This is a genomic window from Marinobacter profundi (assembly GCF_002744715.1).
GTDB lineage: Bacteria > Pseudomonadota > Gammaproteobacteria > Pseudomonadales > Oleiphilaceae > Marinobacter > Marinobacter profundi.
On record NZ_KZ319370.1, the window covers coordinates 342,358 to 399,536 of the forward strand.

The following is a 57,179-nucleotide window of genomic DNA, read 5'->3' on the forward strand; positions in this document are numbered from 1 at the left end:
ACCCGCTCAGCAGGTAACCGCCATCCACCTTTTTGGCGCGGGTTTCCATGCCGCCGGGATCGGAACCGTGGTTGGGTTCGGTCAGGCCGAAGCAGCCAACGTATTCACCGGACGCCAGTTTCGGCAGAATGCGCTTCTTCAGGGCTTCTTTGCCGTAGGAGAAGATCGGGTACATGACCAGGGAAGACTGCACGCTCAGGGCGGAGCGGTAGGCGGAATCCACCCGCTCCACTTCGCGGGCGATCAGGCCGTAGCAGACGTGGTTCAGGCCAGGTCCGCCGTATTCTTCCGGCAGGGTCGCGCCCAGCATGCCCAGCTCACCCATCTCGGTAAAGATCGAACGGTCAAACTTCTCGTGGCGGTTAGCCTCGGTGATGCCTGGCATCAGCCGGTCGTCACAGAAGGCGCGAATGCTGTCGCGAACCTGACGCTCGGTTTCATCCAGTTGCTTGTCGAATTGGAGCAGGTCATCCCAGGGTGCGGAAGCCATAGCAGTTCTCCTGAAAAAGATTAATCGGTAACCCGTTCATCGATGGCTCGCCCGACGTGGCTGTCGTTACAGTGGCCGGAGCCAGCTGGCGTCGCGGCCAGGATCGACCGGACAGTAACCGGGCTTGCCTTGGTCTTAATGTTAATATAGTTTCGTATAGCGGAATTAAGTTTTGTATAATGACGGACAAAGACTAATCCGGGTCTGTTTGAAATGCAAGCCGTGTTGCGCGCACAACAATAAGGAATGATCAGCCTGACCATGTTTCGAAACCTGCTGCCTGTTGCGATTGTTCTCGAGCTGACGGCGTTGTGTCTGTCGAACCTTTACCTCAGCGCCGGCGCCGGTGTCCTGTTTGTGCTTTATTTCTGCGTTGCCCTGCCGCAATTGCAGATCTACTCCCGTTATCTGTTCCTGATTTCGCTGGCCACGGTAGGGTATCTCGCGTTTCGCGGTAGCCTGGCGGGTGGCCAGTTGCTGAAGGCTGCGTCGGACGCCGCGTTCTACGCAGCGTTCCTGGGGAGCCTGGGGATGATGCAGTGCCTGGTGCGGCGCTTTGAGGTGTTGCGGCGGATTCACGATGTCCTGCTGGGTGGCCGGCCCGGCTGGTTGTATCCCAAGTACGCGGTGGTCAGTTGCGGCATTGCCTCGGTGTTGAGCTTCGGAGTGATGAGCCTGCTCTGCGGCACACTGTCGGATACCCTGGCGGAGCGCGGGATACGTGGCAAATCCCGGCTACGCTGGTTGCGCAGTGTCCTGATCAGCTCCCTGCGCGGGTTCGCCCTGGTGCCACTGGTGGCGCCAACCAGTGTGGCGGTCGCCATTATTACCCGTGAGGTGCCCAGCCTGAGCTGGTCCGGGTTGTTGCCCTACGGCGTGGTGGCGGCTGCACTGCTGATTCTGGTTGGCTGGCTGCTGGAACAGCGGCGCTTCCGCATTGTCAGCAAGGAGCGGGTAAAGCTGGAGGCCTGGCCGGCGGGCAGCAGGCGGCTGGTGGTTGTAGTGCTGGCGGTCTTCGCGGTGATGGCGCTGCTGGTGGCCACCACCGAGCTAAAGGTTTCGGCGGCGGCGATGCTGGCAGTACCGTCGGTCACCTTCCTATATATGCTGTGGACGGATCGTCAGCCGGAGCAGGCGGTGCGGGAAACGGTGGCTAACGTGGCAGGCATGCACAACGAGATGGCGATCTTCGCCGGCTCGGCCGGTCTCGGTGCGGCGCTGGGAGAGGTGATGCCGAATGACCTGCTGGTCGGGCTGGTTTCTGGCCAGGCCGGCGTCTTCCTGCTGGCGGTCGCGGCGCTGTTGATGATGCCGCTGATGTCTGCGGTTGGTGTTATTCCGATTACCGTGCTGAGTATCCAGGCGGGACTGTTGCCACCGCTGATTGCCGGGGGCATGGATCCGTTGCTGATCTCGGTGGCGCTGGTGATCGGCTTTTCCCTGGCGATGATGCTGTCGCCCTTTGGTCCGGCAGTGATGTTGCTGTCCCGCTATGGCCAGGTATCACGCTGGACCGTGGCCTTTGGCTGGAATGGCCTGTTTGTGCTGTTGGCACTGCCGATTCTGATCGGGTTCCTCGGGGTGCTGTATCTGACCCTGCCGGTCTAGTGCCGACAGGATCAGGGACAGGTGCGGTGGCTCAGTAGCCGCGGCTGATATCGACAATCCCGGTGATCGCCTCGCCGTTGGCGTGGGCGCGGATCTTGCCGGTAATCTGTTCCAGGGTGGCATCCCGCAGGGTACGGGCGGAGATGTGCGGGGTGATGGTGATTTCCGGGCGGGCCCAGAACGGATGCTCCGCCGGCAGCGGCTCCTGGCGGAACACGTCCAGGGAGGCCGAGGCGACGTGACCGTCGTCGATGGCTTTCAGCAGGTCGGCCTCGACCAGGTGTTCGCCCCGGCCAACATTGATTACCACCGCGCCGGGCAGCAATTTGCTGAGGTTGTCGTAGTTGAGAATGTCACGGGTAGCGTCGGTCAGTGGCAGGGTGTTGACCAGGACGCGGGTAGCGCCCAGAAAGCGGTCCAGGTCCTGTTCACCGGCAAAGCACTCGACGCCGGCCAGCTGATGGTGGCTGCGGGCCCAGCCGTTAACCCGGTAGTCCAGGTTGGCCAGGGTGGTGGCAACCCGTTTGCCGATATGGCCCAGCCCCATGATGCCCACGGGCCACTCGCTACGCTTGATGGGGCGGTGGATTTTCCAGATACCCTGGCGCTGTTGTGCGCGATAGGTTTCCATGTCACGGGAGGCTTCCAGTAACTGGTGCAGGACATGTTCGGCCATCTGTACCGACATGCCGGCATCCTCGAGGCGTACCACGGTGAGGTTGGCGGGCAGGTTGGGTATCGCCAGCAGGCCGTCAATGCCTGCCCCCAGATTGAAGACGGCACGCAGTTGCGGTTCGCGTTCGAACAGTTCGGCAGGGGGCTGCCAGACAATGGCATAGTCGGCATTGACCGCGGGACCGTTGGGTTCCCAGACATGCACTTCGGCCTCTGGCAGCAGTTCCTGGATCGGAATTGTCCAGCGCTCCGGCTTGGGATCTCCTGCGACAAAAAGAATCTTCATGGTATTCCCCGGAGTTGTCAGGTTGATTATCTTTGGATTTTCTGTTTCGCTTTGCAGAACCATATACCGTTTTTAATTCTAAAAACAGGTTTTGATGTGCGCAATTGGTCGACAATTTTGAAACAAAAGAATGGAGTGTTTCATATTTGGCACGTATTTTGAAAAGAGTCGTTGGTACTTGAGCCTTTCAGCTATTAAAATACGTTCACTTTTTGTGCTTTGGCTATCGAACTGTTCAGAGCAATAGCATTAATCAGGATTGGGGCATTACCCGGGCTGGCCGTCTGCCGGCGGGTGGTTCCGGTCGCACCGGATCAGGCGAAGCTGTTGGAGGCGCCAGTTTATGACAAATGAGAAAGCCAGGAAACCGGAGCTGAAAGTGGCATCCGGTGACGGCGTTCCGGTAAAACCGGAAAAAGACCGCAAGTTTGTGGAAGCCCTGTCCCGGGGGCTGGATGTGCTGCGGGCGTTCAGTCAGGGCTCGGTGATTCTCGGTAACCAGGACATTGCGCGCCTGACCGGGCTGCCGAAACCGACGGTTTCGCGGATGACCTATACCCTGACCAAGCTCGGTTACCTGAGCTATAACCCGGTGCTGGAAAAATACCAGCTCAGCTCCGGAGTGCTGGCACTGGGTTACGCCTATGTCTCCAACCTGAAAGTGCGCCAGCTCGCCAAGCCCTACATGGACGAGTTTGCCCGCCAGACCAATATGTCGGTGGGGCTGACCTGCCGGGACCGGTTGCACATGATCTATGTGGAAAACCGGTTGCCGCCGGAAGCCTCCCTGCTGCGCATGGACATCGGCCTGAAGCTGCCGATGGCGACCACCGCGGCGGGGCGTGCCTACTATTGTGCGGTCACCGATTCCGCGCGCAAGCTGCTGGACGATGCCATGTCTGAGAAGTACGGCCCCGAGGTGTGGCCGGAAAAGAAGGCCGGCCTGGAGCGTGCGATGGAAGATTTCCAGCAGCACGGCTTCTGCCTGTCACTGGGCGAGTGGGACCGCAATATCAACACCGCCGGTGTTCCGGTGCGCCTGCAGGATGGCACTATCATGGCACTGACCTGTGCCGCACCGTCCTACCTGGTGTCTGCGGAAAAGCTGCGGGAGTCCATTGCGCACCAGCTCGCGATCCTCGCCAGCGATATCGAATCCCTCGGGGTCTGATACCGCAACCGGCTGATGGCGTGGCCGCCTTCAGCAACCGGTACTAATCTGAAAGCCGCAGGACCTGGTCCTGCGGCTTTTTTTTGTTCAGTGCTTTTAATCGGTGGTTGAAACCTGTCTGAAACTTGTATTAAATCGTTATCTTGTTTCGCTTGATAAAACTACATTCCATACAGAGCGAGGAGAGATTATGTCTGAGGTCGTAACTTACAACCGTGACGGCAGTATTGGTGTGATTACCGTCAATTATCCACCGGTCAATGCCCTTAGCCACGCTGTCCGTTCCGGCCTGCTGGCAGCCCTGGAGCAGGGTGAGCAGGATGCTGATGCCAAGGTCCTGTTGGTGGTGTGCGAAGGCCGCACGTTTATTGCCGGTGCTGATATCCGCGAATTCGGCAAGCCGATGCAGGAACCGGGTCTGCCCTCGGTGATTAACCGCATAGAAGATGCCAGCAAACCGGTGGTGGCGGCGATCCACGGCACCGCTCTCGGTGGCGGGCTGGAAGTGGCGCTCGGCTGCCATTACCGGGTGGCGCTGGCCAGTGCCAAAGTGGGCCTGCCGGAGGTCAAGCTGGGCCTGCTGCCCGGTGCCGGCGGTACCCAGCGTCTGCCGCGGTTGGCCGGCGCCCAGAAAGCCCTGGAGATGATCACCACCGGGGACTTTGTTGCCGCCGGAGAGGCGCTGGCGCTGGGTATCCTCGATGCGGTGGAAGACGGCTCTGACATCCGCGCGGTCGGCCTCGCCTTCGCGCAGCAGATTGCCGACGCCGGTAAGCCGGTGCGCAAGGTGCGTGAGCTGACCGACAAGATTGATGCCGACAAAGGCAGCGATGTCTTTGAGCGGTTCCGCGCCGGCCTGCAACAGAAAGCCCGCGGCCTGTTCGCGCCGTTCAAGTGCCTCGACGCTGTCGAAGCCGCCTTCAACCTGCCATTTTTCGACGGCCTGAAGCGCGAGCGCGAGCTGTTTATGGAGTGCATGGCGTCACCCCAGCGCGCCGGCCTGATCCATGCCTTCTTTGCCGAGCGCGAGGCCTCCAAGGTCAAGGGCCTGGCCAAGGATACCCCGGTTCGTGACGTCCGCAGCGTAGGCATCATCGGTGCCGGTACCATGGGTGGCGGCATCGCCATGAACTTCGCCAATGTCGGTATTCCGGTCATCCTGCTGGAGGTCAAGCAGGACGCCCTCGACAAGGGTCTCGCCATCATCCGTCGCAATTACGAGAACAGCGCAAAGAAGGGCAAACTGACCCAGGCCCAGGTGGAAGAGCGTATGGCGCTGATCACGCCAAGCCTGGCCTACGAGGATTTCAGTCAGGTCGACCTGGTGATCGAGGCGGTGTTCGAGAACATGGCGATCAAGAAAGAGATCTTCGCCCGTCTGGACGAGGTCTGTAAGCCCGGCGCTATCCTGGCCTCCAACACCTCCACCCTGGACATCGACGAGATCGCCTCGGCGACCACCCGTCCGCAGGATGTGGTGGGAATGCATTTCTTCAGCCCTGCCAACGTGATGAAACTGCTGGAAAATGTCCGTGGCAGTCAGACCTCCGATGAGGTCAAGGCGACGGTGATGGACGTGGCGAAGAAAATCCGCAAGGTGGGTGTGCTGGTGGGCAACTGCTACGGCTTTGTCGGCAACCGCATGCTGCACCAGCGTGGTGCTGAGGCGATGGCGCTGGTCAACGAAGGGGCGACACCGCAGCAGGTGGACAAGGTGCTGACCGACCTGGGGTATCCCATGGGCCAGTTTGCCATGTCGGACCTGGCCGGCATCGATGTTGGCTACCGCATCCGCGAGGAGCGCCGCAAGGCCGGGGAGAATGTCCCGGCATCCTGGATGGACAAGCTGGCCGAACAGGGCCGCCTGGGCCAGAAGACCCAGGCCGGTGTCTACAAATACGAAGAAGGCAGCCGCAAGCCGATTCCCGACCTGGAGGTGGAGCAGCTGATTGCCGCCTTCCGCCAGGAGCAGGGCATCACCCCGCGGGAAATTACCGACCAGGAAATCCTTGAGCGCTGCATGTACGTGATGATCAACGAGGGCGCCAAAATCCTCGAAGAAGGCATCGCCGACCGTTCCCTCGACATCGACGTGGTGTGGATCTTTGGCTATGGCTTCCCGGCCTACCGTGGTGGCCCGATGTTCTGGGCGGACCAGATCGGCCTGGCCAGCATCCTCGACACCGTGAAGCGGTTCCACGACACCCTCGGTGGTGAGCAGTGGAAACCTGCAGCACTGCTGGAGCAGCTGGTCCGCGAAGGCCGGAAGTTCGGCGACCTGTAATCCGGGTCCGCGGGGACAGACCCGAGGTCAGTCCCCGAAGATCGAGCCTTGTACAGGGGACAGACCCGAGGTCTGTCCCCGTCACCCCTGATTTCCCGGGCAGGCCAGCGGCTTGCCCCTTGCCAAGAAGGACACTGTTATGTCTGATGCCGTTATCGTTTCCACCGCCCGTACCGGCCTCGGTAAATCCTACCGCGGCGCCCTGAACAACACCCACAGCGTCGACATGGCCGGCCATGTGATCCGTCACGCGGTCGAGCGTGCCGGCATTGATCCCGGCGTTGTTGAAGACGTCATCCTCGGCGCGACCTTCCACGAAGGCTGCCAGGGCAAGAACATGGCCCGTCTCGCGGCGATTCGTGGTGGCCTGCCGGTGACCACCGCCGGTATGTCCATCAACCGGTTCTGCAGCTCCGGCCTGCAGTCCATCGCCATCGCCGCCCAGCGGGTCGTGGCGGAGAAGATCCCCGCCATCGTTGCCGGTGGTGTGGAGTCCATCTCCCTGTGCCAGAACGACAAGATCAACCAGTACCGGGCCAGCAACGAGTGGCTGATGAAGCACAAGCCCGAGCTCTACCTGTCGATGATCGAGACCGCCGACATCGTCGCCCAGCGCTATAACGTCAGCCGCGAGTCCCAGGACGAGTACGCCCTGGCCTCCCAGCTGCGCACTGCCGCCGCCCAGCAGGCCGGCAAGTTCGACGACGAGATCGTGCCCTTCGATGCCACCATGCTGGTGAAAGACAAGGCAACCGGTGAGGTGAGCGAACAGCAGGTCACCCTCAACCGTGACGAATGCAATCGCCCGAACACCACCCTTGAAGGCCTCGCCGGCCTGGAGCCGGTGCGGGGTGCCGACCAGTTCATCACCGCCGGTAATGCCAGCCAGCTGTCCGACGGTGCCTCGGTTTGCACCGTGGTGAACAGCACCTACGCCGAGAAGCACAATCTCGAACCGATGGGTATTTTCCGCGGTTTCGCCGTCGCCGGCTGCGAGCCGGATGAAATGGGCATCGGCCCGGTGTTCGCCATTCCGCGGCTGCTGGAGCGTACCGGCCTGACCATGGATGACATCGATCTGTGGGAACTGAACGAGGCCTTTGCCTCCCAGGTGGTGTACTGCCGTGACCGTCTCGGCATCCCCATGGACAAGCTGAACGTCAACGGCGGTTCCATTGCCATTGGCCACCCCTACGGTGTCACCGGCTCGCGGCTGACCGGGCACGCGCTGATCGAAGGCAAGCGCCGTGGTGCGAAGTACGTTGTCGTCACCATGTGCATCGGTGGTGGCCAGGGCGCCGCCGGCCTGTTCGAAGTGGTGTGAAGCCATGCAGAAGATCATCAACCCCCAGGACCTGGCGTTTCAGCTCTTTGAGCTTCACGAGGTCGAACAGGCGCTGGGTTACCCGCGCTATGCCGAGCATAACCGGGAAACCCTGCAGGCGGCGCTGGACCTTGCCCTGAAAGTGGCCGCCGAGGAATTCGCCACCCACGCCCGGCTGGTTGACGAGGAAGAGCCGCGCTTCGAGGACGGTCGGGTGGTGATGCGGCCGGAGGTGCGGCAGGCACTGGATGTTCTGCGGGACACCGGCCTGATGGCGGCCGGCCAGGACTTTGAACGCGGCGGCATGCAACTGCCGGCCGCGGTGGCCCAGATGTGTGTGGGGTTGCTCAAGGGTGCCAACGTCGGCACCCAGGGCTACGCCGGCCTGACCATTGCTGCCGCCAACCTGATCATGGCCCAGGGCAATGAATACCAGCAGAAGAAATACGCCGAGCCGATGATGGCCGGCCGATTCTTCGGAACCATGTGCCTGACCGAGCCCCATGCCGGTTCGTCGCTGGGTGACCTGCGCACCCGTGCCGAGCCCCGGGAAGACGGCAGCTATCGCCTGTTCGGCAACAAGATCTTCATCTCGGCCGGTGACCACGAGCTGAGCGACAACATCATTCACATGGTGCTGGCCCGTCTGCCGGATGCCCCGCCGGGGGTAAAAGGGATTTCGCTGTTCATCGTGCCGAAGATCCTGGTCAATGACGACGGCAGCCTCGGTGCCCGCAATGACGTGGCCCTGGCCGGCCTGATCCACAAGATGGGGTACCGGGGTACCACCTCCACCATGCTCAATTTCGGTGAGCAGGACGGTGCCGTGGGTTACCTGGTAGGCGAAGCCAACCATGGCCTCGCCGCCATGTTCCACATGATGAACGAAGCCCGCATCGGTGTTGGCCTGGGTTCGGTGATGCTCGGGTACACCGGCTATCTCCACGCCCTGGAGTACGCCCGCGAGCGCAAGCAGGGTCGCCCGGTGGGCGAGAAAGACCCGCTGACCCCGCAGGTGCCGCTGATCCGCCACGCCGACATCCGCCGCATGCTGCTGACCCAGAAAGCCTACGTCGAAGGTGGCCTGGCGCTGTGCCTGCAGGGCGCCATGCTGGTGGACGAAAAGAAACACGCCGCCAGCGAAGACCAGCGCCAGCTTGCCGCCGGCCTGCTGGATCTGCTCACCCCGGTCATCAAGTCCTGGCCATCCCAGTTCTGCCTGGAAGCCAACAGCCTGGCGATCCAGGTGCACGGTGGCTACGGTTATACCCGGGAATACCCGGTCGAGCAGTTCTACCGCGACAACCGCCTCAACCCGATCCACGAAGGCACCCACGGCATCCAGGGCGTCGACCTGCTGGGCCGCAAGGTCTCCCTGGCCGGTGGCCGGTTCTACCGGGAACTGCTGGACCGCATCGCCGCCACCATCGGCGAAGCCCGTGGCATCGACCGGCTGACAGCCAGCGCCGACCATCTGGAGCGGGCCGTCCGCGCCCTTGCGGAGGCGACCACGACCCTCAATGCCGAGAAAGCGGCGGGCAAGGTGGAGCAAGCCCTGGCCAACGCTTCGCTCTATCTGGAAGCCTTCGGCCATACCGTCGTTGGCTGGCTCTGGCTGCGACAGGCAATCAAGGCCAATGCCGGTTTGCAGGGCAACGGCGGGCAGACAGCGGAATTCTACGAGGGTAAGGTAAAAGCCTGCGAGTACTTTGCCAGGTATGAATTGCCAAAGGTGGTCACCCTGGCCGGGTTGCTGAATGCGGTCGATACCACCGCCCTGGGCATGACCGACGCAGAGTTCTGAGTAATCCGGAGGCATTCTGAAGCTGCAAGCCGGGCCAACTCCCTGGTCTGCAGGCTGCCGACTCCAGCCACTAACGACAAGAACCAAGGAGCAAAACCCGATGGACAGAAAAGCCAAAGCCGTTGTCTGCCGCGAATGGGGTCAGCCCGTTCAGGTTGAAACCATCACCGTGGAAGGCCCCAAGCGGGACGAAATCACCCTCCGGATCGGCGCCTGCGGCGTCTGTCACAGCGACCTCTCCGCCACCACCGGCAAGATCCCCTACCCGCCACCCCTGGTCCTGGGCCACGAAGCCGCCGGTGTTGTGGTGGAAGTGGGCGAAGGCGTGACCGCCTTCAAGGAAGGGGACCACGTAGTCAGCTCCTTCATCTCCATGTGCGGCAAATGCCGACAGTGCGTTCGTGGCCGGCCGGTGCTGTGCGAGAACGCCCGCAACGCCATGTTCACCCTGCCGGATGGCACGGTACGAACCAAAGACGCCAATGGTGAACCCCTCAACGTGTTCGGCGCCTGCGGGGTGATGGCCGAATACGCCACCATGCACGTGGACAACTGCGTCAAGGTGGACGACACCGTGCCCATGCAGAACGCCGCCCTGGTGGGCTGTGCCGTGATGACCGGCGTTGGTGCCGTATTCAATACCGCGAAGGTGGAGCCGGGTTCCCGTACTGCGGTCTTCGGTATCGGTGGCGTCGGCCTCAACGCGATACAGGGCTGCGCCACCGCCGGCGCCGAAATGATCGTTGCGGTGGACAGCAACCCCGGCAAACTGGAAATGGCGAAACAGTTTGGCGCCACCCATACCATCAATATCAACGAGGTGGACGACGCCGCCAAAGCGGTGAAGAAACTGACCGGTGGGGTTGATTACGCGTTCGAATGCGTGGGTGCCGGAGCGGTGGTCGAGCAGGCCTACAAATCCCTCGGTCGTGGCGGCACTGCCGTGGTTGTCGGCGTGGCCGACCCGAAGGACAAAACCGCCATCACAACCCTGACCCTGCCGGCGGACGAGCGGGTTCTGAAGGGCAGCTGGCTCGGTTCTGCCCGCCCCCAGCACGACTTCCCCCGTATTCTCGGCCTCTACAAGGCCGGTAAACTCAAGCTCGACGAACTGGTCACCCGCACCTACAGCATTGATGACGCTGCCCAGGCCTTTGATGATATGGTGGCCGGCAAGAACGCCCGTGGCGTGATTGTGTTTGACTGATCAAGGAGCAGAGCTATGAAGAATCTCAGCAAGAACTATATCAACGGTCAGTGGCAGGACTGGAGTGGTGACACCATCGATGTCCACGAGGCGGCGACCGGTGAGGTGATTGCCCGGGTGCCATCCTCCGGCCGGGCCGAGATGGAACAGGCCATTGCCGCTGCCGATGCGGCGTTTGCCGACTGGTCAGAGAGTTCCCTGGAAACCCGCATCAAGGTGCTGGAACAGCTCCATGCCGGCCTCAAGGAACGGGCCGGCGACATTGCCGAGGCGGTGTGCCGTGAAGTGGGTATGCCACTCAAACTGTCCGGCATCATTCAGGCCGGGCTGCCGGCCACGGTCACCAAGACCTACCTGAAGATGTTGCCGGACTATCCGTTCACCGAGCAGTCCGGTAACTCGGAAGTGCAGTACGCCCCGGTGGGTGTGGTCGGTTGCATCACGCCGTGGAACTATCCCCTGCACCAGGTCATCCTGAAGATTGTGCCGGCCCTGGCCGCCGGCTGCACGGTGGTGCTCAAGCCGTCGGAAATTGCGCCCCAGAGCGCGTACATCCTGGCCGAAATCCTCGATGCGACCGATTTGCCCAAAGGGGTGTTCAACCTGGTTTGCGGTCTCGGCCAGACGGTTGGCGATACCCTGATCAAACACCCGGCGGTACGGATGGTGTCGTTCACCGGTTCCACCCGCACCGGCCACCTGATTGCCCACGCCGCGGCCGATGACTTCAAGCGCATTGCCCTGGAGATGGGCGGCAAGTCGGCGTCGGTCATTCTGCCGGATGCCGACCTGGCGGCGGCGGTGAAGGGCACGGTCACCAACTGCCTGCAGAACTCGGGCCAGACCTGTACCGCACTGACCCGCATGCTGGTGCCTGCAGACCGCCACGACGAGGCCTGTGAACTGGCCGCTGCGGTGATGGCGAAGATGACCCTGGGCAATCCGCTGGACGAGGCCACCCGCCTTGGCCCATTGGCGTCGGCCCAGCAGCGTGACAGGGTGGTGGAGTACATCCGGCTGGGTATCGAGGAGGGGGCCACGCTGGTCACTGGCGGCCCGGACGCACCGGAAGGCCTGGAGCAGGGCTATTTCGTGAAGCCGACGGTGTTCGGTCATGTCAAGCCGGATGCCCGTATCGCCCAGGAAGAGATTTTTGGCCCGGTGCTGTGCGTGATTCCCTACCGCGACGAAGCCGAAGCGGTCCGCATTGCCAACGGCACCGCCTATGGGCTGTCCGGGGCGGTATGGTCGGCCGATGCCGCGAAGGCAAAACAGGTGGCAGGCAAGCTGCGTACCGGCCAGGTGTTCGTCAACGGTGGCGCGTTCAATCCGCTGGCGCCGTTCGGTGGTTTCGGCCATTCCGGCATCGGACGGGAGTTTGGCAAGTGGGGGCTGGAGGAGTTTCTGGAGGTGCGGTCGTTGCAGCTGTAACGGAGCGAACCTGCCCGAGTGCCGTGATTGCCTGCCAGGCAAGCGGTGGGTCCGGGGCGAGGGCTCTTTTCTTCTGGGAAAAATAACTCGCTGCGCTCAGACATCTTTTTCCCGGCAGAAAAGAGCCCCCACCCCGGACCTCATGAATGTCGGTGGAGTGCCTCGTTCAGGCTTTGCCGCCCAGCAGGATGCGGACGGCGGTGCAGGCATCCTCCAGTTCTTCTTCCCGCGGTTCGCGGCCGCAGATAATGTCGCTGTACAGGCAGGATTCGGCGAGCCGCACCATGAAGTAGGACAGGCTATCGATGTTCATCGGGGGGTTGAGGTGGCCGGAGGCGACCTGGTCCCGCAGGGTCCGGGTGTTGGCTTCCACGGTGCGGCTGTGCAGGGTGGACTGGGATGAGGTGAGGATTTTCAGGGCGTATTCCGGGTCTTCATGCACGAAGCGCCGCAGCGGCTCGGAATGGAGCAGGGTATAGTTGATGCGCCGATAGACGCCCACCACGAAGTCCACCCCCTCGCCGGGGGTTTCGGTAAGCGCCTGCAGGCGGACCGGTTCGTAGAGTGACCAGAGAATTTCGCCCATCAGCAGGTCCTTGTTGCCGACCCAGCGGAACAGGGTGGCCCGTCCGATGTTGAGTTCGGCCGCCAGCGACGCCAGGTGAATTCGCTCGCCCTTGAGCCACATCCGGCGTGCGCGGCGGAAGGCATCGGCAGGTGTGGCTTTTGTTATTTTAGTGGTCACTGAAACCTCATTTTACTTTTGGACCAATTCTAACCACAAAGCAGGGTTCCCGCTATGAAGACCAGAATTACGGAACTGTTCGGCATCGAGCATCCGATCATCCAGGGCGGCATGCACTGGGTCGGCTACGCCGAACTGGCCGCCGCGGTGTCCAATGCCGGCGGCCTCGGTATCCTCACCGCGCTGACCCAGCCCAGCCCGGAAGACCTGGCGCGGGAAATTGCCCGCTGCCGCGAGATGACGGACAAGCCGTTTGGGGTCAACCTCACCTTCCTGCCGTCGTTCAAGGAGCCCCCGTACCCGGAATACATCCAGGCCATTATCGATGGCGGCGTCAAAATCGTTGAGACCGCCGGTCGCAGTCCGGAAAAGTACCTGCCCCAGCTCAAGGCGGCGGGCATCCGGGTGATTCACAAGTGCACCTCGGTCCGTCATGCGCTGAAGGCAGAACGGATCGGCTGTGACGCGGTGAGTGTGGACGGTTTCGAGTGTGCCGGGCATCCCGGTGAAGACGACATCCCCAACTTCATCCTGTTGCCGCGGGCCGCAGAAGCCCTGTCGATTCCCTTTGTCGCGTCCGGTGGGATGGCCGACGGCCGCAGCCTGGTGGCTGCCATGGCGTTGGGCGCGGAGGGTATCAACATGGGGACCCGCTTCCTGGCTACCCGGGAAGCCCCGATACATGAGCGGGTGAAAGAGACCATTGTTGATTCGGATGAACTACAGACCCGACTGATCATGCGCCCGCTCCGGAATACGGAGCGGGTCCTTCGCAATCGGGCCGTGGATGAAATCATCCGCATCGAGGCCGAGAAGGGCAGCGACACCACCATCGACGATATCCGCCACCTGGTAACCGGCGCCAAGGGCAAGCTGGTGCTCCATGAGGGCCGCATGGATGAGGCGGCCTGGAGTTGCGGCATGGTCGCCGGACTGATCCATGACATTCCCAGTTGCGACGAACTGATCAGCCGGATCATGGCCGAGGCCCACGCCATTGTGCGTGAGCGACTGGCCAGCTTCCTGTAGCCCGCCGCTGGCGTGATCATTTCGTGATATTTCCGCGATAGACTCTTTATCCGGATGTGACGCTACCGTAAAGCTATGCTGCGAATCTTATCCGTGTGGCGGGCTACTGGTGCCCGCACCCTTGATAACCACACGGAGAGATTACCATGCAACCACTGACACGAATGTTTGTGGCCGTCATGCTGGGCGTTGGCGCCTCGTTTGCCCTTGCAGACGAAATGGGGGCGTCCGCCGAGACCATGAATGACGACGGGATGATGGCGGAAGAATCCATGGAAAAGGGCATGGGAAAAGAGGACATGACCAATGACATGGAGCAGGGTAAGAAAGGCGATACCATGAAGGACATGGAACAGGACGACATGGACACCACGACCATGGACGATGACACCATGCCCATGGACGACACTATGGACAAGGACACCATGGAATAACCGTTGCCGGAACTGTCCATCAGGGCCAGGAAACCATGACGCGAACCGTACTGATCATTGAGGATAACCCCGGTATTGGCGAGCTGGTGCGTATGCAGGTGACCGACCTGGGCATGAGGGCCATTCTCGCCGGCCGTGGTGATGAGGGCCTCGAGCGCTTTCATCAGGGCGGGATTGACCTGGTGATCCTGGACCTGATGCTTCCCGGGATGGATGGCCTGGCGGTGTGCCGGGAAATCCGCTCGGGTACCGGTTACGTTCCGGTGCTGATGCTCACGGCCAAGAGTTCCGAGCTGGACCGGGTTCTTGGCCTGGAGATGGGGGCCGATGACTACCTGACCAAGCCATTCAGCGTGGCCGAGCTGGCAGCCCGTATCAAGGCGCTGTTCCGTCGGGTTGATGCCCTGTCATCCGGGAACGCCCATGAGAGTGAAACGGAAGAAGTGGTGGTGGAGGGCCTCCGGATCGATCCGGTGCGTCACCGCGTCTTCAGGAATGATCGGGAGGTTGAGCTGACTGCCCGGGAATTCGATCTGCTCTGGCATTTTGTTCGCCACCGTGGCCGGGTGTTCAGCCGCGCGCAGTTACTGGATGCGGTATGGGGTTACAACCATGAAGGCTATGAGCACACGGTAAATACCCACATCAATCGACTCCGGAACAAGATCGAGGCTGACCCGGCCCAGCCCCGATACATCCAAACGGTCTGGGGCGTCGGTTACCGGTTTATGGACTGAATCATGGCGCTGTCACTGTTCCGAACGCTCTACGCCCGGCTGGCGCTTGGTCTGTTTTTGCTGCTGGTCATTGTTGGCGGCCTGTTCACGGTCCTCAGCCTCTATTCGGTGCGTGAGTACACCGCTGCGGTCAATCAGGAACTCAATCGTGACCTTGCCCGTAACCTGGTTTCCGATCGCAATCTGGTGACGGACGGCCAGCTCGATCAGGAAGCGCTGAAAAAGCTGTTCGACCTGTACATGACCATCAACCCCGGTATCGAGATCTATCTCCTGGGACCTGAAGGCCGGATCCTGTCCTACTCCGCTGACCCGGACCGGATCAAGCGCAACCGGGTTTCCCTGGAGCCGATCCGGACTCTGCTTGCCCAACCCGGCGCGTTCCCGCTCCCGGGGGATGACCCCCGCAGTCACGACCGTCGCAAGGTATTTTCGGTAACCGCCGTGCCCTTCGAGAATGGTCGCTCGGGTTACCTGTACGTCGTGCTCCGGGGCGAGGAATATGACCTTGCCGAGAGCATGGTGCACAGCAATCAGTTACTGCAGATGGGGGCGGGAGCCCTGGCAATCAGCCTGGTCGTCGGCCTGCTGGCAGGGTTGGTGTTCTTTCATCTGCTGACCCGGCGACTGTCCCGACTGACCGATCGGGTGGAAAACTTCGAAATAAACGGCGAGCTTCTGGTGCCGGAGACACAGGAATACCCTGTCTCCCGGGGGGACGACATCGATTACCTGGCGGCACGGTTTGACCAGATGGCCAGCCGGATTGCCGCCCAAATGGATCTTCTGAAAGACAAGGACCACCAGCGCCGGCAGATGGTTGCCCAGGTCTCCCATGACCTGCGCACCCCGCTGGCGTCCATCCAGGGCTACCTGGAAGCCCTGAAAATGAAACAGGCCGACCTGGATTCCGCTGAACGAGCCCGATTCCTGGACGTAGCCCTGGCGGAAACCTGGCGCCTCGGCCGACTGGTCGAGGAGTTGTTCGAACTGGCCGCGCTGGAGGCCAGGGAGAAACAGCCGTCCCCGGAACCCTTCATGATGGCCGAGCTGCTGCACGATGTGGTCCAGAAACACCAGCCCGAAGCGGAGCGTGCATCGGTACGGCTCCGGATCACTGACGCTGAGGGAGTCATGGTGATGGCGGACATTGCCATGACCGAGCGTGTCCTCGACAATCTGATCAGCAACGCCATTGCCCACGCCCCTGCCAACAGCGACGTGGCCCTGGCCGTTCGGCAGGACGAGGATGCCGTGCTGCTGACTGTCTCGGATGCCGGGGCCGGCATCGATCCCCAGGACAGCGCCCACCTGTTCGAGCCTTTCTACCAGGGGGTCGGGGCCGCAAATACCGGTCATGCGGGCCTGGGACTGGCCATCGCCCGACGCATGGTGGATCTCCAGCAAGGCCGGATCGAGGTCCGGAATCTCGAGCCGACCGGTGCCGAGTTCCGGGTCTGGTTGCCGCTCGCCAGCACCCGTTAACGCCCGAAAAATCCACGCCGTTATAGATTCGTAATACTCCGTGAACGGTTTCGTGAAGCCGCAGGGTTAGGCTGACAGCATGGCATCAAGCACAGGAGATGTACCATGAAACGCAGAAACTCAGGTTTTGCTCTCGTTCTGTCCCTGATAGTGGCGGGCGTGGCATATACGTCGCTCGCCACCGCAGGCAAGCATGATACCAACGATACCGAATTTGCCCCGGAGAACCCGGACCTGGCGGTCGCGACCTTCGCCGGCGGCTGCTTCTGGTGTGTGGAAGCGGGGTACGAGAAGGTGCCCGGTGTGGTCGAGGCGGTCTCCGGCTATGCCGGGGGCAGTGTCGAAAATCCCACGTACAAGCAGGTCTCGTCTGGCAGCACCGGTCATACCGAGGCGGTCCAGGTCTACTACGACGCGGATGAAATCACCTATGAGGGGTTGTTGCAGGGGCTGTGGCGGATGATGGATCCGACCGACGCCAATGGCCAGTTTGTCGATCGGGGCAAGCAGTACCGGCCGGCGATTTTCTACCACAACGCCGAACAGAAGCGTCTGGCCGAGGCTGCCAAGCGGGAGCTGCAGGCATCGGGTATCTACGACAAGACGGTGGTGATTGAAATCGTTCCGCTGGATACTTTCTATCCGGCTGAGAAGTACCACCAGGATTATTACAAGAAGAATCCCCTGCGCTACAAGTTCTACACCTTCAACTCCGGTCGTTATCAGTTCATCGAGAAGGTCTATGGCGAGGACTATGAGCTGGACTTCTCGAAGTTCCGGCCCGCAGCCATGGAATCAGACGGGCAAAGCAAGGGTTTTGACCCGCAAGCCTTCGTGAAGCCCGACCGTGCCATTCTGAAGCGCCAGCTCACCGAGCTGCAGTTCGAGGTAACTCAGGAAGACGGCACCGAACGGGCGTTCAGCAACGAATACTGGGACAACAAACAGGCTGGAATCTATGTGGACATCGTGTCCGGCGAGCCCTTGTTCTCATCCCGCGACAAGTACAAGTCCGGCACCGGCTGGCCAAGCTTCACCCGCCCGATCCGTCCGGATGCGGTGGTGGAGAAGGCGGACAACACCCTGTTCATGAAGCGCACCGAAATCCGTAGCCGGTATGCCGACTCTCATCTGGGCCATGTGTTCGACGACGGCCCACTGCCCACCGGGCTTCGCTACTGCATGAACTCGGCGGCGCTGCGCTTCATTCCGCTGGCAGAGATGGAGGCCGAGGGTTATGGCGCGCTGATTGGCAGCGTGACCAGCAAAGCGACCGGCGAGCCGGCCAGCAGCAACGGTGTTTCCGCGACGGGGCGTTAGAGCCAGAGGTCCCCGATCGGGGTTTGCGGGCTGAAGTGATGCTGGATCTGGGCCTGCAGCAGCTCCGCGGTGGCCAGGGCATCGACCATCGCGTTATGGGAGGCGTAGTGGGGCAGGTTATAGCGCCTGCGGCTGTCGGCCAGCCGGATCGACACCGGTTTCTTGCCCAGCAGCCGCTGCCAGAGTGCGGGCTGGCGGTCGGGGTGCAGGTGCGCTTCGATTTCCATGGTGTCGAGCACCGGAAACTGGATGCTTTCCTGCAGTCGCCATTGCAGGGCGGCATTGAGAAACGGCTGCTCGATACCGCGATAGTGCACCACCGGTACCCGCCCTGCCAGGGCACTCAACAGCTCCCCGAAGCGTTCCCCGATGTCCGGCGCCTGCTGCAGGTCGCTGTGGGTAATGCCGTGGATGGTGACCGAGGTCCGGCTCAGGGATTTCTTCGGTTTGACCAGCCAGTGCTGGCCCTCGCCGGGCCGGATTGCGGCAAGAGTGAAGGGCACCAGCCCGATACTGACGATGGAGTCCCACTCGGCGTCCAGCCCGGTGGTTTCGAAATCCAGCGCAACCAGTGGTACCTCCGCGATGGGGGTGTCCGCCGCCGGGCATCCGGTGCGGTAAAACGCCTGCAGCCGCGGGTCCCTGGCCTGGTCGGCCAGCTCGCGGTAGCGTTCCGGCCAGGGCTTGCGATTGCCGAAGGGGCCGCGGTCGCTCCCTGCCACCGGGCCGCGGATCGTCGCATCAGACATGGCGGCCGGCCACCGAACCGTAGCGGAAGCGGAGGAACTTCTGGGCATTGTTGACCACCTGGAAGGCATCTTTCAGGTGGCTGCGTTCGAACGGCGACAGGTCCTGGGGGCGCACATTGTTGTCCGGCTCGCGGCCCGCCTCGATGGCGAGGGCCTGGTGGCGGATCCGCACGATGGAGATGAACTCCAGGGCGTCCCGCAGGTTACCCACACTTTCCCCCTGCAGCAGCCGGGTGCGGGCAATGTCGTTGAGGCGCTCGAAGGAGTTCTGGGCCCGGGAGCCGGAGGCCAGGGCGTGAATCCGGATCAGGTCTGACAGCGGCGCGGTGCCGCGCCGTTTCAGGTTGAAGGTCTTGTTGTGTTCGCCGTCCTCTTCCAGCACAAAGGTGCGGAAAAAGCCCAGCGGCGGCGTACGGTTGAGGGCATTGCGGGCCAGCATGGCGAGGAATCGCTGGCTGTTGGACGCCTTGTCGGCCACCAGGGTTTTCAGCTGTTCGGCGAAGCGGGTCTCGCCGTGGATGCCGTCCAGGTCGAAGAAAATGTTGCTGTTGAGCAGGGCTTCCGCCCGCGGATCCTCGATCCAGTCGGTGAAGTAGGACTTCCACACCTTCAGGGGCTGACGCCATTTCGGGTTGGTGGCCATGATATCCCCGGTACAGTAACTGTAGCCGCACTGGGCGAGGCCATCGCTGACAAACCGGGCCAGTTCCAGGAAGTAGCCGTCATGCTGCTCGGGCACGAAGCTGTCATCGAGGATCATCGCGTTGTCCTGATCGGTCACCACCAGCTGCTCGTCCCTCGCCATCGAGCCCAGGGCCATGAAGCAGTAGGGCACCGGTGGCGGGCCTAGTTTCTCTTCGCCGAGCTCCAGCAGGCGCTGGGTGAAGCTGCGGCCGATCCCGGCCATGGCGCTGCCGATCATGTGGGAGTTGGCGTCTTCATTGACCATGCGGACAAAGCTGTCACGGACATCACGGCTGATCTTCTTCAGGCCCTTCACGTCCTGCTGGTGATAGATGTTGCTCACCAGGTACAGGCTGCTCTGGCTCTCGTACTTGACGATATCGGACAGCGCAATCACGCCCCGTACCTCGTCGCCGTCCATCACCGGCAGATGATGGACGTTGTTGTGCAGCATGGTGAGCATGGCTTCGAAGATAAAGGCGTTGGCGCGGGTGGTGATCAGGCCCTCAGTCATGATGTCGCTGATCGGGGTTTCTGACGGCAGCGCCTCGCTGAGTGCGCGGGTGCGCAGATCCCGGTCGGTGATGATGCCCTGCAGGTGGGGCTGGTCGCTATCCTCCGCCATCAGCAACAGTGCCGATACGCCATGCTCGGTCATGATGCGGGCGGCTTCCTGCAGACGGATGGTGCAGGGTGCCGACACTGGTGCCCGGGAAATCAGCCGGGTGACCCGGGAGGTCATCAGCTCGTTGGATTTTTCCCGCCGGGACAATGCGGAACGCAGTCGGCTGCGGTCTTCAATTTCAACAAAATCGGCGAAATTGTCGTCATTTTCCCACAAATACTGGAATATTTCGTCGGGAATGCGATAAACGAGGCTGTCTTCCAGCGCCTTGACCGGAAACCGCACCTGCTTGTTCATCAACAGGCCGAACTGGCCGAAGATCTCGCCCTCGCCAATGCGGTTGTAAAGCTCGCCTGAGCGGCGGAACACTTCCACCGCGCCGCTGCGGATGTAATACAGCCAGTGGTTGGGTTGGCCGATGGCCAGAATCGGAGTGCCGGCGCGGTAGTAGGCCACTTCAATCCGTTCCACTACCCTGTCGAGCATCGCGTCCGGCAACTCTTCGAACGGCGGAAACTGTGCCATGTGGTTGCGGATGTCGATCAACTCGGCCTGCATGAAATCTCCCGTAGGGGTTGGGGTGTTTGGGAGCAATATAGCAGCGGGAGTGGGCAGGGGCCATGACAGTGCGGTCCTGGAACGGGGACAGACCCGAGGCCTGCCCCCGTTCCCGGGGCTTACTGCAGCGCCTGGAAAATGCTGCCGTTGCCGCAGGCATCGCCATTGGCGTAGCTGCTGTCCACCACCGTGTTGATCCACTGGGTCAGCAGCGCCACGCCTTCGTCATGGGCGACGCTGCGGGCGATCGGCGGCATGCGCCGCTGGGGGTCGCTGTCGTCGGCCATGCGGCAGGCTACGATGGAGCTGTCGGCATCACCCGGTACCACGATGTGCTGGCGGCCGCAGGAGCCGCCGCCCGTGGCCGTGGGCTTCTTGCAGATGCCGTAGCCGGCGTCCACGGTGCGGAAATGGTCGAGGTAATAACCGGTATTGGACGCCGCGCCACGGTCGTTATGGCAGTGCTGGCAGTTCACCTCCAGGTAGGCCCGCAGCCGTGCCTCGATATCGGCCGCCGAACCGGCCACCGCGCCGCTGTCGCCGGGGAGGTTCCAGTGGGGCAGCCGTTCAATGTTGGTGGCAACGCCACGGTTATCGATCTGCAGTGCCGGCAGGTTGGTCAGAATGCCCTGGTCCGCCCAGTACTGCAGCTGGTTAACCCGCGGGAAGCCGCCCTGGCCGCCGGTGCCCATGAACGACGATTCCGGCGCGTAGGCCCGGTTGAGGTTGCGGGGTTTCGGGCCGATGGGCGCGGCACCGGATTCCACATCGTCATTGCTGTGACAGGTGATGCACTGGTTGGCGTTGGGAATGGCGTAGGCCGCGGTGCTGCCGCTGACCAGCTCGCCGGTGACCTCATCCTGGTAATGCCAGCTGACGGCGCGGGTGCCACCGCCCATGGCCAGCCTGGCGACGGGCTGGCCGTCACTGCCGGTTTCCCAGATATAGGTGGGCCCGTCCCAGAACGCCTTGCCGCTCTCGCTGACCCGCTTGATCAGCAGGCGGGTTTCCACCAGTTCTTCCGTGCCGGTGCTTTCATCGGTGAACGCAAAGGTTTTGGCGATCACCGTGCCGGTCGGGAAGTGAAGGGTGCCGTTGACGTTGCTGCCACCCTGGCCGTCCACATACACCGCCCTGGTGCCGGGGGGCACGAAGGCAACCCGGTATTTGGTGGCGTAGTCGGAGAACAGTTTGCTGTTCAGCACAAAGGGCACGCCGCCCTCATTGGGGGTGCTGCGGGGGTCGTGGGGGTCGGCGAACAGGTTGTACTGGTCGAGGGTGGGGCAGTTCACCGCCAGGGCGTCGCGGTTCACCACGCCGGGCCTCGCAGGTTTGCTGCACAACCGGTTGATGTACTCCGCGCTGGGAGCCGGGTCGACCGTGCCGCTGCGCTGGAACGGCGGAATGGTGACCCGTGGCAGCGGGGCCAGCACGGTACCAAAGCGGGCCTGGCAGTCATGGACCGTGGCATCGGTATCCGCAACCACTCCGGTCAGCCCCTCAAACACCGATTGCAGGCCTTCAGGGGTGAGGATGGCGGGGTCCTGTTCGGCAGCCGCGAGCACCAGTTCCAGCCCCTGGGTGCCGTGGAAATTCATGTAGGCCTGGCTTTCCGGGCCCAGGTCGTTGTCATGGAAACAGGAGCCCCACCGGGGTAGCTTGCGGTTGCCGGCGGTGTCGAACTTGTAGGCGTTATAGTGGCAGGCCGGGTTGGGGTGTTCGTTGGTGTGAATCGGTTTGCCATGGGCGTCCTTCGGTACCGGCTGGCCACTGGCGTCCAGCGGAAACGGGCAGTCACCGTCCAGCTCATCCAGCAGGCCGTCCCAGACGATGTGCGCGCCCTGGCCGGGATTGCCGAGGTTTTTCAGGCCGATCAGCGTCGGCAGCACGCTTTCCACCTGGCCCTCCAGCAACACCTTCTCGAGGTTCGGCGGCGGCAGGTCGTAGCCGGAATTGCGCATCACATTGTGGTGGATGTGCAGGCCCTCGGTGTAGGGATCCAGTTTCTTGTCGGCGGTCTTGCCCTTGCCGTCGATCAGCTCGTAGCTGGTGTAGATGACCGCCGCGGTGCTGTGATCCTCGAAGGTGTTGTTGAAGATCTCGATATTGTCGTAGCCCAGGGTGATGAAGCCGGTGCCGCGGGGGACGGCAGACACCAGGCCACTGTGGGCGAAGTTGTAGGTGTTGTTGTTGCGGGCAACGTTGTTGAGCATCACCGAGGTATCACCGTACTGGGTGATGTTCTCCAGGTCGTAGATCAGGAAGCCGCCGGTATTGCACTCGGCCAGGTTGCTGTCGTACTCGCCGCCCTGGACGTTCTCGATCTCGAAGCCCATGACGTTGTATACCGCACGGCTGTTGCGGATGATCGCGGTGTTGGTCTGGCCGACATAGATACCGGCGTCGGAGGCACCCACCGATTCGGAGTTATCCACCAGGATGTTCTCCGATTCCACCGGGTAGATGCCGTAGCGGCCGCTGGCGGAGCTGGGGATGTAATCCGGGGTCGGGTCGCCCTCGTTCAGCGGCGGGTTGGTGCACTGCACCTGCAGCCGGTTGGCGTAGTTGCTGGCGGTGATGGGCTCGCCGCCACCGGACCAGATGGCGCGCACGTTGCGCAGGGTGCCCCATTTCACGCCCTTGAGCTTGAAGGCATCCCCCGGTGAGTCGGCAATGGTCAGGTCCTGGACGGTGATTCCCCGCACGTTGAGGGCTTCCAGGCCGGTGACGTTGTCGCTGTTGCGGAACGACAGCACGGTGTCATCCTTGCCGCAGCCCTTGATGAGCACATCCTCGGTGGCCTGGATCAGCAGGCCATGGTCCAGTTCGATAAAGCCGCAGCCAAACGCCAGGGTATCGCCCGGGCGCAGTTGGATCATTGCGCTGACCATGTCGGCAGTGGCGTCGGGGCCGGCGTCGACCCGGAACACCCGGCCGTCACTGAAGCGGGATTGCTGGTCACCGGCCACGGGGTTGCTGGTGGTATCCGGGCGGGCGCCGGCGGGTGCGTCACTGCCGCCGCCTCCGAAGCATCCACCGAGTAACAGGCTGGCCAGCAGCAAGGGCAGCAGGCGGACCGCCGAATAATCCGCGCGCCCGGGAAGGAATGTGTTGTTCATGCGAAGTCTCTCCCAAGGGCCCCGCCCGGTGTCCGGGCAGGGCCGGTAAGGTTGTTGTGGCGCGATTACAGCGGCGCGTTCTCGATGCGTTCCCACATCCGCAGGTAGGCTTCGGCGGAGGTGAACAGCTGGTTGATGGCGTCATCCACCTGCGCCGGACTGCGCTCGCTGTGGCGGATCATGTCGGCAATCTGGTCCGGGTAGAGGCCGTAATGAGCCACCCCGCGGCCGTCGTAGAGACCGAACTCGCGGTCCCCGGTGCGTTGCTTGCCAAAACGGATCCGGCCATCAATGGAAGTGAACGGGTACAGCCCGGCCTCATCCGTTGCGGTGCCAGGGTTGGCGGCGAGCTGGGCAATGCCGTTAACGTCGGAGGCGAAGCCGGCACCGCCGAACGGGCCCACTTTGTACTGTTCCGCCCGCGGCCGGTTGCCGTCCCGGGTCAGTTTGTCGACCCAGTTGTCGCGGGTGCCGCCGAACGACGCGGTGATACCGCCTTGGGCTGCAATGCGGTCCCGCAGGGCTTCGGTGCCACCCCAGCCGCCGTGGCTGTTGATGACCGGGTAGTCGAGGGGCTCGGTCAGGGCGAGAATCCGCGCGGCGGCCTTGCGGCTGATGTGGTCGGTCTCGATCATCATCTTGCGACGGATCAGCTCGCGGATCAGGAAATCACCGAGGTCACTGAGGCCGCGGCGGTTACACAGCTGGTCAGTACCGCGACGGGGGTCCAGTGCGGCCATTTCTTCCGGAGATTCCGGGAAGCGTTCACCCAGGTAATCCATCTGGTACAGCAGCTGGTCCACCAGGCCGAAGGGCTGCAGGTCGGCGTTCTGGTCTGGTTCGCCGCCGTTGTACTCCACTTCCTCCGGGCATTCCTCGAACTCCACCGGGTGACCGGTCTCCAGCAGGTTGCCGGCATACAGCACGGGGCCGATGCCAATCCCGGTGGACAGGTCGGGCAGGTGGCCGCCAAAGGCGTTGTCGAACTTGTGGACCGGGAAAATATTGCGCACACCCAGCTGGTAGAGCTGATCCAGCCGCTCGGTGATGTCCTCCCGGGTGCATTCGGCGACACCGAGGAACTCGCCGCAGCGGAAGATCTTGGACATTTCGATGCCCAGTACGACGGCGAGCTTGCCGTCGTCAATCACCTGGCGCGCCTCGCCGGGGCTGGTCACGATGCGGAACCAGCCGGCGCCGGGGCCGCCGTGCTGGGCATCGATGTAGTCCTGCATTTCATACATCCGCTGGATCTGCAGCAGGATGGCGGCCATCGGATCGCAGTCGTTCTGCTTCTGCGGATTGATGCGGCACAGCACCTCGTTGTGCACCAGGTGGTTAACAATGATCTTCATGCCGGCCAGGTGCGCCCGCTCCAGCCAGCGGTAGTAGCTCTGGTGGTGCTGCAGCGAGTTGTAGCGTGGCCAGTCGTTGAAGCTGGGCCAGCCCTGGGTGTCGTGCAGGCCGATGCCGGTGGTGGCCAGCTCCACGAAGCCGGTGGCGCCCCAGGGGCCGTGGTTGGCCTCGCAGTTCTCCAGCGCGTGGGTGACGCCGAAACGGTGGAAGGGAGCGCCGTAGTTGACCCGCCCGCCGATGAATTCATAGGCCGAGATGTGGGAATGGGTGTCGACGAAACCGAAGACATCGTCCTGGTCGATGCCTTTGACATTACGGAAGCGGTCTACGTCCTTCAGGTAGATGGCGGGGCCCTCGCCGCTCAGGTCCTCGGCATTGAGTTCGGCCTCCGGGTAACTGTCGCAGCCGCTGGCGGCGGTTAGCCGGAACTCATTGCCGGCATCGGCCAGCGGCGGTGAGACCAGCCCCAGACCGTCCTCGTTGACGCCGAGCAGCAGGCCGGTAACGTCGGAAGCCAGGGTAAAACGCGCCTCACCAAGCTGATTGAGTTGCCAGACGGCGAGGTCGCTGGGGCTGTCGACCATTGCCAGGGCCGGCCGTACGGTGATGTTGGCCAGCTGGTCGCCACTGAACTCGATGCTTTCGCCGATGGCGCGAACCGCACTGCCCAGCGGTGCAAGCGGATCCAGCAGCAGGTTGGTGGTATCGCCGAGGCCGGCCACCAGGTAGCTGACCTCACCGATGAAGCTGCCGCCCGCGTCGAGAAACTCGCCGGCCGGATCGCTGATGCCGAGCAGTTCGAAGTGTCCGGTTTCACCGCTGGAGCGCTGGTAGCCGGACATCAGCAGGTAGGAGCCGAGTGCGGTAGGACGCAGGTAGAAGGGGGTGGCGCTGCCGGCATCCGCAGTAGTGGTGTAGCCGCCGGCCCCGGGGGCAGCGGCGACAAACTGACCGGAGGATTCCAGCAGATAACAGCCATTGGCAAAGCTGTAACGGGTGATGGCAGGCTGGCGGGTGATATTGACCCCGTTCTGCTCACCGCCGACGACAGGAACCGCCGTTGCCGGAGTAGCTGGCTCGCCGTCCCCGCCGATGCAGCCGGTCAGTGCCAGCAGGGTGGTCGCCAGGGCGGCCGTGAGTGTCCGTAGCCGCGGTACGGACCGGTAGTTGCTTTCCATGTTTACCTCTCATTCGTGTGGCGGGCCGGTGCCTCCGGCTCACGGTTTTTTTATTGTTGAGGCGTTTTTGTTATTGGTTTTTATCAGGACGTTGCTCCGGGCTTGCCGGTTCAAACGTGACACGTTGTAGCATATTGCCCGGGTGTGACGTAGTTCACATTGGGCCATGATTTGCCTGCGCCTTCGCTTTCCGTCACGATGCGGCGATCCTGCCGCCGGCTTTAAGTGCCGCCCTCCCGGTGGCCAAAAGGTGGTTTGGTTATTTGGTGAGTTTGTAAATTGAAGCATCAGCAAATCGGAGAACAGAGCGAGATGACGGGAAAACACACGCTGGTGCTGGGCGGCATTCGCTCCGGTAAAACCGCGCTGGCGGAACAGTTCGCCGCCACTGCCAGTGGGGATGTCGTTTACGTCGCAACCGCCACCGCGGGGGATGCCGAGATGGCTGACCGGATCCGCCGCCACCAGCAGAGCCGGCCCGCGCACTGGGCGCTGGCGGAAGAGCCGCTGCACCTGGCGACGGTGCTGGCGGCTCGTGCCGCCGCGCCGCAGGCGCCACTGCTGCTGGTGGACTGCATGAGCCTGTGGCTGAGCAACCTGCTGTTTGCCGGTGAGGAGGTGTTCGGGCGGGAGCGTGAGGGCTTTCTTGCCGCCCTGGAGTGCTATCCCGGCTCGGTCGTGATCGTCAGCAACGAAGTGGGGCTGGGTACCATCGGCATGGATCCGCTGACCCGCCGCTTTTGCGATGAACTGGGCTGGCTGAACCAGGCCCTGGCGCAGCGCTGTGAACGGGTGGTGATGAGCCTGGCGGGGCTACCGCTGGTGCTGAAGGGCGCGCTATAGGGGCCGCCCTGCTCAGCGGTCGCTGGCGGGCGGGTAGTGGCTCAGCAGGCTGCGAAATTCGCCGTGCGCTGAGCGGTCGACCTGAATCCGGCTGCGGCAGGCGTAAGGCACCGCGAAACCGGTAAAGGATTTTGCCAGTGGAATGCCCAGAATTTCCGCCAGCACCATGCGGATGACCCCACCGTGACACACCACCAGTACCCGCTGCCCCGCCAGTTGTTGCTGCCAGTGGCTGAAGCTTTGGGTCACCCGCTGATAAAACGCGGTAACGGCTTCGCCCCTTGGCGGGATGAAGTTGACCGAATCCTGCCAGAAGCGATCAAGGTGGTCGCCGTAACGCTGTTGAACCTGTTCGGCGGTTAGCCCTTCCCAGTCACCGAAGCCGATTTCCCGCAGACCCTCGTCAACATGCAGCGGTATCTGGCGCTCCCCGGCGAGCTTTTCGGCAAACCGCCGGCAGCGGACCATGGGGGAGCTGACAATCACCTGCCAGTGGTCCTCCGGCGTAACAGCGCTTTCCATCTGCTGCCAGCCCTTGTCGCTCAGCGGATCATCCAGGCTGCCGCGGAACTTCAGGCCGCCCTCGGGTTCACCGTGGCGGATCAGGTCGATCAGGGTGGTGGTGTGGGTCATCGTCAGGCGCTCCCGTCAATGCCAGCCTGGGCAAAGCTGGCCATCTGGTTATGCAGGGCACAGGCAGCGCGCAACAGCGGCACGGCAGTGGCTGCGCCACTGCCTTCACCAAGCCGCATGTCGAGCTGCAGCAGGGGGTGGGCATCGAGGGCCGCCAGCACCGAGCGGTGGCCCGGTTCGGCGGACTGGTGTCCGAAGTGCAGCCAGGGTCGCAGCGCCGGGTGCTGGCGGGTGGCAACCAGGGCGGCGACGGATACGATAAAGCCATCAACCAGTACCGGTATGCCCCGGCTGGCGGCACCGACGAAGGCGCCGGCCAGGGCGGCGATCTCCAGCCCGCCCAGGGACGCCAGCAGGTCGACCGGGTCACGCCCGGTGCCATGCCGTACCAGCGCCCGCTCGATGACCGCGGCCTTGTGGGATACCCCCGCCGCACTGAGACCGGTGCCCGGCCCTGCCAGTTCCGTTGGTGAGCGGTCCAGCAGCGCACAGGCCAGGGCGGCCGCACTGGTGGTGTTACCGATGCCCATGTCGCCGCCAATGAACAGCTGGGCACCCGCTGCCGCGGCGCGGGCGGCGGCCCGGTCGCCGGCCGCGAGGGCTGCCGCCAGCTGCTCGTGGGCCATGGCCGGCTCGATGGCCAGATTGCGGGTGCCCGGCATGATGACGTCGTCGACCACGCCGGCGAGGCCCGGATCTACCTCGGCCACGGTTCCCAGGTTGACCACCTCCAGGGTGGCTCCCAGCTGCCGGGCCAGCACGCTGATGGCGGCGCCACCGTGGGCAAAGTTGGCAATCATCTGGGCGGTGACCGTCTGCGGAAACGCTGAAATACCTTCCGCGCAAACGCCGTGATCGCCGGCAAACACTGCAATGTGGACCCGGTCGATGGCCGGCTGGTCGGTACCCAGCTGGCCACTCAGGGTGATGGCCAGCTCCTCCAGCCGGCCCAGGGAACCCGGTGGCTTGGTCAGCACGCCCTGGCGGGTGCGGGCCTGCAGCATCCGCTGGTGGTCAGGTTCGGCAATGGGGGCGGTCCAGCTGGCGGGTAGTGTCATGGTCGGGGTTCCGGTGGAGTGGGCAGGCGCCAGATAGTCCATTGCGGGCGAAACAGTGTCAAGGCCGGCTCCCGGTCGAGTAGACTTGGCGCAGTTTTTCCAAAGGTTGATGAGACGGGGTTGGAGTTGGAGACATTTTTCGGTTCGGTGCTGGTGTGTGTGGCGGCCCTCGTCCTGGATCGCTGGCTGGGTGAGCCGGCGCGCTGGCACCCGCTGGTGGGTTTTGGCCGCTGGGCCGCCGGGGTGGAGCGTTATCTCAACCCGTCAGCCGGCCCGGTACCGTCGCCGGGGCACCGCATTCTGCGGGGTCTGGTGGCGGTGTGTCTGGTGGTGGCGCCGGTGCTGCTGGTGGCGGGCTGGCTGGTGAGCGCGCTGCCGCAGCCCCTGCTGTGGCTGGCTGAAGTCGCCGGTCTCTGGCTGGCGTTGTCGTTACGGGGGCTGGCGGAGCATGGCCAGGCGGTGGCGCAGGCCCTGCATGCCGGGGACCTGGCGCGCGCAAGGCAGCTGGTGGGCCGGATTGTCAGTCGCAATGCCCAGGCCCTGGACGACCGGGGGGTGGCTGCGGCGGCCACCGAGTCGATGCTGGAGAACGGGGCCGATGCGGTCTTTGCCAGCCTGTTCTGGTATCTGGTGGCGGGGCTGCCCGGGGTTCTGCTGCACCGGATGATCAATACCCTCGACGCCATGTGGGGCTATCGCAATGACCGCTTCCTGTACTTCGGCCGGGTTGCCGCGCGGCTGGACGATGCAATGAACTGGCTGCCGGCGCGGCTGACGGCACTGACCTACGCCGCACTAGGTCACTCCCGGCTGGCGCTGCACTGCTGGCGGCGCCAGGCCGCGGCCTGGGACAGCCCCAACGCCGGGCCGGTGATGGCGTCCGGAGCCGGTGCCCTGGGGGTAACCCTGGGCGGTCCGGCGCCCTATGCGGGCGGACTGAAGCCGCGCCCGCTGCTGGGGAGTGGCCCGGCGGCCACCGCGGCGACGGTGGAGGCTGCCATCCGCCTGATCCAGCGCGGCGCCGGCTTGTGGCTGGTGGTGTTGCTGGTGCTGGCGACCATCGCTCGTTGGCTGGCCACAGGTGCACCGCAATGACCGCGGCGTGGCAAAATGCTGAGCCCGAGCACGGTGGCCGGCTCAACGCCGCCGTCCAGCGCTGGGGAATCCCGCGGGAGCAGTGGCTGGATCTCTCCACCGGCATCAACCCCACAGGCTGGCCGGTACCGGAGCTGCCCGCGGCAGTGTGGCAGCGGCTGCCGGAGCCGGACGATGGCCTGGCGGAGGTGATCCGGCACTGGACCGGGGCACCGGCCGCCGCTGCCTGCCTGCCGGTGGCCGGCAGCCAGGCGGCAATTATGGCTCTGCCTCTGTTGCGCGCGCGGTTGCACGGTCGCGGTCGGGTCGGAGTACCCGTACCGGGCTATCGGGAACATGGCCACAGCTGGGCCGGTGCCGGGTTCGAAGTGGTGGGTGTGTCGCCGCAACAGGCCGCCGGCAGCGATACCGGCTGGCTGGACCGGCTCGATGTGCTGGTCTGGATCCATCCCAACAACCCCGGCGGGCAACTGTTGCCACCGGCGACCCTGCAGGCCTGGTGCCGGCGGCTGCAGCGCCGTGGTGGCTGGCTGGTGGTGGACCAGGCCTTTATCGAGGGTTATCCGGACCATGGGCTGGATCGCCACGCCGGCGAGCCGGGCCTGATCATTCTGCGGTCCCTGGGCAAGTTCTTTGGCCTTGCCGGCTTGCGGGCGGGCGCCGTGCTGGGGGAGCGGCAACTGGTCGATCTGCTGGCCCGGCAGCTGGGGCCCTGGTCGCTGAATGGCCCGGCGCGCTACCTGATGGCAAAAGCGCTGCTGGATTCGGACTGGCAAGCCCGGGCGGTTGCTGACCTGCAGGCTGCCAGTAGCCGTCTGGGTGACCTGCTCCAGCGCCAGGGTCTGGCCGCCGCCTCCGGCACCCTGTTGTTCCGCTATGTGCGTCATCCCCGGGCGGCGCGTATCGCGGATAACCTGGCCCGCCGGGGGATCCTGGTCCGCCGGTTCGATGCGCCGGCCGCCCTGAGGTTTGGCTTGCCGGGGACCGAAGCGGATTGGCAAAAGCTGGCGGCGGCGCTGGCCGAACTGACATATCTCATTGACCAATCCGACCCCGGTTGATAGCCTTGCCCGCGATTTCAGGTGCTTCTGCACCCGCACGGACTGGCCATGGTCCGGCGGGGAACAGGAGTGAAACGGGAAGCCGGTTAAAGTCCGGCGCTGCCCCCGCAACGGTAAGCAAGTGCAAGGCAATCCAATGCGCCACTGTGCCTCAGGCATGGGAAGGTGATTGCCCCGGAGCAACCGCTCCGCTTGCCAGCCCGGAGACCGGCCTGAATCACGGAGCCCCTGCTGGCTCCAGACACCAGACGTTGCGGAGGGCAACGGCGGTGGGTGAATCCGGCCCGGAATCCGCTTTGTGCCCCTCCACCCCCGTCCGTACTGACCTTCTTCCTCCGCAGTAAACAAGACCGACCGTACGGGTGCGTGCGGTACACAGCGAGTGAAGATATGAACCATTCCAAGGCGATCGCCGCCCTGTTGCTCTTGCCTCTGGCCCTGCCGGTGGCGGGTGCCGAAACCGGACAACCTGATCCGTTGCTGGAGCCCATCGTGGTAACGGCTACGCTGGGTCCGAAAACCGCGGGCGAAAGCCTGTCCTCCGTGACCGTGCTGGACGAGGCCACCATCCGTGAGCAGAACCCGGCGGAATTCCAGGACCTGCTCCGGGGCCAGCCCGGCATCAGCGTGGTGGGCAACGGCTCCTTTGGTAAGTCCACCAGCGTATACACCCGTGGCACCACCAACGACTCCACCCTGTTTCTGGTGGACGGTGTGCGGTTGCGTTCGGCCACCAGCGGCGGTGCCGCCTGGCAGTACTTCCCCGCCGAACTGGTGGAGCGGGTGGAAATTGTCCGTGGCCCACGCAGTGCCCTGTACGGTGCCGATGCGGTGGGCGGCGTGATTCAGGCGTTCACCCTGGACCCGAAGCAGGGTAACCGGGGCTGGGTCGAGGCCGGTGCCGGTAATTTCGACACCCAAAAAGTAGCTGCCGGTGCCGGCGCCTCTGCCGGAAATACCCGTTTCAGCCTCAGTGGCCTGCACAAGGAAACCGACGGTGCGCCCGTTGTTGAAGGTGGTGAGGACAAGGGCTTCCGCAATACCGCCGGGGTTGGCCGGATCGTCCATGAACTGGCCAGTGGCGGCGAGGCCAGCGTTGTGCTCATGCAGACCGAAGGCAACACCGAGTACGACAGCGGCAACATCGATTTCCTGATGCGTACCCTGGGGCTACGGCTGGATACCCCGGTCAGTGAGCAGTGGCACAGTTCGGTGCAGTTTGCCGAGTCGCGGGATGAGATGGAGAACTTCACCAGCTTTGGCAACTCGGTCTTCAATACCCGCACCCGCTCTGCCCGCTGGGACAACACGCTGACGTTCGACGTCCATGAACTGGTGCTCGGCGCGGAACTGCTGACCGACGAAGTCAGCGGAACCACGGATTTTGTCGAAACCAGCCGCACCAACAGCGCGCTGTTCAGCCAGTTGCGGCTCAATTTCGGCCCGACCGACCTGATGCTCAGCCTGCGCGGCGATGACAACGAGGCCTTCGGCAAGCAGGAAACCGGTGGCATCGCCCTCGGCCATTCCTTCGACCGCTCCCACCGGGTGCGGGTCAGCTATGGCACCGCCTTCCGCGCACCCACCTTCAACGACCTGTACTACCCGCTTGAGGTCTATGATTTTGGCGGCTCCTATTCCGGCAACCCGGACCTGCAGCCGGAAGAATCCGGCACCGTGGAACTGGGCATCAGTGGCAACTATGCCTCCTGGTTCTGGGATGCTGCGGTCTACCAGATGGATGTGGACAACCTGATTGCCCTGCGCACCGACGATACCGGCGCCATGGCACCGGAGAACATTGACGAGGCACGGATTCGCGGTGCCGAGCTGAGCGCCGGCTTCGACCGGGCCGGCTGGCGTGGCCAGGCCGCGCTGACCCTGACCGATCCCCGCGACCAGGCCACGGACAATCGCCTGCGCCGTCGCAGCGCCCAGTCGGTACGGCTCGACCTGGACAAAACCATCAATACCTGGAGCTTCGGCGGCAGCGTGGTTGCCGAGGGCTACCGCTACGATGACGCCGCCAACACCAAACGGCTGCCTGGTTACGGCACGCTCGACCTGCGCGCCGGCTGGCGTTTTGCGGACGACTGGTCCGGTCGGCTGACCGTGGCCAATGTGCTGGATAAAGCCTACGCCACCGCCGAACGCTTCGATGGTGCAAGGTACATCGCGGCCGGCAGAACCGCTATGCTGACTGTGCGTTACGACATTCAGTAATTCATCCGCCCGGACCAAACCAGGACAATGCCAGTGGCAAGCATGACCCGATGGATGCGATTCGCGATGTGCGGCGCCCTTTGGCTGGCGCTGCCGCTGGCAGTGGCGGAACCCCGTTGCGCGACCGATGACCTGGGGCAGGAAGTCTGTCTCGATGCCCCGGCGCAGCGGATTGCCGCGCTGTCTCCCGGTGCCACCGAGCTGGTGTGGTCGGCTGGCGCGGGCGATCGGGTGGTGGCCGTGGTGGCCTACAGCGACTACCCGCCAGAGGCCCGGCAGGTGCCCTCGGTGGGCAGCCACACCCGGCTGGACATGGAGCGTCTGTTGCAGCTGGCGCCGGATCTGATCATCGCCTGGGTCACCGGCAACCCGTCCGGGCAGGTGGCAACCCTGCGCCAGATGGGGTTGCCGGTGTTTGCCATCGAGCCGCGCAGTTTCGCCGCGGTATCGCACACCATCAAGCGGCTGGCGACCCTGGCCGGCACCGAAGCGGAAGGATTTGCCGAAGCGGAACGCTTCGCCGCCGGCATTGCCGGGCTGCAGGCCGAGTTTGCCGCCGCCGACCCGGTGCCGGTGTTCTACCAGGTCTGGGATGCTCCGCTGATGACCGTCAACAACGACCACCTGATTGGTGAAATGATCCGCCTGTGCGGCGGCGACAACGTGTTTGGCGAGCTGGACCGCCTGGTGCCGAGGATCAGCGTGGAAGCAGTGGTTGCGGCCAACCCGGAAGCCATCCTGGCCGGCGGCATGGGGGAGGAGAACCGCCACTGGCTGACCCGCTGGCAGGCGTTTCCCGGCATTACCGCGACCGCCCGCGACAACCTGTTCTTCATTCCGCCGTCCCTGGTCCAGCGGCCAACCCCGCGGATGCTGCAGGGTACCCGGCTGTTCTGTGAAAAACTGGAGATTGCCCGTGCCCGGCGTTAACCATGGAGCCCGGCCGTGAGCCGCCGGCTGATTTCGCCGCTATTGGTGCTGGCCGTGCTCAGCGGGCTGGCCATGGTGCTGTCGGTGGGCGTTGGCAGTGTCGCGCTCAGCCCCGGCGAGGTAATGGCGGCGCTGCTGGGTGACGGCAGCGACCTGCAGCGCACCCTGGTGGTGGAGCTGCGCCTGCCCCGGACCCTGTCGGCCTTTGCGACCGGCGGTCTGCTGGCGGTAGCCGGTGCGCTGATGCAGGTCTTGTTGCGCAACCCGCTGGCCGATCCCTATGTCCTGGGCCTGTCCGGCGGCGCGGCAGTGGGTGCCATGCTGGCCATGGTGGCGGGGCTCGGCGGGCTGCTGGTTTCCGGTTCGGCGTTTGCCGGCGCCTTGCTGGCCACCCTGATGGTGTTCGGCCTGGCCCATGGCACCGGCAGCTGGACCCCCTCGCGGTTACTGCTCACCGGCGTGGTGGTAGCGGCCGGCTGGGGCGCGGTGATCACCCTGATGCTGGCCATCAGCCCGGCCCAGCAACTGCCCGGCATGCTGTACTGGCTGATGGGGGATGTCTCCTACGCCCGCGCCCCGGTGCCGGGGATGGTCCTGCTGCTGGCGGTCTGCCTCGCGGTAATCCCCTTCGGCCGCAGCCTTAATGTGCTCGCCCGCGGCCCGATGCAGGCGGCGGCACTGGGTATCTCGGTGCGGCCGCTGGAGTGGCTGATTTACGTGGCAGCCAGCCTGCTCACCGCCACTGCCGTCACCATGGCCGGCAGCATCGGTTTTGTCGGGCTGGTGGTGCCGCACATGCTGCGGCTGGTGCTGGGTAACGACCAGCGCCTGATCCTCCCGGCCTGTGCGCTGGCCGGCGGCACCCTGCTGGTGCTGGCGGATACCCTGGCTCGGGTGGTGATTGCGCCGGAGCAGCTGCCGGTAGGGGTGATCACTGCACTGCTGGGAGTACCCACCTTCCTCTACTTGCTGTACCGGAGCCGCTGATGAATCCGTTACAGGCCAGACAGCTGGTGATTGATGTGCCCGGGCGGCCGGCAGGCTATCCGCTGAACTTCACCATCGGGCGCGGGCAGATGTGGGGTGTCCTGGGCCCCAACGGTGCCGGCAAGACCACTCTGCTGCACACCCTGGCCGGGCTGCGCCTGCCGCGCCAGGGCGAGATCTTCCTGGGCGAGCAGCCACTGACCGCCCTCAAGCGGCGTGCGGTCGCGCGCCAGATGGGCCTGGTGTTCCAGGAGCGCCAGGACGGATTCCCGGCCTCGGTGCTGGAAACGGCGCTGATCGGCCGCCACCCCTGGCTGGCACCCTGGCAGATGGAAACCGACCTTGACCGCCGGCTGGCGGAACAGGCCCTGCAGCAGCTGGACGTTGCCCATTTGTCCGACCGCCTGGTGAGCACCCTGTCGGGCGGGGAGCGCCAGCGGGTGTCCATTGCCACCGTACTGACCCAGAATCCGGACACCTGGCTGCTCGATGAGCCGACCAACCACCTCGACCTGCATCACCAGGTTGCCGTGATGCAATTGCTGAGAGCGCAGGCCGCTGCCGGCCGTGCGGTGTTCATGTGTCTGCATGATCTGAACCTGGCGGCCCGCTGGTGTGACCACGTGTTGCTGCTCTACCCGAATGGCGACGCCTGCTGGGGGCCGGCAGAACGGATGCTGGTGCCGGCGGCGCTGGAGCGGCTGTATGGCCAGAAACTGCTGACCGTGGAGGCAGACGGCAAGCCGGTGTTTGTGCCGGTGCCGACCACTGGCGAATTGTGACCGCCGGACAGGGGTGCCTTCACCCATTAACCCGTAACCCGCAACCGGTAACCCGCAACCACAGGACTGACAGGACTCTCCGTATGCTGAAAGCAACCGTCCCGGCGGCGATGATCACCGCCCCCGGCTCTGGCCAGGGCAAATCCATGGTCACCGCGGCGCTGGCCCGCCTGCATCGCAATGCCGGTCGCAAGGTCCGGGTGTTCAAGCATGGTCCGGACTATCTCGACCCCATGGTGCTGGAAGTGGCCTCTGGCCAGCCGGTGTACCAGCTGCACCCGTGGATGACCGGCGAGGACGAATGCCGCTGGCGCCTGGCCGAAGCCGCCTGCGATGCCGACCTGATCCTGGTGGAGGGCGCCATGGGCCTGTTTGATGGCGATCCGTCCAGTGGCGACCTGGCCAAGCTGGCGGGTATTCCCGCACTGCCGGTGATCAATGCCAGCGGCATGGCGCAGACCTTTGGTGCCGTGGCCCTGGGACTGGCGAGCTTTGACCCGGACCTGCCGGTCTGCCAGGTGATCGCCAACCAGATTGGCAGCCCCTACCACGGCGAATTGCTGCGGCAGAGCCTGCCGGATGGCATCCGCCTGCTGGGGGCCATTCCCCGCAACGAGGCCATGAGCATCCCCGATCGTCACCTCGGCCTGGTGCAGGCGGGAGAACTGGCGGACCTGGAGCAACGCCTTGATGACGCCGCCCGGGTGCTGGCGGAGGCGGGGCTGGACGGGTTGCCCGATGCGGTCACACTCGAAGCGCCGGCGCCACAGCCGCCACCACGGTTGCTTGCGGGCGTGCGGATTGCCATCGCCCGGGATGCGGCCTTCAGTTTTATCTACCGCGCCAACCTGGACCTGCTGGCCGCTATGGGCGCCGAGCTGGCGTATTTCTCGCCGCTGGCGGACAGCGAAGTGCCGGCCGCGGACGCCCTCTGGCTGCCGGGGGGCTACCCGGAACTGCACGCTGCAACCCTCGCGGCCAACGGGCCCATGCTGGACGCCATCCGTGGCCACCACCGGGCAGGCAAGCCGATACTGGCCGAGTGCGGCGGGCTGATGGCCTGTGCCGACGAGCTGGCGGACAAGGCCGGCCAGGTGCACCGGATGATCGGCCTGCTGCCCGGGCGGGCCGCCATGGCCAGCCGGTTGCAGGCGCTGGGACTGCAGAGCCTGCGGACCCGCCAGGGCGAGCTGCGTGGCCATACCTATCACCACTCCTCCCTGGACACACCCTGGCAACCGCTGGCCCGTGCCCGCAAGCAGGCCGGCACCGAGGGCGAGGCGGTGTATTGCCGGCAAGGCCTGGTGGCCAGCTATTTCCATGGCTACTTCCCCTCCGCGCCGGAGCTGGTGGCGGCCATTTTCCGGGGGGAACCCCTGCACTTACTGAACGACAAGGAACCTGCCGATGCGTGAACGCGCCAAAGACCCGCAACGCCATGCCCGCCGGATGGCCGCCAAACAGCAAATCATGCGGGACCGGATCGCCCGTGCCCAGAAGGAACAGGGCGTTCTGCTGGTACTCACCGGTCCCGGTAAAGGCAAGAGCAGCTCCGGATTCGGCATGGTGGCCCGTGCCCTGGGCCACGGCATGAAGGTCGGCATTGTGCAGTTCATCAAAGGCGCCTTCAGTACCGGGGAGGAGGCTTTTTTCCGCGGTCTGCCCAATGTCGACTACCACGTGATGGGACAGGGCTACACCTGGGAGACCCAGAACCGGGAACAGGACGTGGCCTCCGCCACCGCCGCCTGGGAGGTGGCTGCGCGCATGCTGAAGGACGACAGCTACAGCCTGATCCTGCTCGACGAACTCAACATCGCCCTGAAATACGACTACATCGATCTCGACCGCGTGCTGGACGACCTGCAGGGCCGCCCGGACATGCAGCACGTGGTGGTAACCGGCCGCTCCGCCCCGCAGGAACTGATCGACCTGGCAGATACCGTGACCGAGATGGGCGTGGTCAAACACGCCTTCAAGGACCAGGGCATCAAGGCCCAGAAAGGCGTTGAACTCTAGGCCGGCAGCGGACTCCCCATGACCACACTGATGATCCAGGGCACCACCTCCGATGCGGGCAAGACCACCGTAGTGGCCGCGCTGTGCCGCTGGCTGGCCCGCCAGGGCGTGTCGGTCGCCCCCTTCAAACCCCAGAACATGGCACTGAACAGTGCCGTCACGGTGGATGGCGGCGAGATTGGCCGTTCCACCGCCCTGCAGGCGCTGGCCTGCGGCCTCGAACCCCACAGCGACATGAACCCGGTGCTGCTCAAGCCCCAGAGCGACCGGGGCGCCCAGGTGATCCTGCGGGGCAGGGTCCGCGGCAACATGGATGCACTGGATTACCACGCCTACAAGGCACAAGCGATGGCTTCGGTGATGGCTGCCTGGCAGGCACTTAGTGAACGCTATGATGTGATCATCGCCGAGGGCGCAGGCAGCCCCGCCGAAATCAACCTGCGGGCCAACGACATTGCCAACATGGGCTTCGCCGAAGCGGCCGACTGCCCGGTGCTGCTGGTGGGCGACATCGACCGGGGCGGCGTGTTCGCCCAGCTGGTGGGTACCCTGGACCTGGTCTCCCCCAGTGAGCAGGACCGTACCCGCGGCTTCATCATCAACCGCTTCCGCGGCGACAAGAGCCTGCTCGACCCCGGGCTGGACTGGCTTGCCGAGCGCACCGGCAAACCGGTACTCGGAGTGCTACCCTACTTGCACGGGCTGGTGATCGACGCCGAAGACAGCGTAGGCACCAGTGGTGCCAGCGAATCCGGCGCGCTCAACGTGATCGTGCCGGTGCTGCCCCGTATCAGTAACCACAACGACTTTGATCCGTTGCGCCTGCACCCGGGCGTGAACCTGCAGTTCATCGGCCCGGACCAGGCTATCCCCCCGGCGGACCTGATCCTCCTGCCCGGCAGCAAAAGCACCCGTCACGACCTTGAGTGGCTGAAACAACAGGGCTGGCCCGCGGCTATACAGAAACACCTGCGCTACGGCGGCAAGGTGTTTGGCATTTGCGGGGGCTTCCAGATGCTGGGTATCGATGTGCAAGACCCGGGCGGACTGGAAGGCGAGGCCGGCCGCACGGAGGGCCTGGGGCTGCTGGACATGACCACACGCATGGTGGCCGGCAAACAGCTGAAAGACGTGACCGGCACGCTCACCATCGGCCCGGATAACGCGGCTCTCAATGGCTATGAAATGCACAACGGTGTCACCAGCGGACCGGCGCTGGCATCACCGCTGGCAGACCTGGACGGTAAACCGGATGGCGCCGTCAGCGGGGATGGCCAGGTTGCGGGCACCTACGTCCACGGCATCTTTGATCAACCGGAAGCCTGCCGTGCCATTCTGCACTGGGCCGGCCTGGATGCGGACACGGAACTGGCTGGTAAAGCGGTGAATTACCAGCAACACCGCCAACAGCAACTGGACCGGCTGGCCGACCTGGTGGAAGACCATCTGGACACGGACTGGCTGCGTAACCTGCTGGGCCTTGGTAAACAGGACGCATCAAAGCGATGACGGATCACAACCGACCTTTCAGTGATGATGAACGCGCAGGTCTTTACCGTGCGATTTACGAACGCAGGGATGTCCGCTCCCAGTTCCGCCCTGATCCGATCCCCGCGGACGTTTTGGCCCGTTTACTTAGTGCTGCACACCACGCCCCCTCTGTCGGCTTTATGCAGCCCTGGGATTTTATCGTTATCGACAGTACCGAGGTGCGTCAGACGGTACTCGACATCTTTGAAGAAGAGAACCGCAAAGCGGCCGACAACTATAGTGGCGAGCGCAATACCCAGTACAAGAGCCTGAAGCTCCAAGGGATCCTCGACAGCCCGATTAACCTGTGCATCACCTGCGACCGCAGCCGCGGCGGCACCCACGTGCTAGGTCGCAATTCCATTGTCGAAACCGACCTGTTCAGCACCTGCCTGGCCGTGCAGAACCTGTGGCTGGCCGCCCGTGCCGAGGGTATTGGCGTAGGCTGGGTCAGCATCCTGAACCAGCAGAAGCTGGCCAAAACCCTGGGCCTGCCCGAACAGGTGTATCCGCTGGCCTATCTGTGCCTGGGCTATGTCAGTGAATTCCTCGACCAGCCGGAACTGCAGGCAAGGGGCTGGCGTACACGGTTGCCGATCGAGAAGCTGGTGCACGGCAATGGCTGGGGGCAGCCACAGGCAAATCCCGAGCTGAAAGCAGCGTTAAAAAAGCAGGAGCGGAACTGAGAACCGTCAGGCATCCAGTGGGCTGCTGATACCCCGTTCGTGGGTGCCGACCACATGGGTGTAGATCTGGGTTGTCGAGATGTCATTGTGGCCCAGCAACTCCTGAATGCTGCGAATATCCGTGCCCCGCTTCAACAGGTTGGTCGCGAAACTGTGGCGGAAGGTGTGGCAACTGGCTTTCTTGCGAATGCCCGTCGTCCGGATGGCGTCATTCACTGCCCGGCGAACTTGCTGCTCACCGACATGATGCCGCCGTCTAACCCCTGAGCGGGGGTCAATAGAGAGGCGTGGCGCCGGGAAAACGTATTGCCAGGCCGGACTGCGCGCTGCCTTGGGGTACTTTTTGGCCAGCGCGCCAGGCATATAGACCTCGCCAAAACCATCCTCCAGATCCTGCCGGTGGAGCGCGAGCGCAAACTCCACCTGATTCTTCAGGCTTTCACCAATCGAGGCGGGCAGGATTGTACGACGCCATTTGTCGCCTTTCGTCTCCCGAACGAACAGACACGGCTCCGAAAAGTCGACATCCTGAATCCGCAACCGTGCAGCCTCCATAACCCGTAAACCGGAGCCATACATCAGACTGGCCACCAGTCTGTGGGTACCCTGCATGTTCGACAGCACCGACATCGCCTCATCGTGCGTAAAGACCGTGGGAAGCTTGCGGCCGCGGGTGGTGTTGGTAAATTGCAGCTTGCCCAGCTCTTTGCCAAGAAACTGGTGGTACATAAAGACCACCACGTTGAGCGCCGTTTTCTGAGTGTTCACCGCCACACCGCGATTGTTCGCCAGATGACTCAGCCAGGCGTTGACCTCCTCCGCTCCCATGGATTCCGGGTGTCGCTTGCCGTGGAACCGGATAAATTCCCGCACCCAGTTGCAGTAGGTTTTTTCAGTGCGATAGGCCAGGTGACGGGCGCGAATGAACGCCCGAAAACGATCCATAAACCGGACAGGGGTGGCAGGCAGTGGGACTGGAATATCATCCATGAATACGAGTCCTCGATAATACTGTATGTGCATACAGTTTATGTGCCGTGCACAGGGCTGGCAACTGGAAAAATGATCATTACGACCATGAACTGGGTGTGTTTTCGCGATTCCGTTGATTTTTTATTTAAATCAATATGGTGAATGGTGATTGCTGTGAGGGGATAGTGATCTTGGTGAATGTTTTTGTTTGTGGCGGTGGTCAGAAAGTTACGCGGAACTTATTGACCTGACGGGAGTTTCTGCCTAGTTTTGGACGATTGTTGAATTGAGATATGAGTCGTTGGGAAAGTGATCGTTGGGACTCATATACAAATGTTAGAAGGCAAAGTCTGTCGTTAGAAAAGGAGTGACGTTTCAGATGTTAAAAGAGCTACTCGAAAAAGGATACTTTCCGGCAGAGCTGCCCGCACCCTTTACTACGCAGGAGTATGCGGCAGCAATATGCTCCAGCTCTTTGCCTAGTGGTCACCCATATGTTTATGGAAAAAAAGGTCCGAAATACAATTCTAAAAGCGCTGTATTTAATTTGGCCAGACGAGGAAGGCTTCGAAGGGTTCTATCAGTACCTAATCCGATAAACTACTATCATGTGGCCAAATCGATAGCTGACAATTGGGTGGAAATAGAGACACATTACAAAAAGTCAGAGCAGTCTTTGAGTAGACCGGTGCCAGATACCTACCGTGCGCTGGGATGGGAAAAAGGCTTCTCTGAACTATCAAGTATAAAGCTGAGAACTCGCTCTGCGTCAAAATACATACTAAAAGCAGACATAAGTAATTTTTACCCCTCGATATATACACATAGTATACCTTGGGCATTGCATAGCAAACCGGTTGCAAAAGGAGCCTTTGCCTTCTCGGCCAGTTTAGGTAATCAAATTGATGCGCACATTAGAAACTGCCAGGAAATGCAGACAAAAGGTGTTCCCATAGGCCCTGATGTTTCTTTTGTCATTGCAGAGATTGTCATGACGGCGATTGATGAGATTTTGGTTCCTGTAGTTGGCAAAAAATATCACAGATATATCGACGATTTTGAGTTTGGCTGTGCAACCTTGCAAGAAGCAGAAGCTACCTTAGCGAGGCTACAAGAGGCCCTAGAGCATTTTGAGTTAACTCTAAATTCATCAAAAACAAAAATTTTAGCATCTCCATGCTATATTGATCCGGTGTGGATTCACGATTTAAAAAATTATAAATTTAGGAATGGGAAAACCCAACAGAGAAACGATTTTTTGCATTACTTTGACTTGGTAATGGACTATCTACAAAAATATCCAGAAGAACCAATAGTAAAGTATGCAATATTAAGATCCGCATCTAAAATAATTCACGAGAGTAATTGGGGTTGTTATCAAAGTATTATTTTGCAGTGGTCAATCGCGGAGCCTGGCATACTCCCAATTGCCCTAGACTTCATTCGATTTTACGAGAAGCAAGGCTACGCAATTGACAGGGATGAGCTAAAAGAAACGTTGGAGTTTCTTATCTCCGAGCACTCACCAATGGGCCACACTAGTGAAGTTTCGTATGCTGTTTTTGGCATGATACTTTTTGGCCTTAATTTCTCCGATGGTATTGTGGGAATTCTATCTGATATAGAAAATCCGTTTGTAGCGTTGCTCACATTAGATGCCCGGGATCAGGGGCTGATACCAAGTACTCACACGTTTAGCCTGTGGCAATCTCTGATGACACCCGCGGAGCTTAAGACATCAAATTGGCTTCTCGCCTATGAGGCCTTTATAAAAGGTTGGTTGCCCTCTGCTACTGGTGTTGACTATTTGAGTAAAGATGATGGATTTAAATTTCTTCAAGCGGAGAACGTCCAATTCTATGATCCTCGAGCAATTTCAGATTACTCGCCGTCTGAAAAGTATTGGGCGCTAAAAGATATCACTCCAGAACAGCTGAAGTATATTTTTGAGGCTTCTAACAAATCGCTGCAGCCGACCTCGTACCTCGGCGGCTGAGCTTTGCGTTAAAGGCTAAAGGGAGTTCCCGGTGAACAAGGAAGATCTTTCTCCAGAAGACCAAGCCTACTACAAGCGTTTTGAGCTTAAGCCGTTACGAGTATTGCTGTATTTGCTGGCAGTGGTTTACTTGGTGTTTGTTTATGCGGTTGGTGGCGCCCAGTTCAGCGGAGGCTTTTTCAGCGGCGTGGTCGGAACCTTTGTTCTGATTCAGGGCATCGATCTCTCTCAAAGACGACTGATCGTCATTGGCGGGTTCCTGACAGTTGTGAGCGTCTTTCAGACAATATCGTCGGTGTTTTAGTGGCTACCGAGCGCTTACTGCAAAAGCCTTTAACAAATAGTTGTAGTACGTTTCGGGCCTGGCGGCCCTACACCGGACGCCCATTTCGCTGCGCTACATGGACGCCGCTAAACAAGGGCGTTATGCCAAAAAATAAGATGACGAATTTTGATAGAGAGATTGAACGCTTTAAAGAGTGGGCGGTAGGTCGTGAGAGTACCTATGGTGAATGGGAGTGTGATTACGAAAATTGGCACGATTTATGGGAAGCCTCTGAAGAAACAATGAGGCGTTATGAAAATGAGTCACCAAGTGATGAAGCTAGCTCTAAATTGCTCTATGTGATTGCTAGGGATAATGAACTTGAGCGACTCAGGAATACGTTAGTGGAGTATCCGGGGTTGCTACGGCACCTTGCATCCATTGCACACAGTTGCCCTGAACCTGATGCGAAATGGCAAATTGCCGTTTCTATCGCTGATGCTCAACTTCCTGAGGCAGCAGATCTAATTCGCCCCTTTCTTACTGATAGCAGTGAGTACGTGCGTCGTCGAAGCTTATTGGCAATCGCACCTTTTTCTCCATCAGAGGCGGAGGAGATCGCAAAGGATTGGATGACGGAAGAGTATGAGTATTCAAGAATTGCGGGCTTGCACGTTCTGAATATTGTGAATTCAGAAGAGTTACCACTTTACTTAAAAAGGCATGAAAAGGACTGCAGCCAGCATGTTCGTTCAAACGTTGACGAGATCCGAAGGCAACGAATCAAGGCATAACCAGGGGCTGCAGCGGACCGCTTTTCCGGCGCGGTGCGCCTCCAAATCGGCCGCTGAGCCCAGGCGTTATAAATCAAGGAGGAAATTTGCGCGATTTTCGTCTTAGCTTAGTAGTTTTCACCATTCTGCTTTTTGCTGTTGGGGGAGCTTACATTTTGACCATGCTGAGTAATGGTCATGCAACCCTCAGTCCTAGCAATCAAGATTGGGCGAGTTTTGGCGCGTACTTTGGCGGCGTGCTAGCACCTGCAGCATCCTTGCTTGCGGGTTACCTTGTTTACAAGAGCTTTAGGTCAAACACCTACCAACAAAAGTTGTTGGTTATCCGAGAAGCTCTAGGCCGGTTGGATCAGCGGCTCGAACATAATCTGGATGCTCCTTTCAATAACGACTGTTTCGGAGAAAAATATCGCGGGTTATCTGTCAGACAGTTGGTTTATTCAGTATCGAATGAGGAACTGGAGTCCAATGAAACATTTGATAGCGCACTGCTCTCGCTTTTGCACAACATATCGATTCTTTCACATTCGATTTTGGTCTATCTAAAACTACTCGAAAAATTCCCAACGGATGAAACAGACACGAACTGGCTAAGAAATCTCGAACATCACTATTGGATAGATAAGTATTCGCCAATCTGTCGAAGAATCAAGAAGATAGTCGGTAGGGGCGCGATGGAAGAGAAAATCAAGAGTCACCACCTGGAAAGCTTTCGAGTTATCTTCAACGGTGGCTATGATTTATAACCAGTGCAGGCACGGCGACGCCCACTACATTGCGCCTTCGGCTCCATTTCGTAGGCGCGCATGCTGCAAACGTTATGCAATGCGTTCGTCTTGACGTACGTACCCAAAAGCGTACACTTGATTAAAATTTAAACACGCAAGAGGTGCGTCATGACCGGAATCACAGCAACTGAGGCGCGCAGCAACCTTTATCGGTTGATTGATGAAACTGCCGAGTCCCACCAGCCAATCGTCATTATGGGTAAGCGGAACAAGGCCGTTTTGGTGTCCGAGGAAGACTGGTCAGCCATTCAGGAAACACTTTATCTCCTTTCCGTACCTGGTATGCGGGAGTCTATTCGTGAGGGAATGGATACCCCTGTGGATGAATGTGACGAGGAGCTGGACTGGTGACATGGAAGTTGGTTTACACCAAGCAAGCCCAGAAAGATGCAAAGAAGTTGGCCTCCAGTGGCCTCAAACCGAAAGCCCAGGAACTGTTAGCGCTGATAGCGGAAGATCCATACTGCAAGCCGCTTCCGTTTGAGAAGCTCATTGGTGACCTTGCGGGGGCGTATTCGCGCCGCATCAATATTCAGCATCGTCTGGTTTACCAAGTGCTGGAAGACGAGTGGGTGGTGAAAGTTCTCAGGCTCTGGAGCCACTACGAGTAATGCATAACCAGCCGCTGTTGCCGGACAATTTTTCCACCGCTTCGCGGCTCCAAAATTGCCGCAAAGCTTCGCGTTGGGCACCGCAAGAGGATGCGTCTTGGGCAGTAAACATATTAGCTTAATTCAGCGGTTACAGGCTCCTGACCGACCAAAGAAAAGCAGCGGCTATTCCGGCCCACGAGTTGCGGTGATTTACGGCTTCATGGCCCGACAATTAATGCAGCGCCACTTGCTGCATTACCTTAGAAGTAGGGGCCTGTCAGACGTCACGATGTACGGTCATCTGCACTCGGTTGATTCGATATCAGATGACTTACAGGCAGTAAGCAGCGAGGGGCGGAGTCTCGTAATTCTCGGCTATAGTCAAGGCGGGTTCCAAGCTGTCAAGGTTGCACGTGAGCTTGAGCGGCGAGGTGTGGCTGTTGCCCTGCTCGTCAGCATCGCCGCAGGAGGGTTGGGGCGCGTATTTCCAGGACGGTGGGGTTTCGATCCTCGCACCGTACCGACAAATGTCGATGTGTGCCTTAATTTCTTCTCGAAGGGTGATCTGCTTGGGTGCGACCGAAGGCACCAAATGAACGAGGCTGTTGGGAGCAGAGCCTCGCAACGGGTCGAAAACCACATGTTTCATGCGCACGAGGGCGTAAGTCATATTGATCTGGTGAGGTGCTATCCAGAAAATGAGATCAAACCTGCTGTGCGAACACATGTAATTGAAAGGATCATGACGGAGCTTGGCGGGCTCAAAGGGTCCGGCGCCCAACCAGGCGCTCAAGCGGACAGTCCCGCCTTCTGCCGGCCTACCACTTAGCTTCGCATTATGTGGGGCAAAGACGTGGAAAACTCCAGTACGCTGAAACGGGCACAGATCAGACCCTCCGCTTCTGATGATAAGCAGCGGTTTTCGACCAACCCGGACTCACGTTGCTCAGTGCTTGCTGAATTGTTTCCATTAAGGTTTCTGACTTTCTACCGGAGCTTATGCATTAGCCAGTGATCGTGTGCCCAAAAAGAATCGTATGCTCGATTGTGTGTCTAAGCTCGAGCGTAAATGAAATGAAAAAAATCATCAGTCTAACGTTGGTTGTATTGATACAAGGGTTCTTCGTTCAAACCGCAGTTGGAGAAGAGTCACGGGCAGCTTTGGTGCCATTGCCCTCGGTTGATGACTTCACCAGGGGCGAAGATGGCTGGGGAGTAGGGCTTGGTCTGGGTATTGAGTACGAGTCTGCCTACGAAGGGTCGGATGAGTATGAGCTTGAGGTCGATCCTGCTGGCGCAGTGCAATGGCGAAAGGGCGATGATATCTACTATTGGGCGGGTGCGGCACTCGGCTGGCGGGGACTTCGATCTGACGCCTGGCTATTTGACGTGGCGGTGGCTTTCCCTTTCGAAGAGGGCCGTGAAGAGAGTGATTCCGAGGACGGTCGTCTGGACGGTCTCGGTGATGTCGACGGGAGCACTGAAATCGTTTTGCAGGCACGTCGTGCACTTGCTTCGGACTGGCGTTATTGGCTGGATGGGCGAATTATTGCCAGCGAAGACGGAAGCCTTGGTATTTTTGGGGCTGGTCGTCGTTTCGGTGATCAAACCGATGGTACGGGGTCTGATCTGAGTCTTGTATTGGTTTTTCACGACAGCGATTATGCGAATCGGGACTTTGGTATCAACCCACAACAGGCAGCTAATTCCGGGCTGGATGAAACCGATCTCGACGGTGGCTTTCGCTCTGTCGGGCTAAACTATACTTTCCGTTATTATGTCAGCGACAACTGGCAGCTATATGGCGAGGCGCTATACGAGCACTTTAGTAGCGAGGTCAGGGATAGTCCGATTGCGCGCAGCGATTACGAAGCGGAAGTGGGTGTCGGGGCCATCTACGTATTTTGAATCTGGAGCAAATATCCCTGAGCTTACCGGTATACTGACTCAGATATTTATTGGACGGGACGATCAAGATCTCTGGTGCCCGCTGCTTCCGGGGAGGTGCCTACCGCTTCCGAGGGAAAGAGACCCTATTCATTTTCTCGCCGCTCGGTGAGGACGACCGCGGGAATTTTCTTATCCTGCCAAAGGAAGTGAAACTGACTAGCCAGATGAAACCGCTCATTTTGATCGTTGTTTACCTTGTCGCGGTCACCTTGCCGTTAATCCTGTCCGCGGTGGTCGGGGGGCCGCCACGCCAGTTCCATCAGGAGCTGGCCTCCGGCCTTGGCATTCTTGCCTTCTCGATGATCCTCGTGGAATTCATCCTGTCCGGCCGGTTCAAGGCGATTTCAAATGGCGTGGGCATGGATGTGACCATGCGGTTTCATCAGGTCATGGCGCGCACGGCACTGGTTTTTGCTGTGCTGCACCCGTTTCTTTACCAGGGGACGCCGACAGGTGGTGAGCGCCCATGGGACCCCACGCGCCAGTTGACGCTGACGACCGATTTTGCCGATCTGGCGACAGGCATTGCCGCCTGGCTGCTGCTTGCAGGCCTTGTTGTCATGGCCATCGGTCGCACCCAGCTGGGCTACCGTTACGAGACCTGGCGCCTTCTACATGGGGTCGGCGCGCTCCTGATTGCGGTTCTGCTGTTGCATCATACGGTGTATGCAGGGCGTTACGGGTCGCAGCCTGTAATGACTTGGGTGTGGCTGGCCATGACGGGTGTGGCTGTTGGCTCACTGCTGATTGTTTACCTGGTGGTTCCCCTTCTGCAGAAGGCTCGCCCCTGGCGGGTGACCTCCGTCGTCCGGTTGACGCCAAAGCAATGGCAAGTGACGGTGACCCCAGACGGTCATCGCGGCCTTGATTACCAGGCAGGGCAATTCGCCTGGCTCAACGTGGGGCACAGCACCTTCTCAATGAAAGAAAACCCGTTCTCCATTTGCTCGGCGCCGGCAGACGGGCCGGAAATCTCCTTCATGATAAAGGAGCTTGGCGACTTCACACGAACAGTTGGCCAGATAGAAGCCGGAACAGTCGCCTATGTGGACGGCCCCTATGGCAATCTGTCTGTCGATGGGCGCACCGAGCCCGGGGTCGCCCTGATCGCCGGTGGTGTTGGCCTTGCGCCGCTGCTTGGCATACTCCGGCAAATGCGCCGGACCGGCGATTCGCGCACGGTGAGGTTGATATACGGAAACCGGGTCATCGAGCAGATTGCCTGTCGTGAGGAACTGGATGAGGGGTTGCGTGAGGGGTCGGGTGAGGGGTCGGGTGAGGAGTTGGGTAAGGAGAACGTCGTCTATGTGCTGTCAGAACCGCCGGCAGACTGGCAGGGAGAGGCAGGCTTCATCGATGCTGCGCTGATGGATCGTGTGTTTTCAGAGCAGGAGTTCAGCGAATGGGTCTTTGTGATGTGCGGTCCGGCGATCATGATGGATATTGTTGAAGATCACCTGATCAAGCGGGGCACGCCCCCTCACCGAATCCTGTCCGAGCGGTTCAACTATGACTGATCCTCTAAGGCTCGTGAGCCAGCGGCGAAGGGTTACTTTGGTCATCTGGGGGCTGAATATCAGTTTATGCCTGATCCTTCTCGCTTTTGTCTTGCGCTGATTGATTGGCTGGTCGCCGGTACACCAGCCTCATGATGTCGTTACACTGATTTGACTGCGGGTAGCCATGACCATTCCTGTTAAAGATATAACGTCTCCCGAAATTTCCTGTTCGAATTGCCAGGCGTGTTGCTGCCGCCTGGAGGTCATGATTATTTCGGACACCGGCGTTCCCGAGCGGCATATTGCGTTCGATGAGTGGGGTGGTGAAACCATGAGGCGCCTGGAGGACGGCTGGTGCTCTGCGCTGGACCGGGAGACGTTCATGTGCACAATCTATGACAATCGACCCTGGATCTGTCGCGAATTCGAGATGGGCTCCTACGAATGTCGCGCTGAGCGGGCAGACTTAGGGTGATTCGCCGCGGTTCCGTTACAATTCCGAGGTGTTATGCGGTTTTCCACGATTTATGACCAGGCCGTTGCCCGCAAGGGTGGCGAGGATGTGCTGCGTGGGCTGTTGCCCGCCGTGCCGGGGCGTGAGCAGTTGCTGGCGCAGGGGGATGACCGTTACCTGGCGGAGCTGACCCGCTGTATCTTCCGCGCCGGCTTTGTGTGGCGGGTCATTGATAACAAGTGGCCGGGTTTTGAGGCTGCCTTTGAGGGCTTTGTGCCGGCCTACTGGCAGCAGGTGCCGCCGGAGGTGCTCGAGACGCTGGCCCGGGATGAGCGCATTGTGCGGAATATGCAGAAGATCCGGACGGTACCGGAGAACGCCCGCATGATCGTCGACGCCGCTCGTGAATATGGCAGTTTCGGTGCGTTCCTCAGCCAGTGGCCGGCGGACGACCAGGCCGGTTTGCTGCTGTGGCTCAAGGGTCACGGCGCCCGGCTGGGCGGCAACACGGCGCAGTATTTCCTGCGCTTTGTCGGTTGGGACGGCTTTATCCTGTCGCGGGATGTGGTGGCAGCGTTGCGGCGGGACCAGCTGCTGGATGCAGAGCCGGGCAGCAAGAAGGGGCTGCTGCAGGCCCAGGCGGCCTTCAACGACTGGCACCGGGAAACCGGGTTGCCCTACAGCCATCTGTCCCGGATTCTGTCGTTCACCATTGATGGCTGAAGCACTGCCGGCTTAACAAAGCAGGCACCGAGGGCTCAGAGAAAGAACAGCAGCCCCAGCTCGCTCAGGATCACACTGGCACCCAGGGTGTCACCGGTGTAGCCCCCCAGCTGCTGTTTGAGGTAGTGGCCCCAGCATAAGGCGACCAGCAATACCGAAGCGAGGGCTCCGGTCAGTACCGCGGGGGATACGACCGTGGCAGCGAGGGCCAGGACCAGGGTGAAGCCCGCAGCAATGGTCAGCCGGGACGTTGAAAAGCCGTCCGCCACCGGTTTGCTTTTGCTCCTGTCCGGATCGGTAACGTAGGGCAGGGTCGCCATCAGCAGCAGCGGTGTCAGGCGGGCAATGGCCGGGGCTACCAGCAGTGCCAGCCAGATCTGTGAGCTGTCCAGCAGCAGGGCCACTTTCAGGGCTAGTGCCATCACCAGGGCCACGGTGCCGTAGGTGCCGATGCGGCTGTCTTTCATGATCTCCAGACGTTTGGCAACGGTGTAGCCACCGCCGAGGGCGTCAATACTGTCGGCCAGGCCGTCCTCATGGAAGGCGCCGGTAATCCACAGGTGGAAGCAGACGACCACCAGCACACTGACCAGCGGGCTCCAAGCGAGGCTGAGGACGGCGAACAGGACCGCATAGAGCGCCCCGAGCAGCAGCCCTACCAGCGGGAAGTAAAGACTGCTCTGGTTCATCAGGCGCTGGGAATAGTCGATCCGCGCCAGCATCGGAATGCGGGTAAGAAAGCCAATAGCCAGCCAGAAGGCCTGCCATTCCTGTTGTCGGCGGGTAGTCTGTGCGGTCACGCGATGTCTCCGGTCGGGGCGCTCCATTGTAATCACAAAGGGCGTAATCACAATGGCAGGCCCCGGTCAGGCGATACCGGGTGTGGGGCACTGGGCGGGCAGCCAGATTTCGACACAGAGGCCGGGGCCGCCATCCGGCCGGTCATGCAGCGACAGGGTGCCACCGTGAAGTTCCGCAATGCGCCGGGCAATGGCCAGCCCGAGTCCGGCACCGCCGCCGGCGCGCTGGTCGAGGCGGACGAACCGGCTCAGGGCCCGTTCGCGTTCTTCGGCGGCGATACCCGGGCCCTGATCGCACAGCCGGATCAGGTAACCGTCGCCGGAGGCTGTCAGTTCTGTCGTCACCTCGGTTTCCGGCGGGCTGTACTGGATGGCGTTGGCCAGCAGGGAGCGCATCAGCGTGTTGATCAGCGCACCGTGGCAGCAGGCCATGGCCTGCCGGGTGGTGTCCTGCAGCACCGGCTCAATGTGTTTACGGAGCGCCAGCGGCGCCACTTCCGCCATGCTCTGTTCGACGATCTCGGACAGGTTGTGGACGCTGGGTGAAAAGTCCGTGGCGGAATCTACCCGGCTCAGCACCAACATCTGTTCAACCAGGTAGGTCATCCGGTCAACCGACTGGATCAGGCCTTCAAACTCATGGGGATGCGCCTCGCAGGCCTTTTCGAGGTTCAGTCGCAACACCGTGAGCGGCGTGCGCAGTTCGTGGGCGGCATCGGCGGAAAACCGCCGTTCCCGTTCGAGGGCGCTGTTCAGCCGTTTCAGCAGACCGTTGACCGCATGCACCAGCCCGGTCACTTCTTTCGGGGCATGGCTGGCATCCAGCGGATGGATCTTCTCCGGGGCCATGTCGCGGATCGGTCGTTCGAGGCGGCGCAGCGGCCGGAAGGCCACCTGGATGGCGAAGATCAGCGCCGCCGCCAGCAAGGGCAGGGCAAGCAGCAGTGGCAGCACATTGCCGCGGGCGAGTTCTTCGCTGAGTTCGGTGCGGATGTCCTCACGCTGGGCGGTGCGGATCCAGAAGCCGCTGGCCGGGTCCTGCAGGGTGAAGGTGCGCCAGGAATAGCCGGTGGATTCTACCCAGGAATAGCCCGCCTCCAGCGGTTGCTCGCCGGGAATCAGCAGGGTGTCCAGTACCGCCACGCCGTGGTTGTCCCAGACCTCGAAGGCAATTTTCTTCTCGTATTTGTGTCCGGAGCCGTCGGGAATGATTTCGTTGAAGTCCCCTTCCTGCAGGGCGGCTTCTGGCAGCTTCAGGGTTTCCTCCAGGATGGACGGCAGCTGCTGGGGCGATTCGGATTCTGCCAGGTGGCGGACCAGGCCCTGCACGATCCGCGAGCTCTGGGCCAGCTCGGCGTCAAACAGCTCTTCCAGTTCGTGGTTGCTCTCAAAGTAGCTCCACACCGCGGCAACCAGGGCAATCAGCAGTACCACCGAGGTCGCCAGCAGGGTCAGGGTGCGGGTCAGGGACATTGCGGGCTCCCGCAGTTGGCGGCTTCCCGGGGATCCAGCAGGTAGCCGACCCCGCGCACGGTGCGAATGACCGATTTGCCGATACGCCGGCGCAAGTGATGGACATGGACTTCCAGTGCATTGCTTTCCGCGCCGTGCTCCCAGCCGTAGAGCTGCTCTTCCAGGCGCCGGCGGGTGGCCACCTGGTCAGGGTGTCGCATCAGGTAGTGGAGGATCTGGCATTCACTGCGGGGCAGGGCTATCGGGGTGTCACCAACCAGCAACTGGCCGGAGTCGGCGTTAAGCTGCAAGCGTCCCACCGTCAGGCCGGCGGTGCCCGCAGTGCTGCCCCGTCGCGCGACGGCCCGGATCCGGGCCTTGAGTTCCGCCATGGCAAAGGGCTTGGTGAGGTAGTCGTCGGCCCCGGCATCGAGGCCCTGCAGTTTCTCTGTCAGTTCGGCCCGTGCGGTCAGGATGATGATCGGGGTTTGCACCCCTTGCTGGCGTACCCGCTTGACGATATCGAGGCCATCGACCCTGGGCAGGGTCAGGTCGAGGATGGCCAGGTCAAAATGCTCGTCGGTCAGGGCGCTCAGCGCATGCTGGCCGTCGTCGACCCAGTCTACGGTGTTCTGGTCTTCCCGCAGCATGTCGAGCATGGTGTTGGCCAGGAGGTGGTCGTCTTCCACCAGCAGAATTCGCATGGTTGAATTTCCTGTTGTGGGGTCGGGCTGGTCAGTCAGGCGCGGATCAGGTTCCATCAGAAGTAGCGCCTGTTGTTGCACCTGGCCTGGATATCGTTACCGCTGATCCGATTGTAATCGATTTGGCTGTGATTGCCGCCGGCTTCCCATCGGACAAGTGGAACAGGGTGTAGCGCCGGTTCTGGTCGAGCACGGTGGCGGTCTTCCGGAGCCGGTCCAGCCAGGCCTTATCGTTGTTGCTGACGGCAACCAGGGCAGGGGGCGGCAGTTGCGCATCGGCGAGTCGGCTTTGCAGTTCATCAGGGCTCAGTGACTGAACCAGGCCCTGACTGTAGAAGCGTGCCGAGAAGGGAGCTTCCCCCAGATAATGGAGCTGATCCGGTGAAAGTTCCGGCAAGGCGCTCGCCCTGGCAACCAGGTCGCGTTCGGTTTTCAGTTGTTCCGGGTGGATGGCAAGCCAGCCGGCACCGCTGCTGGCGGCCAAGGGGATGAGCAGGGCACAGGCGTAGCTCGCCCGTTGCCAGCGATATCCGGCTGTCTGGCTGATTACGCCAGCGGCGAGAACCGCAATGAAGGGCAGTGACGGTAGCGTGTAGGTCCACAGAATGTTGCCGGAGAAGGTGAAGAATATTGCCGGCGTCAACGCGGAAACAGTGAGAAGCATCGTGGTGCCATCGCTTGCAGCGCGGGCGGGGACTGGGGTTGATCGCCAACGGCGGATTCCCCACCCGGTTACTGCGATCAATCCCCAGGGGAAGCTGGCTACTGCCAGGTAGAGCCAGATGGTGCCACGGGTAAATTCGTGTGCATTGCCGTACAGGTCGCCCTGCCAACCGCTGATGATGAAACGCTTGAAGTGCTCGCCAACAATGAAATAGTCGAGGAAGCCCGGCGTCTTGAGTTCGGCAAGCAGGTACCAGGGCAGAACCAGTAGCAGTGTAAGTGCCGTGCCGGACAGCCACGGCAGACACCGCCAGAGGTTTCGCCACTGGCGGGTGATGACCGCCCAGCAGAAGACCGGGACGCCGGTGAGCACCAGTACCAGCGGGCCCTTGGCAAGCAATCCGATGACAAGGCCGATAAAGAATCCCCAGCCCCACCAGTCTGAACCACCGCGAAGGCGGATCAGCAGGCTGGCCAGCGTCAGCGTTGTGCCCAGCGCCAGGTAAGAGTCCGTCATGATGGTGCCGCCACTGAGGAAGCCCAGGGCGGTTGTTGCATAAATCAGCGCCGCCCACAGCCCGCTCACGGTTGCCTGCTGGCGGTCAGTGTTCGCGTGCAGGTGGAAGCGCATGGCAAATACCAGAGCTACCGTCAGTACGTTGGCCAGCCAGGATGGTAAACGGCCGGCAAATTCGCTGACTCCGAACAGCTTGAATGACAGCGCCTGGGCCCAGAACGACAGCGGAGGTTTGCCCCAGAAGGGCACCCCGTGATCGAACCAGGGAGTGATCCAGTCGCCGGTTTCCGCCATGATCCGGGCGATTTCGGCGTAGCGGGGTTCGGTGGTATCGGCCAGCGGGAGCAAGGCCGACAGTCCCAGGCGAATAGCCAGGGCCGCGGCCAGCAGGCCCCACAGGGTATTAATGGTTCTGGTCATGAGCGGCCACTCTCAATTGTGGGATTGCCTGGCGGTTTTCGAGCCCGCTGTCTTCAGCGACGAGGAACACCGGACGCTGTTTGGTTTCGATATAGATGCGGCCGATGTATTCCCCCAGCAGGCCAATGCAGAGCAGCTGCACACCGGCAAGAAAGGTGGTGATGGCGATGATGGAAGCATAGCCGGGGGTTGAGACCCCTATGACCAGCGCTTTCAGCACCTCCCAGACGCCAAACAGGCCACCCGCAGTGGCTGCCAGCAGGCCCAGTATCAGGGCGACCCGCAGCGGTTTGGTGGAAAACGAGGTAATGCCCTCCATGGCCAGGTGCATCAGCTTCAGGTAGTTCCACTTGGTTTTGCCGGCCAGTCGCGGGTCGCGGTCAAATTCCAGGGTGACGGTGGTCATGCCGACCCAGGCGAACATCCCCTTGAGGTAGCGGTTGCGCTCGGGCAGCTGGTTCAGGGCGTCGACGGTGCGCCGGCTCATGAGGCGGAAGTCGCCCGTATCGACCGGAATGGGCGCCTCGCTGATGCGATTTATGAGTCGGTAGAACAGCGAGGCGGTGAGCCGTTTGAACCAGCTTTCACCGGCGCGGCTCCGCCGCTTCATCAGTACCACATCGGCTCCCCGTTGCCATTCGCCGAGCATCTCGGGGATCAGTTCCGGCGGATCCTGGAGATCGGCATCCATCAGGATGACCGCCCGGCCGCGGGCGTGTTGCAGGCCGGCAGACACCGCCGCTTCCTTGCCGAAATTGCGGGAAAGCTGCAGTACGCGGATGCCGGTGTGATGGCGGCGGGCTTGCAGCAACAGGGCGACCGAGTTGTCACGGCTGCCGTCGTCCACAAACAACAGCTCCACTGCACCGCCAATCCTGTGGGTGACCAGAAACAGGCGGTTCAGCAGCAGCGGAATCACCTCGGCTTCGTTGTGCACCGGAATGACGATGCTGAGCAGCGGGTCAGTAGGTTCCACGTGTCTGTTTTTCATTAAAAACTACCTTTTCGGCGACCAGATAATTAACAAAAGTGACGGAGGCTGTTGCGATGAGTTGCGGCGCAATCACGCCGCGGTCCAGCCAGGTGTGGAGCAGGGCAAAGCAGGCCAGGTTGAGCAGCCAGCCCAGCAGTGCACTCGCCAGGTAGCGGGGGAAAGCCCTGCGATGTGGAAGCCGGGAACAAAAGGTAAACCGATGCTGCGCCAGGTAGTTTGCAACCAGTCCGACCGTCGCGCCGGTGGCGGTCGCAGCCTCGGCCGCCATGCCCGAGTACACCAGGGCAGCCATGGACGACCAGTGCAGTAGGGTTGCCGCCCCGCCGGAGAGCAGGAAGCGGGGCAGATACGGGTGCCGGGTCATCAGCTGTTTAATCGGTTTCACGGGCCTGGATTTCACCACTCAGGGGGTCAGATGGTGGCCCACTGTACGGGGGAGGTCTTAAGCGAGTCTTAACCGGTTGCTACCAAAAACCTTAAGACGCTCTTAAGAAATCTTTTTACACAACTTAAGCCTGCTTTAAGGCTCTCTTCTTAATCTGTCAGTCGTGATCAAAGGATGAAGCTGTTAACGCTTTGTCGCTCAATACCTTGGAGTGCGCTGATGACAGATCCGCTGATGATGTCCACATGCTGTCCCCTTGATTCCGGGGAGGTGGTTCCGGTTATGCGCTGCGCAGGTCGCTGGCTGTGTGAGGTTCAACCACGAACCGCCGTGGCTGACACGGTGATTGACTTCATCCGTCGCCGTTTCCAGCTTGCCTACGGAGCTCAGCCCTCGCTGCGGATTCCGGCTTTGTTGGCGCTGACGACCGCCCAGGGCTCGCTGCTGGCCGCCGTCGGCGTACGGGATGCCTCCCGTGAGCGGTTGTTTCTGGAGGATTACCTGGATGAGCCCGCGGAGACGCTGATCCCGGGGCGGGGCGTGCCGGAGCGGGGGCAGATCGCCGAGATTGCCCACCTGGCGGGCGTGGAGGCCGGCACCAGTCGTTACCTGTTTCCCGCCCTGACGCTCTGGCTGCGGGATAAGGGTTACCGCTGGGTGATGTTCACCGGGACTGACCAGCTGCGTAACAGCTTTGGCCGCCTGGGCATCGAGACCCATGTGCTGGCACCGGCAGATCCTGCCCGGCTGGCCGATGGCGGTGAGGGCTGGGGGCAATACTATGACCATCATCCGCAGGTCATGGCGGTAAGTGTCGATGCCAGCCACCAGGCGCTGACCGCGTCCGGCCTGCTGCGACGGGTGAACTGGCTCGACAACAGCGCTGCAGAGGAGGGCCGGTATGGCTTTACTGCCTGAGCTGATAGCGCGCCTGGCGGCACGCCAGCCCGAGACACCTGCCCTGGTTACCGGGAAGGAAACACTTACCTACCGCGAGCTGCTCAACGCCGCCGGTAACCTGGCGGCGATCCTGAAAGCCCGTGGGCTGACGCGGCTCGGGCTGG

General features: G+C 61.6%; 51 protein-coding genes and 1 riboswitch (2 of these 52 only partly in view). Of the genes, 35 read left to right on the plus strand and 16 right to left on the minus strand.

What is annotated here, in order from left to right; translation table 11 throughout:
* A protein-coding gene (locus CLH61_RS09575) for an acyl-CoA dehydrogenase (RefSeq protein ID WP_099614486.1) crosses the window boundary here: on the minus strand, positions 1-490 show its start. It extends 680 nt beyond the left edge of the window; only the first 490 of its 1,170 coding nucleotides appear in the window; its start codon is at positions 488-490; its stop codon lies off the left edge, out of view.
* 261 nt (positions 491-751) lie between these two features.
* Here CLH61_RS09575 and CLH61_RS09580 point away from each other — a divergent pair, with 261 nt between their 5' ends.
* Entirely contained in the window at positions 752-2,098 is a 1,347-nt protein-coding gene (locus CLH61_RS09580) for a hypothetical protein (RefSeq protein ID WP_099614649.1), read from the plus strand.
* Between the two features lie 31 nt (positions 2,099-2,129).
* Here the strand turns inward: CLH61_RS09580 and CLH61_RS09585 are convergent, their stop codons facing one another.
* Positions 2,130-3,059, minus strand: coding sequence for a 2-hydroxyacid dehydrogenase (locus tag CLH61_RS09585; protein WP_099614487.1), 930 nt, complete (start codon positions 3,057-3,059; stop codon positions 2,130-2,132).
* A gap of 343 nt (positions 3,060-3,402) precedes the next feature.
* Here CLH61_RS09585 and CLH61_RS09590 point away from each other — a divergent pair, with 343 nt between their 5' ends.
* The 6 genes from CLH61_RS09590 (at position 3,403) to CLH61_RS09615 (ending at position 12,280) form a co-directional block, all read left to right on the plus strand.
* Positions 3,403-4,230, plus strand: coding sequence for an IclR family transcriptional regulator (locus tag CLH61_RS09590; protein WP_099614488.1), 828 nt, complete (start codon positions 3,403-3,405; stop codon positions 4,228-4,230).
* A gap of 190 nt (positions 4,231-4,420) precedes the next feature.
* The gene (locus CLH61_RS09595) at positions 4,421-6,514 is read left to right on the plus strand and encodes a 3-hydroxyacyl-CoA dehydrogenase NAD-binding domain-containing protein (RefSeq protein ID WP_099614489.1); all 2,094 of its coding nucleotides are present in this window, start codon (positions 4,421-4,423) and stop codon (positions 6,512-6,514) included.
* Positions 6,515-6,653: 139 nt separating this feature from the next.
* A complete protein-coding gene (locus CLH61_RS09600) occupies positions 6,654-7,838 on the plus strand; it encodes an acetyl-CoA C-acyltransferase (RefSeq protein WP_099614490.1) in 1,185 nt (394 codons plus the stop codon).
* A 4-nt stretch (positions 7,839-7,842) separates the two neighbouring features.
* On the plus strand, positions 7,843-9,642 hold the full coding sequence (locus CLH61_RS09605) for an acyl-CoA dehydrogenase (protein WP_099614491.1): 1,800 nt from the start codon (positions 7,843-7,845) through the stop codon (positions 9,640-9,642).
* Positions 9,643-9,742: 100 nt separating this feature from the next.
* The gene (locus CLH61_RS09610; RefSeq protein ID WP_099614492.1) at positions 9,743-10,849 is read left to right on the plus strand and encodes a zinc-binding dehydrogenase; all 1,107 of its coding nucleotides are present in this window, start codon (positions 9,743-9,745) and stop codon (positions 10,847-10,849) included.
* A 15-nt stretch (positions 10,850-10,864) separates the two neighbouring features.
* Entirely contained in the window at positions 10,865-12,280 is a 1,416-nt protein-coding gene (locus CLH61_RS09615) for an aldehyde dehydrogenase family protein (RefSeq protein ID WP_099614493.1), read from the plus strand.
* 166 nt (positions 12,281-12,446) lie between these two features.
* On the opposite strand, the gene CLH61_RS09620 is transcribed toward CLH61_RS09615, so the two are convergent.
* Complete coding sequence (locus CLH61_RS09620) at positions 12,447-13,025, minus strand: QsdR family transcriptional regulator (RefSeq protein ID WP_228152595.1); 579 nt, start codon at positions 13,023-13,025, stop codon at positions 12,447-12,449.
* A gap of 54 nt (positions 13,026-13,079) precedes the next feature.
* Here CLH61_RS09620 and CLH61_RS09625 point away from each other — a divergent pair, with 54 nt between their 5' ends.
* The 5 genes from CLH61_RS09625 to msrB all read left to right on the plus strand — a co-directional run bounded on the left by CLH61_RS09625 (position 13,080) and on the right by msrB (position 18,030).
* Positions 13,080-14,054, plus strand: a complete 975-nt coding sequence (locus CLH61_RS09625) for an NAD(P)H-dependent flavin oxidoreductase (protein WP_099614495.1) — start codon at positions 13,080-13,082, stop codon at positions 14,052-14,054.
* A gap of 146 nt (positions 14,055-14,200) precedes the next feature.
* Positions 14,201-14,488: a hypothetical protein gene (locus tag CLH61_RS09630; RefSeq protein ID WP_143752136.1), complete on the plus strand. Its 288-nt coding sequence runs from the start codon at positions 14,201-14,203 to the stop codon at positions 14,486-14,488.
* A 35-nt stretch (positions 14,489-14,523) separates the two neighbouring features.
* Positions 14,524-15,225 (plus strand): response regulator transcription factor, encoded by a 702-nt coding sequence (locus tag CLH61_RS09635; protein WP_099614497.1) that lies wholly within the window; start codon positions 14,524-14,526, stop codon positions 15,223-15,225.
* Positions 15,226-15,228: 3 nt separating this feature from the next.
* On the plus strand, positions 15,229-16,710 hold the full coding sequence (locus CLH61_RS09640; RefSeq protein WP_099614498.1) for a sensor histidine kinase: 1,482 nt from the start codon (positions 15,229-15,231) through the stop codon (positions 16,708-16,710).
* A 105-nt stretch (positions 16,711-16,815) separates the two neighbouring features.
* The gene (gene msrB, locus CLH61_RS09645; protein WP_099614499.1) at positions 16,816-18,030 is read left to right on the plus strand and encodes a peptide-methionine (R)-S-oxide reductase MsrB; all 1,215 of its coding nucleotides are present in this window, start codon (positions 16,816-16,818) and stop codon (positions 18,028-18,030) included.
* On the opposite strand, the gene CLH61_RS09650 is transcribed toward msrB, so the two are convergent.
* The 4 genes from CLH61_RS09650 to CLH61_RS09665 form a co-directional block, all read right to left on the minus strand.
* Positions 18,027-18,779, minus strand: coding sequence for a 3'-5' exonuclease (locus CLH61_RS09650; protein WP_099614500.1), 753 nt, complete (start codon positions 18,777-18,779; stop codon positions 18,027-18,029). The two genes, msrB and CLH61_RS09650, sit on opposite strands and share 4 nt — an antisense overlap.
* A complete protein-coding gene (locus tag CLH61_RS09655; protein ID WP_099614501.1) occupies positions 18,772-20,646 on the minus strand; it encodes a putative nucleotidyltransferase substrate binding domain-containing protein in 1,875 nt (624 codons plus the stop codon). The genes CLH61_RS09650 and CLH61_RS09655 overlap by 8 nt, the downstream gene beginning before the upstream one ends.
* 119 nt (positions 20,647-20,765) lie before the next feature.
* Positions 20,766-23,765 (minus strand): parallel beta-helix domain-containing protein, encoded by a 3,000-nt coding sequence (locus CLH61_RS09660; protein ID WP_099614502.1) that lies wholly within the window; start codon positions 23,763-23,765, stop codon positions 20,766-20,768.
* A 65-nt stretch (positions 23,766-23,830) separates the two neighbouring features.
* Positions 23,831-26,299 (minus strand): amidohydrolase family protein, encoded by a 2,469-nt coding sequence (locus CLH61_RS09665; protein WP_099614503.1) that lies wholly within the window; start codon positions 26,297-26,299, stop codon positions 23,831-23,833.
* A gap of 312 nt (positions 26,300-26,611) precedes the next feature.
* On the opposite strand from CLH61_RS09665, the gene cobU reads away from it, so the two are divergent.
* Positions 26,612-27,142 (plus strand): bifunctional adenosylcobinamide kinase/adenosylcobinamide-phosphate guanylyltransferase, encoded by a 531-nt coding sequence (gene cobU / locus CLH61_RS09670; RefSeq protein WP_099614504.1) that lies wholly within the window; start codon positions 26,612-26,614, stop codon positions 27,140-27,142.
* Between the two features lie 12 nt (positions 27,143-27,154).
* On the opposite strand, the gene CLH61_RS09675 is transcribed toward cobU, so the two are convergent.
* Together CLH61_RS09675 and cobT are read right to left on the minus strand one after the other, a co-directional pair.
* Positions 27,155-27,775 carry a histidine phosphatase family protein gene (locus tag CLH61_RS09675; protein ID WP_099614505.1) on the minus strand — a complete coding sequence of 207 codons (621 nt, stop codon included), beginning with the start codon at positions 27,773-27,775 and terminating at the stop codon, positions 27,155-27,157.
* 2 nt (positions 27,776-27,777) lie between these two features.
* On the minus strand, positions 27,778-28,833 hold the full coding sequence (gene cobT, locus CLH61_RS09680) for a nicotinate-nucleotide--dimethylbenzimidazole phosphoribosyltransferase (RefSeq protein WP_099614506.1): 1,056 nt from the start codon (positions 28,831-28,833) through the stop codon (positions 27,778-27,780).
* Positions 28,834-28,959: 126 nt separating this feature from the next.
* Here cobT and cbiB point away from each other — a divergent pair, with 126 nt between their 5' ends.
* The 10 genes from cbiB to bluB all read left to right on the plus strand — a co-directional run bounded on the left by cbiB (position 28,960) and on the right by bluB (position 40,146).
* Complete coding sequence (cbiB, locus tag CLH61_RS09685; protein WP_099614650.1) at positions 28,960-29,928, plus strand: adenosylcobinamide-phosphate synthase CbiB; 969 nt, start codon at positions 28,960-28,962, stop codon at positions 29,926-29,928.
* Entirely contained in the window at positions 29,925-30,989 is a 1,065-nt protein-coding gene (cobD, locus tag CLH61_RS09690; RefSeq protein ID WP_099614507.1) for a threonine-phosphate decarboxylase CobD, read from the plus strand. Before cbiB ends, cobD begins: the two co-directional genes overlap by 4 nt.
* A gap of 37 nt (positions 30,990-31,026) precedes the next feature.
* Positions 31,027-31,219, plus strand: a riboswitch (cobalamin riboswitch).
* Positions 31,220-31,379: 160 nt separating this feature from the next.
* The gene (locus CLH61_RS09695; protein ID WP_099614508.1) at positions 31,380-33,212 is read left to right on the plus strand and encodes a TonB-dependent receptor domain-containing protein; all 1,833 of its coding nucleotides are present in this window, start codon (positions 31,380-31,382) and stop codon (positions 33,210-33,212) included.
* A gap of 42 nt (positions 33,213-33,254) precedes the next feature.
* Entirely contained in the window at positions 33,255-34,142 is an 888-nt protein-coding gene (locus CLH61_RS09700; protein ID WP_211289093.1) for a cobalamin-binding protein, read from the plus strand.
* A gap of 72 nt (positions 34,143-34,214) precedes the next feature.
* Positions 34,215-35,129 carry a FecCD family ABC transporter permease gene (locus CLH61_RS09705; protein ID WP_099614651.1) on the plus strand — a complete coding sequence of 305 codons (915 nt, stop codon included), beginning with the start codon at positions 34,215-34,217 and terminating at the stop codon, positions 35,127-35,129.
* Positions 35,129-35,911, plus strand: a complete 783-nt coding sequence (locus CLH61_RS09710; RefSeq protein WP_099614510.1) for an ABC transporter ATP-binding protein — start codon at positions 35,129-35,131, stop codon at positions 35,909-35,911. The genes CLH61_RS09705 and CLH61_RS09710 overlap by 1 nt, the downstream gene beginning before the upstream one ends.
* An 83-nt stretch (positions 35,912-35,994) precedes the next feature.
* The gene (locus CLH61_RS09715; protein ID WP_099614511.1) at positions 35,995-37,326 is read left to right on the plus strand and encodes a cobyrinic acid a,c-diamide synthase CobB; all 1,332 of its coding nucleotides are present in this window, start codon (positions 35,995-35,997) and stop codon (positions 37,324-37,326) included.
* Entirely contained in the window at positions 37,319-37,930 is a 612-nt protein-coding gene (cobO, locus tag CLH61_RS09720; RefSeq protein ID WP_099614512.1) for a cob(I)yrinic acid a,c-diamide adenosyltransferase, read from the plus strand. The genes CLH61_RS09715 and cobO overlap by 8 nt, the downstream gene beginning before the upstream one ends.
* Positions 37,931-37,948: 18 nt before the next feature.
* Entirely contained in the window at positions 37,949-39,439 is a 1,491-nt protein-coding gene (locus tag CLH61_RS09725) for a cobyric acid synthase (RefSeq protein ID WP_099614513.1), read from the plus strand.
* Positions 39,436-40,146, plus strand: a complete 711-nt coding sequence (gene bluB / locus CLH61_RS09730; protein ID WP_099614514.1) for a 5,6-dimethylbenzimidazole synthase — start codon at positions 39,436-39,438, stop codon at positions 40,144-40,146. Before CLH61_RS09725 ends, bluB begins: the two co-directional genes overlap by 4 nt.
* A 6-nt stretch (positions 40,147-40,152) precedes the next feature.
* Here the strand turns inward: bluB and CLH61_RS09735 are convergent, their stop codons facing one another.
* Complete coding sequence (locus tag CLH61_RS09735) at positions 40,153-41,136, minus strand: integron integrase (protein ID WP_099614515.1); 984 nt, start codon at positions 41,134-41,136, stop codon at positions 40,153-40,155.
* 361 nt (positions 41,137-41,497) lie between these two features.
* On the opposite strand from CLH61_RS09735, the gene CLH61_RS09740 reads away from it, so the two are divergent.
* From CLH61_RS09740 to CLH61_RS09785, 10 genes are all read left to right on the plus strand, one after another.
* On the plus strand, positions 41,498-43,114 hold the full coding sequence (locus CLH61_RS09740; RefSeq protein WP_099614516.1) for an RNA-directed DNA polymerase: 1,617 nt from the start codon (positions 41,498-41,500) through the stop codon (positions 43,112-43,114).
* Positions 43,115-43,145: 31 nt separating this feature from the next.
* A complete protein-coding gene (locus tag CLH61_RS09745) occupies positions 43,146-43,418 on the plus strand; it encodes a hypothetical protein (RefSeq protein WP_099614517.1) in 273 nt (90 codons plus the stop codon).
* A 137-nt stretch (positions 43,419-43,555) separates the two neighbouring features.
* Positions 43,556-44,173 carry a HEAT repeat domain-containing protein gene (locus CLH61_RS18345; protein ID WP_143752138.1) on the plus strand — a complete coding sequence of 206 codons (618 nt, stop codon included), beginning with the start codon at positions 43,556-43,558 and terminating at the stop codon, positions 44,171-44,173.
* Between the two features lie 86 nt (positions 44,174-44,259).
* Positions 44,260-44,919 (plus strand): hypothetical protein, encoded by a 660-nt coding sequence (locus CLH61_RS09750; RefSeq protein ID WP_099614518.1) that lies wholly within the window; start codon positions 44,260-44,262, stop codon positions 44,917-44,919.
* Between the two features lie 150 nt (positions 44,920-45,069).
* A complete protein-coding gene (locus tag CLH61_RS09755) occupies positions 45,070-45,312 on the plus strand; it encodes a type II toxin-antitoxin system Phd/YefM family antitoxin (RefSeq protein ID WP_058092928.1) in 243 nt (80 codons plus the stop codon).
* Complete coding sequence (locus CLH61_RS09760) at positions 45,309-45,572, plus strand: Txe/YoeB family addiction module toxin (RefSeq protein WP_099614519.1); 264 nt, start codon at positions 45,309-45,311, stop codon at positions 45,570-45,572. Before CLH61_RS09755 ends, CLH61_RS09760 begins: the two co-directional genes overlap by 4 nt.
* A 1,056-nt stretch (positions 45,573-46,628) precedes the next feature.
* Complete coding sequence (locus CLH61_RS09770; protein WP_099614521.1) at positions 46,629-47,462, plus strand: MipA/OmpV family protein; 834 nt, start codon at positions 46,629-46,631, stop codon at positions 47,460-47,462.
* A gap of 50 nt (positions 47,463-47,512) precedes the next feature.
* The gene (locus tag CLH61_RS09775; RefSeq protein WP_143752140.1) at positions 47,513-49,021 is read left to right on the plus strand and encodes a ferredoxin reductase family protein; all 1,509 of its coding nucleotides are present in this window, start codon (positions 47,513-47,515) and stop codon (positions 49,019-49,021) included.
* A gap of 166 nt (positions 49,022-49,187) precedes the next feature.
* On the plus strand, positions 49,188-49,478 hold the full coding sequence (locus tag CLH61_RS09780) for a YkgJ family cysteine cluster protein (protein ID WP_099614523.1): 291 nt from the start codon (positions 49,188-49,190) through the stop codon (positions 49,476-49,478).
* 33 nt (positions 49,479-49,511) lie between these two features.
* On the plus strand, positions 49,512-50,180 hold the full coding sequence (locus CLH61_RS09785; RefSeq protein ID WP_099614524.1) for a DNA-3-methyladenine glycosylase I: 669 nt from the start codon (positions 49,512-49,514) through the stop codon (positions 50,178-50,180).
* A gap of 35 nt (positions 50,181-50,215) precedes the next feature.
* Here the strand turns inward: CLH61_RS09785 and cobS are convergent, their stop codons facing one another.
* Genes cobS through CLH61_RS09815 form a run of 6 tightly spaced genes read right to left on the minus strand, consistent with a single transcriptional unit; the run spans position 50,216 to position 56,115 of the window.
* Positions 50,216-51,007 (minus strand): adenosylcobinamide-GDP ribazoletransferase, encoded by a 792-nt coding sequence (cobS, locus tag CLH61_RS09790; protein WP_099614525.1) that lies wholly within the window; start codon positions 51,005-51,007, stop codon positions 50,216-50,218.
* Between the two features lie 39 nt (positions 51,008-51,046).
* Positions 51,047-52,453, minus strand: coding sequence for an ATP-binding protein (locus tag CLH61_RS09795; RefSeq protein ID WP_099614526.1), 1,407 nt, complete (start codon positions 52,451-52,453; stop codon positions 51,047-51,049).
* Positions 52,444-53,136, minus strand: coding sequence for a response regulator transcription factor (locus CLH61_RS09800; RefSeq protein ID WP_099614527.1), 693 nt, complete (start codon positions 53,134-53,136; stop codon positions 52,444-52,446). The genes CLH61_RS09795 and CLH61_RS09800 overlap by 10 nt, the downstream gene beginning before the upstream one ends.
* Before the next feature lie 46 nt (positions 53,137-53,182).
* Positions 53,183-54,736 (minus strand): ArnT family glycosyltransferase, encoded by a 1,554-nt coding sequence (locus CLH61_RS09805; protein ID WP_099614528.1) that lies wholly within the window; start codon positions 54,734-54,736, stop codon positions 53,183-53,185.
* On the minus strand, positions 54,720-55,727 hold the full coding sequence (locus CLH61_RS09810) for a glycosyltransferase family 2 protein (protein WP_099614529.1): 1,008 nt from the start codon (positions 55,725-55,727) through the stop codon (positions 54,720-54,722). Before CLH61_RS09810 ends, CLH61_RS09805 begins: the two co-directional genes overlap by 17 nt.
* Positions 55,699-56,115, minus strand: coding sequence for a GtrA family protein (locus CLH61_RS09815; RefSeq protein ID WP_228152598.1), 417 nt, complete (start codon positions 56,113-56,115; stop codon positions 55,699-55,701). The genes CLH61_RS09810 and CLH61_RS09815 overlap by 29 nt, the downstream gene beginning before the upstream one ends.
* Positions 56,116-56,334: 219 nt before the next feature.
* Here CLH61_RS09815 and CLH61_RS09820 point away from each other — a divergent pair, with 219 nt between their 5' ends.
* Together CLH61_RS09820 and CLH61_RS09825 are read left to right on the plus strand one after the other, a co-directional pair.
* Positions 56,335-57,033, plus strand: a complete 699-nt coding sequence (locus tag CLH61_RS09820) for a thermostable hemolysin (RefSeq protein WP_211289094.1) — start codon at positions 56,335-56,337, stop codon at positions 57,031-57,033.
* Positions 57,017-57,179: the 5' end (the start) of an AMP-binding protein gene (locus tag CLH61_RS09825; RefSeq protein ID WP_170003678.1), read on the plus strand. It continues 1,373 nt past the right edge of the window; only the first 163 of its 1,536 coding nucleotides appear in the window; the start codon lies at positions 57,017-57,019; its stop codon lies beyond the right edge, outside the window. Before CLH61_RS09820 ends, CLH61_RS09825 begins: the two co-directional genes overlap by 17 nt.

What these genes read in the sequence shown, in the direction of transcription:
- CLH61_RS09810 (WP_099614529.1), bottom strand. Translation starts at nt 55,727, where the DNA reads ATGAAAAACAGACACGTGGAACCTACTGACCCGCTGCTCAGCATCGTC.
- CLH61_RS09635 (WP_099614497.1), top strand. Translation starts at nt 14,524, where the DNA reads ATGACGCGAACCGTACTGATCATTGAGGATAACCCCGGTATTGGCGAG.
- CLH61_RS09795 (WP_099614526.1), bottom strand. Translation starts at nt 52,453, where the DNA reads ATGTCCCTGACCCGCACCCTGACCCTGCTGGCGACCTCGGTGGTACTG.
- CLH61_RS09710 (WP_099614510.1), top strand. Translation starts at nt 35,129, where the DNA reads ATGAATCCGTTACAGGCCAGACAGCTGGTGATTGATGTGCCCGGGCGG.
- CLH61_RS09675 (WP_099614505.1), bottom strand. Translation starts at nt 27,775, where the DNA reads ATGACCCACACCACCACCCTGATCGACCTGATCCGCCACGGTGAACCC.
- CLH61_RS09650 (WP_099614500.1), bottom strand. Translation starts at nt 18,779, where the DNA reads ATGTCTGATGCGACGATCCGCGGCCCGGTGGCAGGGAGCGACCGCGGC.
- CLH61_RS09715 (WP_099614511.1), top strand. Translation starts at nt 35,995, where the DNA reads ATGCTGAAAGCAACCGTCCCGGCGGCGATGATCACCGCCCCCGGCTCT.
- msrB (WP_099614499.1), top strand. Translation starts at nt 16,816, where the DNA reads ATGAAACGCAGAAACTCAGGTTTTGCTCTCGTTCTGTCCCTGATAGTG.
- CLH61_RS09820 (WP_211289094.1), top strand. Translation starts at nt 56,335, where the DNA reads ATGACAGATCCGCTGATGATGTCCACATGCTGTCCCCTTGATTCCGGG.
- cobD (WP_099614507.1), top strand. Translation starts at nt 29,925, where the DNA reads ATGACCGCGGCGTGGCAAAATGCTGAGCCCGAGCACGGTGGCCGGCTC.
- CLH61_RS09780 (WP_099614523.1), top strand. Translation starts at nt 49,188, where the DNA reads ATGACCATTCCTGTTAAAGATATAACGTCTCCCGAAATTTCCTGTTCG.
- CLH61_RS09630 (WP_143752136.1), top strand. Translation starts at nt 14,201, where the DNA reads ATGCAACCACTGACACGAATGTTTGTGGCCGTCATGCTGGGCGTTGGC.
- CLH61_RS09590 (WP_099614488.1), top strand. Translation starts at nt 3,403, where the DNA reads ATGACAAATGAGAAAGCCAGGAAACCGGAGCTGAAAGTGGCATCCGGT.
- CLH61_RS09625 (WP_099614495.1), top strand. Translation starts at nt 13,080, where the DNA reads ATGAAGACCAGAATTACGGAACTGTTCGGCATCGAGCATCCGATCATC.
- CLH61_RS09735 (WP_099614515.1), bottom strand. Translation starts at nt 41,136, where the DNA reads ATGGATGATATTCCAGTCCCACTGCCTGCCACCCCTGTCCGGTTTATG.
- CLH61_RS09805 (WP_099614528.1), bottom strand. Translation starts at nt 54,736, where the DNA reads ATGACCAGAACCATTAATACCCTGTGGGGCCTGCTGGCCGCGGCCCTG.
- CLH61_RS09640 (WP_099614498.1), top strand. Translation starts at nt 15,229, where the DNA reads ATGGCGCTGTCACTGTTCCGAACGCTCTACGCCCGGCTGGCGCTTGGT.
- CLH61_RS09705 (WP_099614651.1), top strand. Translation starts at nt 34,215, where the DNA reads ATGGTGCTGTCGGTGGGCGTTGGCAGTGTCGCGCTCAGCCCCGGCGAG.
- CLH61_RS09755 (WP_058092928.1), top strand. Translation starts at nt 45,070, where the DNA reads ATGACCGGAATCACAGCAACTGAGGCGCGCAGCAACCTTTATCGGTTG.
- cobU (WP_099614504.1), top strand. Translation starts at nt 26,612, where the DNA reads ATGACGGGAAAACACACGCTGGTGCTGGGCGGCATTCGCTCCGGTAAA.
- CLH61_RS09615 (WP_099614493.1), top strand. Translation starts at nt 10,865, where the DNA reads ATGAAGAATCTCAGCAAGAACTATATCAACGGTCAGTGGCAGGACTGG.
- cobT (WP_099614506.1), bottom strand. Translation starts at nt 28,833, where the DNA reads ATGACACTACCCGCCAGCTGGACCGCCCCCATTGCCGAACCTGACCAC.
- CLH61_RS09610 (WP_099614492.1), top strand. Translation starts at nt 9,743, where the DNA reads ATGGACAGAAAAGCCAAAGCCGTTGTCTGCCGCGAATGGGGTCAGCCC.
- CLH61_RS09695 (WP_099614508.1), top strand. Translation starts at nt 31,380, where the DNA reads ATGAACCATTCCAAGGCGATCGCCGCCCTGTTGCTCTTGCCTCTGGCC.
- CLH61_RS09740 (WP_099614516.1), top strand. Translation starts at nt 41,498, where the DNA reads ATGTTAAAAGAGCTACTCGAAAAAGGATACTTTCCGGCAGAGCTGCCC.
- CLH61_RS09660 (WP_099614502.1), bottom strand. Translation starts at nt 23,765, where the DNA reads ATGAACAACACATTCCTTCCCGGGCGCGCGGATTATTCGGCGGTCCGC.
- CLH61_RS09800 (WP_099614527.1), bottom strand. Translation starts at nt 53,136, where the DNA reads ATGCGAATTCTGCTGGTGGAAGACGACCACCTCCTGGCCAACACCATG.
- CLH61_RS18345 (WP_143752138.1), top strand. Translation starts at nt 43,556, where the DNA reads ATGACGAATTTTGATAGAGAGATTGAACGCTTTAAAGAGTGGGCGGTA.
- cobS (WP_099614525.1), bottom strand. Translation starts at nt 51,007, where the DNA reads ATGGAGCGCCCCGACCGGAGACATCGCGTGACCGCACAGACTACCCGC.
- CLH61_RS09700 (WP_211289093.1), top strand. Translation starts at nt 33,255, where the DNA reads ATGACCCGATGGATGCGATTCGCGATGTGCGGCGCCCTTTGGCTGGCG.
- CLH61_RS09595 (WP_099614489.1), top strand. Translation starts at nt 4,421, where the DNA reads ATGTCTGAGGTCGTAACTTACAACCGTGACGGCAGTATTGGTGTGATT.
- CLH61_RS09605 (WP_099614491.1), top strand. Translation starts at nt 7,843, where the DNA reads ATGCAGAAGATCATCAACCCCCAGGACCTGGCGTTTCAGCTCTTTGAG.
- CLH61_RS09580 (WP_099614649.1), top strand. Translation starts at nt 752, where the DNA reads ATGTTTCGAAACCTGCTGCCTGTTGCGATTGTTCTCGAGCTGACGGCG.
- CLH61_RS09585 (WP_099614487.1), bottom strand. Translation starts at nt 3,059, where the DNA reads ATGAAGATTCTTTTTGTCGCAGGAGATCCCAAGCCGGAGCGCTGGACA.
- CLH61_RS09770 (WP_099614521.1), top strand. Translation starts at nt 46,629, where the DNA reads ATGAAAAAAATCATCAGTCTAACGTTGGTTGTATTGATACAAGGGTTC.
- CLH61_RS09655 (WP_099614501.1), bottom strand. Translation starts at nt 20,646, where the DNA reads ATGCAGGCCGAGTTGATCGACATCCGCAACCACATGGCACAGTTTCCG.
- CLH61_RS09785 (WP_099614524.1), top strand. Translation starts at nt 49,512, where the DNA reads ATGCGGTTTTCCACGATTTATGACCAGGCCGTTGCCCGCAAGGGTGGC.
- CLH61_RS09665 (WP_099614503.1), bottom strand. Translation starts at nt 26,299, where the DNA reads ATGGAAAGCAACTACCGGTCCGTACCGCGGCTACGGACACTCACGGCC.
- CLH61_RS09725 (WP_099614513.1), top strand. Translation starts at nt 37,949, where the DNA reads ATGACCACACTGATGATCCAGGGCACCACCTCCGATGCGGGCAAGACC.
- cobO (WP_099614512.1), top strand. Translation starts at nt 37,319, where the DNA reads ATGCGTGAACGCGCCAAAGACCCGCAACGCCATGCCCGCCGGATGGCC.
- CLH61_RS09600 (WP_099614490.1), top strand. Translation starts at nt 6,654, where the DNA reads ATGTCTGATGCCGTTATCGTTTCCACCGCCCGTACCGGCCTCGGTAAA.
- bluB (WP_099614514.1), top strand. Translation starts at nt 39,436, where the DNA reads ATGACGGATCACAACCGACCTTTCAGTGATGATGAACGCGCAGGTCTT.